Source organism: Actinomycetospora chlora, from assembly GCF_039542135.1.
Lineage (GTDB): Bacteria > Actinomycetota > Actinomycetes > Mycobacteriales > Pseudonocardiaceae > Actinomycetospora > Actinomycetospora chlora.
Window position 1 is genome coordinate 1 of the sequence record NZ_BAABHO010000015.1, and the last position, 56829, is coordinate 56829.

The 56829-nt window shown below is 75.9% G+C and carries 53 protein-coding genes and 1 pseudogene (1 of these 54 only partly in view); 24 read left to right on the plus strand and 30 right to left on the minus strand.

Going from position 1 to position 56829, the window contains the following annotated elements; translation table 11 throughout:
- A pseudogene (locus ABD994_RS11280) lies at positions 1-783 on the plus strand (hypothetical protein); the annotation flags it as partial.
- An 18-nt stretch (positions 784-801) separates the two neighbouring features.
- On the opposite strand, the gene ABD994_RS11285 reads toward ABD994_RS11280, so the two are convergent.
- A complete protein-coding gene (locus ABD994_RS11285; RefSeq protein WP_345414184.1) occupies positions 802-2421 on the minus strand; it encodes a cation:proton antiporter in 1620 nt (539 codons plus the stop codon).
- Between the two features lie 62 nt (positions 2422-2483).
- Between ABD994_RS11285 and ABD994_RS11290 the strand changes: the two genes are divergently transcribed.
- Together ABD994_RS11290 and ABD994_RS11295 are read left to right on the plus strand one after the other, a co-directional pair.
- On the plus strand, positions 2484-3008 hold the full coding sequence (locus tag ABD994_RS11290; RefSeq protein WP_345414186.1) for a type II toxin-antitoxin system PemK/MazF family toxin: 525 nt from the start codon (positions 2484-2486) through the stop codon (positions 3006-3008).
- A gap of 143 nt (positions 3009-3151) precedes the next feature.
- Positions 3152-4039, plus strand: coding sequence for a PP2C family protein-serine/threonine phosphatase (locus tag ABD994_RS11295; RefSeq protein WP_345414188.1), 888 nt, complete (start codon positions 3152-3154; stop codon positions 4037-4039).
- A gap of 12 nt (positions 4040-4051) precedes the next feature.
- Here the strand turns inward: ABD994_RS11295 and tsaD are convergent, their stop codons facing one another.
- Both tsaD and ABD994_RS11305 read right to left on the minus strand, forming a co-directional pair.
- The gene (gene tsaD / locus ABD994_RS11300) at positions 4052-5110 is read right to left on the minus strand and encodes a tRNA (adenosine(37)-N6)-threonylcarbamoyltransferase complex transferase subunit TsaD (RefSeq protein WP_345414190.1); all 1059 of its coding nucleotides are present in this window, start codon (positions 5108-5110) and stop codon (positions 4052-4054) included.
- Complete coding sequence (locus ABD994_RS11305) at positions 5107-6231, minus strand: FAD-dependent monooxygenase (RefSeq protein ID WP_345414193.1); 1125 nt, start codon at positions 6229-6231, stop codon at positions 5107-5109. Before ABD994_RS11305 ends, tsaD begins: the two co-directional genes overlap by 4 nt.
- Positions 6232-6303: 72 nt before the next feature.
- On the opposite strand from ABD994_RS11305, the gene ABD994_RS11310 reads away from it, so the two are divergent.
- Entirely contained in the window at positions 6304-6867 is a 564-nt protein-coding gene (locus ABD994_RS11310) for a TetR/AcrR family transcriptional regulator (protein WP_345414195.1), read from the plus strand.
- Between the two features lie 61 nt (positions 6868-6928).
- Here the strand turns inward: ABD994_RS11310 and ABD994_RS11315 are convergent, their stop codons facing one another.
- Genes ABD994_RS11315 through ABD994_RS11325 form a run of 3 tightly spaced genes read right to left on the minus strand, consistent with a single transcriptional unit; the run spans position 6929 to position 9032 of the window.
- On the minus strand, positions 6929-7366 hold the full coding sequence (locus ABD994_RS11315; RefSeq protein WP_345414197.1) for a DUF4345 family protein: 438 nt from the start codon (positions 7364-7366) through the stop codon (positions 6929-6931).
- Entirely contained in the window at positions 7363-8097 is a 735-nt protein-coding gene (locus tag ABD994_RS11320; protein ID WP_345414199.1) for an SDR family oxidoreductase, read from the minus strand. The genes ABD994_RS11315 and ABD994_RS11320 overlap by 4 nt, the downstream gene beginning before the upstream one ends.
- Before the next feature lie 35 nt (positions 8098-8132).
- A complete protein-coding gene (locus ABD994_RS11325) occupies positions 8133-9032 on the minus strand; it encodes an RNA polymerase sigma-70 factor (RefSeq protein WP_345414201.1) in 900 nt (299 codons plus the stop codon).
- Positions 9033-9092: 60 nt separating this feature from the next.
- On the opposite strand from ABD994_RS11325, the gene ABD994_RS11330 reads away from it, so the two are divergent.
- From ABD994_RS11330 to ABD994_RS11340, 3 genes are all read left to right on the plus strand, one after another.
- On the plus strand, positions 9093-9551 hold the full coding sequence (locus ABD994_RS11330; RefSeq protein ID WP_345414203.1) for a MerR family transcriptional regulator: 459 nt from the start codon (positions 9093-9095) through the stop codon (positions 9549-9551).
- Complete coding sequence (locus ABD994_RS11335) at positions 9548-10522, plus strand: aldo/keto reductase (protein ID WP_345414205.1); 975 nt, start codon at positions 9548-9550, stop codon at positions 10520-10522. The genes ABD994_RS11330 and ABD994_RS11335 overlap by 4 nt, the downstream gene beginning before the upstream one ends.
- A 191-nt stretch (positions 10523-10713) precedes the next feature.
- Entirely contained in the window at positions 10714-11325 is a 612-nt protein-coding gene (locus ABD994_RS11340) for an NlpC/P60 family protein (RefSeq protein WP_345414207.1), read from the plus strand.
- Positions 11326-11349: 24 nt separating this feature from the next.
- Here the strand turns inward: ABD994_RS11340 and cobN are convergent, their stop codons facing one another.
- A complete protein-coding gene (cobN, locus tag ABD994_RS11345; protein ID WP_345414209.1) occupies positions 11350-14940 on the minus strand; it encodes a cobaltochelatase subunit CobN in 3591 nt (1196 codons plus the stop codon).
- Positions 14941-15009: 69 nt separating this feature from the next.
- Between cobN and ABD994_RS11350 the strand changes: the two genes are divergently transcribed.
- The 3 genes from ABD994_RS11350 to ABD994_RS11360 are packed head-to-tail and all read left to right on the plus strand — an operon-like array spanning position 15010 to position 18247.
- A complete protein-coding gene (locus tag ABD994_RS11350; protein ID WP_345414211.1) occupies positions 15010-16107 on the plus strand; it encodes a hypothetical protein in 1098 nt (365 codons plus the stop codon).
- Positions 16104-16763 (plus strand): precorrin-8X methylmutase, encoded by a 660-nt coding sequence (locus ABD994_RS11355; RefSeq protein WP_345414213.1) that lies wholly within the window; start codon positions 16104-16106, stop codon positions 16761-16763. The genes ABD994_RS11350 and ABD994_RS11355 overlap by 4 nt, the downstream gene beginning before the upstream one ends.
- Complete coding sequence (locus ABD994_RS11360) at positions 16760-18247, plus strand: precorrin-2 C(20)-methyltransferase (RefSeq protein WP_345414215.1); 1488 nt, start codon at positions 16760-16762, stop codon at positions 18245-18247. Before ABD994_RS11355 ends, ABD994_RS11360 begins: the two co-directional genes overlap by 4 nt.
- Before the next feature lies 1 nt (position 18248).
- On the opposite strand, the gene ABD994_RS11365 is transcribed toward ABD994_RS11360, so the two are convergent.
- The 3 genes from ABD994_RS11365 to ABD994_RS11375 are packed head-to-tail and all read right to left on the minus strand — an operon-like array spanning position 18249 to position 19199.
- On the minus strand, positions 18249-18434 hold the full coding sequence (locus tag ABD994_RS11365) for a hypothetical protein (RefSeq protein ID WP_345414217.1): 186 nt from the start codon (positions 18432-18434) through the stop codon (positions 18249-18251).
- Between the two features lie 13 nt (positions 18435-18447).
- The gene (locus ABD994_RS11370; protein ID WP_345414219.1) at positions 18448-18846 is read right to left on the minus strand and encodes a hypothetical protein; all 399 of its coding nucleotides are present in this window, start codon (positions 18844-18846) and stop codon (positions 18448-18450) included.
- On the minus strand, positions 18843-19199 hold the full coding sequence (locus ABD994_RS11375; RefSeq protein ID WP_345414221.1) for a VOC family protein: 357 nt from the start codon (positions 19197-19199) through the stop codon (positions 18843-18845). The genes ABD994_RS11370 and ABD994_RS11375 overlap by 4 nt, the downstream gene beginning before the upstream one ends.
- Before the next feature lie 94 nt (positions 19200-19293).
- Here ABD994_RS11375 and ABD994_RS11380 point away from each other — a divergent pair, with 94 nt between their 5' ends.
- Entirely contained in the window at positions 19294-22074 is a 2781-nt protein-coding gene (locus ABD994_RS11380) for a DUF2232 domain-containing protein (protein WP_345414223.1), read from the plus strand.
- A gap of 55 nt (positions 22075-22129) precedes the next feature.
- Here the strand turns inward: ABD994_RS11380 and ABD994_RS11385 are convergent, their stop codons facing one another.
- The 4 genes from ABD994_RS11385 to ABD994_RS11400 form a co-directional block, all read right to left on the minus strand.
- Positions 22130-22840, minus strand: a complete 711-nt coding sequence (locus ABD994_RS11385) for a cobalt-precorrin-6A reductase (RefSeq protein WP_345414225.1) — start codon at positions 22838-22840, stop codon at positions 22130-22132.
- A gap of 79 nt (positions 22841-22919) precedes the next feature.
- The gene (gene cobM, locus ABD994_RS11390; RefSeq protein ID WP_345414227.1) at positions 22920-23663 is read right to left on the minus strand and encodes a precorrin-4 C(11)-methyltransferase; all 744 of its coding nucleotides are present in this window, start codon (positions 23661-23663) and stop codon (positions 22920-22922) included.
- Positions 23660-24859 carry a precorrin-6y C5,15-methyltransferase (decarboxylating) subunit CbiE gene (cbiE, locus tag ABD994_RS11395; RefSeq protein WP_345414229.1) on the minus strand — a complete coding sequence of 400 codons (1200 nt, stop codon included), beginning with the start codon at positions 24857-24859 and terminating at the stop codon, positions 23660-23662. The genes cobM and cbiE overlap by 4 nt, the downstream gene beginning before the upstream one ends.
- Before the next feature lie 46 nt (positions 24860-24905).
- A complete protein-coding gene (locus ABD994_RS11400) occupies positions 24906-25682 on the minus strand; it encodes a hypothetical protein (protein ID WP_345414231.1) in 777 nt (258 codons plus the stop codon).
- 37 nt (positions 25683-25719) lie between these two features.
- Here ABD994_RS11400 and ABD994_RS11405 point away from each other — a divergent pair, with 37 nt between their 5' ends.
- Positions 25720-26409 carry a VC0807 family protein gene (locus ABD994_RS11405; RefSeq protein ID WP_345414233.1) on the plus strand — a complete coding sequence of 230 codons (690 nt, stop codon included), beginning with the start codon at positions 25720-25722 and terminating at the stop codon, positions 26407-26409.
- Here ABD994_RS11405 and ABD994_RS11410 read toward each other — a convergent pair.
- From ABD994_RS11410 to ABD994_RS11430, 5 genes are read right to left on the minus strand one after another with little or no spacing between them, the layout of a single operon-like run.
- Entirely contained in the window at positions 26391-27233 is an 843-nt protein-coding gene (locus ABD994_RS11410; RefSeq protein ID WP_345414407.1) for a PaaI family thioesterase, read from the minus strand. The two genes, ABD994_RS11405 and ABD994_RS11410, sit on opposite strands and share 19 nt — an antisense overlap.
- Positions 27170-28072 (minus strand): oxidoreductase, encoded by a 903-nt coding sequence (locus ABD994_RS11415; RefSeq protein ID WP_345414235.1) that lies wholly within the window; start codon positions 28070-28072, stop codon positions 27170-27172. Before ABD994_RS11415 ends, ABD994_RS11410 begins: the two co-directional genes overlap by 64 nt.
- A 40-nt stretch (positions 28073-28112) precedes the next feature.
- Complete coding sequence (locus ABD994_RS11420) at positions 28113-28847, minus strand: esterase/lipase family protein (RefSeq protein WP_345414237.1); 735 nt, start codon at positions 28845-28847, stop codon at positions 28113-28115.
- A 10-nt stretch (positions 28848-28857) separates the two neighbouring features.
- Complete coding sequence (locus ABD994_RS11425) at positions 28858-29508, minus strand: response regulator transcription factor (RefSeq protein ID WP_345414240.1); 651 nt, start codon at positions 29506-29508, stop codon at positions 28858-28860.
- Complete coding sequence (locus ABD994_RS11430; protein WP_345414242.1) at positions 29496-31247, minus strand: ATP-binding protein; 1752 nt, start codon at positions 31245-31247, stop codon at positions 29496-29498. The genes ABD994_RS11425 and ABD994_RS11430 overlap by 13 nt, the downstream gene beginning before the upstream one ends.
- Before the next feature lie 129 nt (positions 31248-31376).
- On the opposite strand from ABD994_RS11430, the gene ABD994_RS11435 reads away from it, so the two are divergent.
- Positions 31377-32633, plus strand: a complete 1257-nt coding sequence (locus ABD994_RS11435; RefSeq protein ID WP_345414244.1) for a M23 family metallopeptidase — start codon at positions 31377-31379, stop codon at positions 32631-32633.
- A 1-nt stretch (position 32634) separates the two neighbouring features.
- On the opposite strand, the gene ABD994_RS11440 is transcribed toward ABD994_RS11435, so the two are convergent.
- Together ABD994_RS11440 and ABD994_RS11445 are read right to left on the minus strand one after the other, a co-directional pair.
- Positions 32635-32997 (minus strand): cupin domain-containing protein, encoded by a 363-nt coding sequence (locus ABD994_RS11440; RefSeq protein ID WP_345414246.1) that lies wholly within the window; start codon positions 32995-32997, stop codon positions 32635-32637.
- Positions 32998-33089: 92 nt separating this feature from the next.
- The gene (locus ABD994_RS11445; protein WP_345414248.1) at positions 33090-34226 is read right to left on the minus strand and encodes a DUF418 domain-containing protein; all 1137 of its coding nucleotides are present in this window, start codon (positions 34224-34226) and stop codon (positions 33090-33092) included.
- A gap of 65 nt (positions 34227-34291) precedes the next feature.
- Here ABD994_RS11445 and ABD994_RS11450 point away from each other — a divergent pair, with 65 nt between their 5' ends.
- On the plus strand, positions 34292-34690 hold the full coding sequence (locus ABD994_RS11450; RefSeq protein ID WP_425550052.1) for an ArsR/SmtB family transcription factor: 399 nt from the start codon (positions 34292-34294) through the stop codon (positions 34688-34690).
- Here the strand turns inward: ABD994_RS11450 and metX are convergent, their stop codons facing one another.
- Positions 34691-35824: a homoserine O-acetyltransferase MetX gene (gene metX, locus ABD994_RS11455; protein WP_345414250.1), complete on the minus strand. Its 1134-nt coding sequence runs from the start codon at positions 35822-35824 to the stop codon at positions 34691-34693.
- The gene (locus tag ABD994_RS11460) at positions 35821-37128 is read right to left on the minus strand and encodes a bifunctional o-acetylhomoserine/o-acetylserine sulfhydrylase (RefSeq protein ID WP_345414254.1); all 1308 of its coding nucleotides are present in this window, start codon (positions 37126-37128) and stop codon (positions 35821-35823) included. The genes metX and ABD994_RS11460 overlap by 4 nt, the downstream gene beginning before the upstream one ends.
- 264 nt (positions 37129-37392) lie before the next feature.
- Here ABD994_RS11460 and ABD994_RS11465 point away from each other — a divergent pair, with 264 nt between their 5' ends.
- Entirely contained in the window at positions 37393-38661 is a 1269-nt protein-coding gene (locus ABD994_RS11465; RefSeq protein ID WP_345414256.1) for a cytochrome P450, read from the plus strand.
- A gap of 184 nt (positions 38662-38845) precedes the next feature.
- Here the strand turns inward: ABD994_RS11465 and ABD994_RS11470 are convergent, their stop codons facing one another.
- The gene (locus ABD994_RS11470; protein WP_345414259.1) at positions 38846-39664 is read right to left on the minus strand and encodes a hypothetical protein; all 819 of its coding nucleotides are present in this window, start codon (positions 39662-39664) and stop codon (positions 38846-38848) included.
- Positions 39665-39946: 282 nt separating this feature from the next.
- Here ABD994_RS11470 and ABD994_RS11475 point away from each other — a divergent pair, with 282 nt between their 5' ends.
- The 7 genes from ABD994_RS11475 (at position 39947) to ABD994_RS11505 (ending at position 47855) form a co-directional block, all read left to right on the plus strand.
- Positions 39947-40540, plus strand: a complete 594-nt coding sequence (locus ABD994_RS11475; RefSeq protein WP_345414261.1) for a TetR/AcrR family transcriptional regulator — start codon at positions 39947-39949, stop codon at positions 40538-40540.
- Positions 40541-40618: 78 nt separating this feature from the next.
- The gene (locus tag ABD994_RS11480; protein ID WP_345414263.1) at positions 40619-41794 is read left to right on the plus strand and encodes an alkane 1-monooxygenase; all 1176 of its coding nucleotides are present in this window, start codon (positions 40619-40621) and stop codon (positions 41792-41794) included.
- Between the two features lie 28 nt (positions 41795-41822).
- Positions 41823-43055, plus strand: a complete 1233-nt coding sequence (locus ABD994_RS11485; protein ID WP_345414266.1) for an MFS transporter — start codon at positions 41823-41825, stop codon at positions 43053-43055.
- A 26-nt stretch (positions 43056-43081) separates the two neighbouring features.
- The gene (locus ABD994_RS11490; protein WP_345414268.1) at positions 43082-43510 is read left to right on the plus strand and encodes a PPOX class F420-dependent oxidoreductase; all 429 of its coding nucleotides are present in this window, start codon (positions 43082-43084) and stop codon (positions 43508-43510) included.
- A 132-nt stretch (positions 43511-43642) separates the two neighbouring features.
- Positions 43643-44644 (plus strand): 2,3-diaminopropionate biosynthesis protein SbnA, encoded by a 1002-nt coding sequence (gene sbnA / locus ABD994_RS11495; protein WP_345414273.1) that lies wholly within the window; start codon positions 43643-43645, stop codon positions 44642-44644.
- Positions 44641-46242 carry an IucA/IucC family protein gene (locus ABD994_RS11500; RefSeq protein ID WP_345414275.1) on the plus strand — a complete coding sequence of 534 codons (1602 nt, stop codon included), beginning with the start codon at positions 44641-44643 and terminating at the stop codon, positions 46240-46242. Before sbnA ends, ABD994_RS11500 begins: the two co-directional genes overlap by 4 nt.
- Positions 46239-47855: an IucA/IucC family protein gene (locus tag ABD994_RS11505; protein ID WP_345414277.1), complete on the plus strand. Its 1617-nt coding sequence runs from the start codon at positions 46239-46241 to the stop codon at positions 47853-47855. The genes ABD994_RS11500 and ABD994_RS11505 overlap by 4 nt, the downstream gene beginning before the upstream one ends.
- A 39-nt stretch (positions 47856-47894) precedes the next feature.
- On the opposite strand, the gene ABD994_RS11510 is transcribed toward ABD994_RS11505, so the two are convergent.
- From ABD994_RS11510 to ABD994_RS11520, 3 genes are read right to left on the minus strand one after another with little or no spacing between them, the layout of a single operon-like run.
- Positions 47895-48263, minus strand: coding sequence for a VOC family protein (locus ABD994_RS11510; protein ID WP_345414279.1), 369 nt, complete (start codon positions 48261-48263; stop codon positions 47895-47897).
- Positions 48264-48310: 47 nt separating this feature from the next.
- Positions 48311-49651, minus strand: coding sequence for an FAD-binding oxidoreductase (locus ABD994_RS11515; RefSeq protein ID WP_345414281.1), 1341 nt, complete (start codon positions 49649-49651; stop codon positions 48311-48313).
- Between the two features lie 34 nt (positions 49652-49685).
- A complete protein-coding gene (locus ABD994_RS11520) occupies positions 49686-50096 on the minus strand; it encodes a RidA family protein (protein WP_345414283.1) in 411 nt (136 codons plus the stop codon).
- 113 nt (positions 50097-50209) lie between these two features.
- On the opposite strand from ABD994_RS11520, the gene ABD994_RS11525 reads away from it, so the two are divergent.
- Together ABD994_RS11525 and ABD994_RS11530 are read left to right on the plus strand one after the other, a co-directional pair.
- Complete coding sequence (locus ABD994_RS11525) at positions 50210-51334, plus strand: response regulator transcription factor (protein WP_345414285.1); 1125 nt, start codon at positions 50210-50212, stop codon at positions 51332-51334.
- A gap of 19 nt (positions 51335-51353) precedes the next feature.
- Entirely contained in the window at positions 51354-53273 is a 1920-nt protein-coding gene (locus tag ABD994_RS11530; RefSeq protein WP_345414287.1) for an aldolase/citrate lyase family protein, read from the plus strand.
- On the opposite strand, the gene ABD994_RS11535 is transcribed toward ABD994_RS11530, so the two are convergent.
- The 3 genes from ABD994_RS11535 to ABD994_RS11545 form a co-directional block, all read right to left on the minus strand.
- Positions 53270-54937: a serine/threonine-protein kinase gene (locus tag ABD994_RS11535; RefSeq protein ID WP_345414289.1), complete on the minus strand. Its 1668-nt coding sequence runs from the start codon at positions 54935-54937 to the stop codon at positions 53270-53272. The genes ABD994_RS11530 and ABD994_RS11535 overlap by 4 nt on opposite strands.
- Positions 54938-55013: 76 nt before the next feature.
- Positions 55014-55868: a siderophore-interacting protein gene (locus tag ABD994_RS11540; protein ID WP_345414406.1), complete on the minus strand. Its 855-nt coding sequence runs from the start codon at positions 55866-55868 to the stop codon at positions 55014-55016.
- A gap of 129 nt (positions 55869-55997) precedes the next feature.
- A protein-coding gene (locus ABD994_RS11545) for an amidohydrolase family protein (RefSeq protein WP_345414291.1) crosses the window boundary here: on the minus strand, positions 55998-56829 show its 3' portion. It continues 377 nt past the right edge of the window; the window shows 832 of its 1209 coding nt (coding positions 378-1209); its start codon lies off the right edge, out of view; its stop codon occupies positions 55998-56000.

Consider the following 56829-nt stretch of genomic DNA (forward strand, 5'->3'; position numbering starts at 1 on the left):
CTCCGGCGGGCCGCGGCCGCCGCCGGTGGCCACGGCGTCGCCGGCTCGGTCGGTGCGGCGGTGCTCCTCGCGGGCGGCGTCGTCGTGGCGTCGGCCTGGACGGTCGACCGCGCGTCCACGGCCGCCCCGCCCGCGGCGACGGTGGCGCCGCCGACCGCGGAGGTCGCGGCCGACCCGGGCACAAGCCACCTCCTGGGCGGTGGGTCCGGCGGCTCCGGCCGGTCCGACAGCGGCGACGCGGAGCGCGACGGCAACGGCGACGACTCCCCGGTCGCGATCGTCTCGCCGCGGCGCACCAGCACCGACGACGGCGAGGACCGCCCGGTCGCCACCCAGCGGCGCACCGCGCCCACCGACGGCGGCTCGGCCGAGCCGACCACCACGCCCCGGGCGACGTCCACCACGACGCGCACGGCCGAGGACACGTCGCGGCCGACCGAGCCGTCGCGGCCGTCCGTCTCGCTGCCCACGGTGCCCGGTCTCCCGTCGGTGACGCTGCCGACGGGGACGTCGCGACCCACGGAGACCTCGCGACCCACGGAGACCTCGCGACCCACGGGGACCTCGCGACCCACGGGGACCTCCAGCTCGACCACCCACTCGACCACCACGTCGAGCACGGGCACGAGCACCTCGGGCTCGGGCACCTCGAGCTCGGCCACCCAGGTCGGCGCGCAGGACGGCGGCTCGTCGACGACCCGGCCCACCACGACCACCACCACCCGGAAGCGCCCGGTCGACCCCGCGGTCGAGGCGCTCGGCGGGCTGTTCGGCAGCCCCTGACCGGCCGGCGCCGTGCCGTCAGGGCAGCGGCGCCGATCGCAGGTCGAGGCGCTGCAGCACCCGGTCGGCGACCTCCGGGTCGGTGCCGGGCTCGCCCCGCGCGGTGAGCACCTCGCGCCGCGCCGCGGCCAGCGCCACCGAGCTCAGCCGACCCCACTGCTCGCGGCGACGGCGCAGGACCGCCAGGCGCTGGTCGTGGTCCGGGCGGTCGGCGGCGTCCTCGCCCGGGGTCGTGCCGCCCCCGCCGTCCGCCACGCCGAGGCGTGCGTAGCGCGCCCGCAGCTCGCCGAGCACCTCCTCGGACACGGCGTCGTCGAGCCCCAGCGCCTCGCGGTCGAGCGACGCCAGCTCGGCCAGCGCCGCGCGCCGCGCGCGACCGGCCAGGCGCTGCTCGGCGGCGCGCCCGACATCCTCGCTCTCGCGCACCCCGAGCGCCCGCAGGAGCAGCGGCAGCGTCAGCCCCGGCAGCACGAGCGTCGCCACGAGCACGCCCGCCGCGATGATCACGAGCTCGGTGCGGAAGGGGAACGGGGCGCCGTCGGCGGTGACGCGGGGCAGCGCGAGCGCCAGGGCCAGCGTCGCCAGGCCCCGCATGCCCGACCACGTCAGCACCGCCACCTCGCGCAGGTCCAGTGGGGCGACGATGTCCCCGCCGCCGCGGGAGCGCACGGCGACCAGCGCACCCAGCATCCAGATCGCCCGCACCAGGACCACGACGACCGCGACCACCGCGGCGTCGGCGACCATCCCGCCCAGCGCGGCGCCGGCGTCGGCCACCACGGCCCGCAGCTCGAGGCCGATCAGCGCGAAGGCCGCGGCGGTCACGAGCATCTCGACCACGTTCCAGAACGCGCCGCCGGTGAGGCGCGCGAGGACGTCGTCGGCGTCGGTGTGCTGGCGCGTCTGCAACGCGGCGACGACGACGGCGATGACCCCGGACGCCTCGAGCGCGTCGGCGGCGAGGTAGACCGCGAACGGCAGCACGAGCGTCAGCGCGCTGGGGGCGACGGGGTCGCTGAGCCGGTCGGCGAGCTGCCGGGCGAGCCACGCGGCGGCGAGCCCGACGGCCACCGCCCCGACCCCGGCCCACAGCAGTCCCAGCGCCGTCGCGAACCCGGGCCGCTCGCCGGAGACCACGGCGGCGATCGCGGCCTGGAACACGACCAGCGCCAGCGCGTCGTTGAAGAGTCCCTCGCTCTGCAGCACCGACACCAGCCGGCGGGGCATCCGCAGCGGGCCGGCGACGGCCTCGACGGCCACCGGGTCGGGCGGTGCGACCGCGGCGCCGACGGCCAGTGCGGCCCCGAGGGCGATGCCGGGGATCAGCCAGACGACCGTCGCGCCGACGGCGGCGATCGTCACCGCGACCAGCAGGACCGCGAGGAACAGCACGGCGCGCCACCGGGCGCGGAAGACCGACCACGACGCGCGCTGCGCGGTCGCGAAGAGCAGCGGCGGCAGGAACAGCGGCAGGATCAGCTCGGGTGAGAGGTCGGGCGCGTCGATGCCGGGCACGAACGCCGCGGCTGCGCCGACCAGCACGAGCAGCACCGGCCACGGCAGCCGCAGGCGGTCGCCCACGCCGACCAGCACGATCCCGACGAGCAGCGCCGCCACCACCAGCAGCAGGACGGTCATGCCGGATGACCTTGCCAGCTCCGGCCACGGCGACCCGGACGGACACTGGCATGCTGCCCGTCGTGGCGGGATTCCGGGACGTCGTGGGACGGGCACTGCAGGCCGGGCTGGACCTGCTGAACAAGCAGGTGGACCGGAGCGCGTCGCCGGCGCGGCCCGGCGCCTCGCAGCAGCGGGGTGGGGGTGGCGGCGTCCGCACGGCCCCGTCCTCGGAGCGGGCCGGGCAGGTCGTCTACCAGCCCGACCTCGACGGCGCGGCCGATCCGGGCGAGATCGTGTGGACGTGGGTGCCCTACGAGGAGGACGCCTCGCAGGGCAAGGACCGGCCGGTGCTGGTGGTCGGCCGCGCTCAGGACGGCGACCTGCTCGGGCTGATGCTCTCGAGCCAGGGGCACCGCCGCGACGACGACCACTGGCTGCCGGTCGGGTCCGGGCCGTGGGACCGCGAGGGCCGGGAGTCGTTCGTGCGCCTCGACCGCGTGCTCGAGATCCCCGAGCACGGCATCCGCCGCGAGGGCGCGGTCATGCCTGCCGACCGGTTCGGCCGGGTGGCCGACGAGCTGCGTCGCGGATACGGCTGGAGCTGAGCCACCGACCGGGTGGCGGACCGGTTACGCTGCGCACAGATGCCCGGCGCGGTCGGGCCGCCGTCGACAGGGGGCCGTTGGTGATCGCCCACGTCGCCGCGCGCCGACTGCGCCGTCCGGGCGTGAGGGTGTAGGAGTGCCCCGTGCCGATCGAGCCCGCCTCCGCCCCGTCCTCCGCGTCCGACGGGAGCACTGACGCCGTGCCCGCCGCGGGCGCCGAGCACGCCGAGGAGGTCCTCGCGGACCCCGAGGAGGGTGCCGCGACCGTGCTCGGTGCCGGCGTCACCGACCGCGGCCACCGCCGCCGCCGCAACGAGGACGCCTTCGCCCTGGCCCGGGCGGTGACCACGAACGGCACGCCCGCCGTCGTCGCCGTCGTGTGCGACGGCGTCGCGTCCGTGCCCGGCGGGGCCACGGCCTCCCGGACCGGCTGCGACGTCGCCGTCGCCGCCGGCGTCGAGGCACTGACCGGCGGCCAGGACCTCGAGGACGCCGCCGCGACCGCCGCCGAGGCCGCCCGCCGCGCGGTCGCCGCGCTGGCCCCGGGCCAGGGAGCCGCCCCGGCCTGCACCTACGTCGCCGCCGTCCTCGACGCCGAGCGCGCGGTGGTCAGCTGGGCGGGCGACAGCCGGGCCTACTGGCTGTCCCCCGACGCCCCGGACGACTCCGCCGTGCTCACCGAGGACGACTCGTGGGCTGCGGAGATGATCGCCGCCGGCCTCGTCGGCGCCGACGACGCGCTGTCCGACCCGCGCGCCCACGTCATCACCCGGTGGCTCGCGGCCGACGCGCCCGACGTCGTCGCCCGCCACCGCGAGTGGACGCTCGACGGCACCGGCGTCCTGATGCTCTGCAGCGACGGCGTGTGGAACCACCTGCCGGACGCGCCGGTGCTCGCCGGGATCCTCGCCGCGTCCGGCACGCGGGACGACGTGCACGCCGACGCGCTGGCGCTGGTCGAGGCGGCGCTCGACGAGGGCGGGCACGACAACGCCACGGCGATCGTGCTGGCCCTGGCCCCGGAGGCCTGAGCGCTCCTCACCTCACGCCACGGGCACCGGCCGCGTGCCGTGGAGCAGTGCGCCCGTGAGCCGGGCGCGGGGGTCGGCGGCGACGTCGAGCGGGTCCGGCTCGACGTCGGCGCGCACCAGCAGGTCGCCCAGGGCGGCGATCATCGCGCCGTTGTCGGTGCACAGCCGGATGGGCGGGACTCGCAGCGTGATCCCCGCGGCGGCGCAGCGCTCCTCGATCAGGCCGCGGACCCGCGAGTTGGCCGCGACGCCTCCGACGACGAGCAGGGTGTCCGCGCCCTGGTCGGCGCAGGCGGCGACGGCCTTGCGCGCGAGCGTGTCGGCGACCGCCTCCTGGAACGAGGCCGCGATGTCGGGGACCGGCAGCGCCCCGCCGTCGTGGGCCTCCACCCAGCGGGCGACCGCGGTCTTGAGCCCGGAGAACGAGAACGTCCACGGCGGGTCGCCCGGACCGGTCAGCGGGCGCGGGAAGGCGATGGCGCGCGGGTCGCCCTCGCGGGCGGCGCGGTCGATCGCCGGGCCGCCCGGGTAGGGCAGGCCGATGAGCCGGGCCACCTTGTCGAACGCCTCGCCGGCGGCGTCGTCGACGGTGTCGCCGAGGTGGACGACCTCGTCGCGGGCGAGGTCCCCCACCCGCAGCAACGACGTGTGCCCGCCCGAGACGATCAGCGCGACGCAGCGCGGGGGCAGCGGCCCGTGGTCGAGGACGTCGACCGCGGCGTGCCCGGCGAGGTGGTGCACGGCGTAGAGCGGGACGCCGGCGGCCAGCGCGTACGCCTTCCCCGCGGCGAGCCCGACCTGCAGCGCCGGGCTCAGCCCCGGGCCGGCGGTGACGGCGACGGCGGTGACGTCGGCGAGGTCGACCTGCGCGCGCTGCAGCGCCGTGCGCACCATCGGCGCCATCGCCTCGAGGTGCGCCCGCGCCGCGACCTCCGGCACCACGCCCCCGAACCGCGCGTGCTCGTCCATGCTCGAGGCCAGCGCGTCGCCGAGCAGCACCCCGTCCGACACGAGCCCGACGCCCGTCTCGTCGCAGGACGTCTCGATGCCGAGGACCAGGGGCGTGCTCACGCGTCCATTGTCCTCGCCGCGGTCGCCGGGGCGCCGAGGAGGCGGTCGAGCGCCGCGGCGGCGGCGCGGGCGGGCACGGCCGCGACCAGCCCGTCGCGCAGGGCGACCGCGAGCGGCGAGCGCCACGCGGCGACCTCGCCGGCCCGGCGCGACCGGGCGGCGACGGCCTCGGCCACCGGGCGGCGCCGTCGCTCGTAGGCCGCGAGCGAGGCCAGGTCGTCGGTGGCCTCCTCGGCGAGCGCGACGGCGTCGAGGAACGCCTGGGCGGCGCCCTGCCCCAGGTTCGGGGTCATCGCGTGCGCGGCGTCCCCGAGCAGCGCCACGCGCCCGCGGTGCCACGAGGACGGCGGGCGCAGGTCGGCGAGCGGGTGCGCGAGCACCGGGCCGACGACGGCGTCGAGGACGGCCGGGATCGGGTGGTGCCAGCCGGCGAAGCGCTCGCGCAGCCCAGCGGGGGCGGGCGCCCCGGCTGTCGGCACGACCGCCCACAGGTAGGTGCGGCCGCCGGGCAGCGGCGCCAGGCCGACGTAGTCGCCGCGCCCCCAGCTCTCGCCGCCCGCGTCGAGGACGTGGTCGGCGACGAGACGGAAGGCCGTGCGGCCCGTCCCCCGCACCGTCGCGTCGGGCCAGAGCCCCTCGCGCACCCGGCTGCGCAGCCCGTCCGCGGCGACCACGAGCTCGGCCTCGTACCGCCCGCCCGCGTCGTCGTGCACGAGCGCCGACGTGTCGGCGTCGCCGGGCTCGACCAGGTCCACGGCCGTCCCCGCGCGGACCGGCCCCGCGGCGGCGAGCAGCAGGGCGTGGAGGTCGGGGCGCGGGAGGACGACCACGCCGTCGCCCTGGCGGCGGCGCAGGTCGTCGGCGTCGAGGCGGGCGAGCCACCGGCCCGAGGCGGTGCGGACGCCGCCGCCGATCTCGACCGTGCCGGCCGCCCGCACGTCGGCGCCGACCCCGAGCGCGTCGAGGGCACGCAGGGCGTTCGGCCACAGCGCGATCCCGGCGCCGGCGGCCCGGGGCGGATCGCCGCGCTCCAGCACCGTGACGTCCCACCCGCGTCGGCGCAGCGCGACGGCCGTCGCGAGCCCGCCCAGCCCCGCCCCCACCACCACGGCTCGCGCCACGACCCACGCCCCTCTACGTCTGTAGTAGGCCGTACTCTACGGGTGTAGAGGCACACCGGGAAGGGGCGGCGCGTGGACCGACGGGACGTCCTCGCCGACGCGGCGATCGCCGTGCTCGCCCGCGCCGGGGGCCGCGGGCTCACCCACCGCGCCGTCGACGCCGCCGCCGGTCTCGCCGAGGGCACGAGCTCGTACTACTTCCGCACCCGCTCCGCCCTGCTGACGGCCTGCGTCGAGCGGCTGGCCGCGCGCACGCTCGCGGAGATGCCGTCCGGGACGGCCGCCCCGGCGAGCGTCGAGGACCTCGTGGCCGCGGGCGTCGCGACCGTCGGGCACTGGCTCGAGCACGACCGGGAACGCCTGCTCGCCCGCTGGGAGCTGGCGCTGGAGTCGACGCGGCGCCCCGAGCTCGAGGCCGCGCTGCGCGCCGCGGGCGCCCGCATCCGCGAGCGGGTCGCGGCGACGCTGCAGGAGCTGGGCGTCGCCGACGCCGCCCGCCGCGCCGACGACCTGGTGGCGTGCCTCGACGGACTCGCCTTCGACCAGGTGGCGGGCGCCGGCCGCCCGGGGCGCCACGCCGACGGGTGGCGGGCGTCGGTCGCCGACCTCGTCCGCGGGTTCACCGGGGCCGGGTAGCTCTCCGGAACGATCTCTCGGGCGTGTCGGCAGCGCGAGCGCTGACGACACCCTCGGGAGATCAACGGGGAGAGCCCACGGCGTCGCTGCTCGGCGCCGGGCGGCGCGACCGCCCCACCAGCACCAGCACGGCCAGCGCCAGCAGGATCTCGACGGCGAAGGCCGCCTGCTGCAGGACGGCGTCGGCGGGCGGGAAGTGCTCGAGGTGCAGCGAGTGGAACACGGCGTGCGGCACCGCGAACACGAGGAACGCCACGACGACCGCGACGACGAGCCGGCGCTCGGGCCACCACGCCGCGAAGGCCAGGGCGACGCCGAGCGCGAGGGTGCCGCCGCCGTGGTCGCGCACGAGGTGCTCGTTGTAGGGCGGGAGCAGCGCGACCCAGGGCGTGCCGCCGTAGGGGAAGGCCTCGTAGAACGCCAGGGGCAGCAGCAGCGCCCAGAGCCCGACGACGACCTGCATCGCCGCGAGCACATAGAGCAGGACCCGGGTGGTCACCGGTGCGCCCCCGCACGCGCGGCGAGGAACTGCTCGAAGGTGACGACGCCCTCGGCGTGCGCGGGCGTGAGGTTCGCGCCCGCCCGGAAGCCGCCGGCGATCGCGCCGGGCAGGCGCAGCGGGACCACCGGGCGCCGCCGGCCGGTCGCGGCGAGCCAGGCGCGGGCGAGGTCGGCCATCGGCCGGACCTCCGGGCCGCCGAGGGGGGCGGCAAAGCCCTGCGGCGGCCCGTCGACGATCGCCGCGAGGCGCGCGGCGACGTCGGTGACGTCGATCGGCTGGAAGGCGGTCCCGGTGAGGGCGGGGACGACGCCGACGCGGGCGGTGGCGGCGAACAGCGAGACGAGCAGGTCGTGGAACTGCGTCGCCCGCAGGATCGTCCACGGGAGCCCGGACCCGCTGACGAGCCGTTCCGCCCGGAGCTTCTCGCGGTAGTAGGGCAGCGGGATGCGGTCGGTCCCGACGATGGAGACGTAGACGAGGTGCGGCCGACCGGCCCGGCGCGCGGCCTCCACCAGCCGGCCCGTGGCCGACGCGTCGCCGCGCGGGGCGGTCGCGCAGTGCACGATCACCGACGCGCCCTCGACGGCGGCGTCGAGACCGGTGCCGCGGCGCAGGTCGCCGACCGTGCGGCCCGGTCCGGCGCGGCGGCTGAGCACCCGCGGCTGGTCCAGCCGCGCGACGAGCGCGCGGCCGAGCGTCCCCGTCCCCCCGGTCACGAGCACGGTCATCGTGGTCCTCCCTGGATCGACCTGGTCGTCGGCGTTCAGGAGGGTCGACGGGACGGGCCCGGCGAACGTGACAGCTGTCCGGCGAGGAACGCGAGCTTGTCGGGGTTGCGCACGATCCGGACCGTCCGCACCGCGCCGTCCTCGACGTCGACGGTGACGACGCCCGCCAGCTCGTCGTCGACGAACCCGAGCACCGCGGGCGCGCCGTTGACCTCGGCGACCGCGCCGTGGCCCCGCCACCGGGCCGGCGCGAGGATCCCCGCGAGGAACCGCGCCACGGCGTCGCGCCCGTGGACGGGGCGGCGCGCGGCGCTGACCTTGCCGCCGCCGTCGGACCAGAGCGTGGCGTCGTCGGCCAGCAGCGCCTCGAGGCCGGCGACGTCGCCGTCGCGGGCCGCGGCGACGAACCGGTGCAGCAGCGGGCCGACGTCGACCGGCGCCGCGGCGGGACGCTCGGCAGCCAGGTGGCGCCGGGCGCGCGTGTGCAGCTGGCGGGACGCGACCTCGCTGACGTCGAGGACGGCGGCGACCTCGGCGTGGCTGTGCCCGAACGCCTCGCGCAGCACGTACACCGCGCGCTCCGGCGGCGTCAGGCGCTCGAGCGTCGTCAACAGCGCGAGCGACACCGACTCGCGCTCCTCGACGGTCGCGGCCGGCCCGGCCGCCGGGTCGGTGGTGAGGATCGGCTCCGGCAGCCACGGGCCGACGTAGGTCTCGCGCCGGACGCGGGCGGAGTCGAGCCGGTCGAGGCAGAGGCGGGTGACGACCGTGGTCAGCCAGGCGGCGGGGGTGTCCACGCCGGCGGCGTGGTCCGCCCAGCGCAGCCACGCGTCCTGCAGGACGTCCTCGGCGTCGTGGGCCGAGCCGAGCAGGCGGTAGGCCAGCCCGAACAGGCGGGGACGTTCGGCGAGGAAGACGTCGGTGGTCCCGGTCACGCCACCATCCTGCCGGGACGGCTTGCCTTCGAGTGCGCTCGAAGTCCTACGGTCGACCTCGTGAGCCTGACGACGGACCGGCTGCGGGACCTCATCGAGACCACCGAGGGCGAGCTGCCCCCGCTGACCACCGAGCTGGTGCGCGACCTCGACCTGCCCGACCACCTGGCCATCGCCGAGGTCGCCGCCCTCACCGGCGTCAGCGCCCACACGCTGCGGTACTACGAGCGGATCGGGCTCGTCGACGTCGCCCGCGACGCGTCGGGCCGCCGCAGCTACGACCGGGACTCGGTCGGCCGGGTCGTGTTCATCACGCGCCTGCGCGACTCCGACATGCCGATCGCGGCGATCCAGCGCTACGTCGGACTCGTGAAGCAGGGCCCGGACACCGAGCCCGAGCGACTCGCCCTGCTCGAGGCGCACCGCGAGGACATCCTCAACCGGCTGCGCGACCTGCAGGCGGCGCTCGCCGTCGTCGATTACAAGATCACTACGTACGGAGGAGCCTGCGGCTCATGAGCACTCTCGGCACCCTGCCCGTCCCGCCCCTGGGGCTCGGCTGCATGGGCCTGAACTGGGCCTACGGGCCCGCCGACCGCGACGAGTCCCTGGCCACCGTGCGCCGGGCCCTCGACCTCGGCGTCACCTTCCTCGACAGCGCCGACGTCTACGCGGGCGGCGAGAACGAGCGGCTGGTCGGCGAGGCGATCGCCGGGCGCCGCGAGGAGGTCACGCTCGCCACGAAGTTCGGCATCCAGACCGACCCCGCCACCGGCTACCCCAACGGGCAGGTGGACGGGTCGCCGGCGTACGTCCGCCGCTCCGTCGACGGGTCGCTCGAGCGGCTCGGCGTCGACCACATCGACCTCTACTACCTGCACCGGCCCGACCCGCAGGTGCCGATCGAGGAGACCGTGGGCGCGATGGCCGAGCTCGTCACGGCCGGCAAGGTGCGTCACCTGGGGCTCTCGGAGGCCTCGGCGGACACCGTCCACCGGGCCGCGGCGACGGCGACGATCGCGGCGCTGCAGTCGGAGTGGTCGCTGTTCAGCCGGGACATCGAGTCCTCGGTGGTGCCCGCGGCCCGCGAGCACGGGATCGGGCTGGTGCCCTACAGCCCCCTCGGACGCGGCATGCTCACCGACGCCTCGGTGCGCGATCTCGCGAGCGACGACTTCCGGCGTCGGCTGCCGCGCTTCGCCGAGGGCGCGCTGGAGGAGAACCTGGCCCTGGTCGAGCAGGTCCGCGAGGTCGCGAAGCGCCGCGGCGCGACGCCCGCGCAGGTGGCCCTGGCCTGGCTGCTGGCCCAGGGGGACGACGTCGTCCCGATCCCCGGGACCAAGCGGCGGACCTACCTCGAGGAGAACCTCGGCGCCCGCGACGTCGTCCTCGGGGCCGACGACCTCGCCGCGCTGTCGGCGCTCGTCCCGTCCGGGGACCGGACGGGCGACATGACCTGGGTCAATCGGGACACCGCTCCCGCGCGGTGACGGGGCGAACGGGCAGGAACCGGACGAACAGTTCCCGCCCGTTCCCCAAGAACCGTCAAAATCTCTCCGTGACCTGCGGAAAGAACGCATGCCGCAGTGGCGCGCCGAGAATCGTCGGTTAATCTCCGTCGCATCACGGGCCGGTCACGCTCCCCCGCTCCCCCGGCCGCGCCCGTCGACGGAGGTGCTCCATGACCGCTGCCCTGCCCGGACCGGCCCCCGCCCGGTCCCCGCAGCAGATGACCGCCGTGCTCGGCGTGGCCGTCGGTGCCGTCGGGGCCGCCGTGCTCGGGTCGCACGCCGGCGAGGTGTCCCTTCCCGACGTCGGCGCCACGACGGCCGAGCTGAACCTGACCGCGAGCCACGCCACCCAGGCGGGTCACGCGGCCGTCGCGCCGGTGGCCGCCGACGCCACCTCGGCGTCGGCGACCGTGCCGGAGCTGACGAAGGCGGCGCAGCGCCACGCGCACGACGCGAAGATCGAGGACGCGATCAGCCTGTTCGAGTCGCGGATCGGCACCACGCGCTACGAGGGGTACTGCGAGCGCGCGGTCGAGAACGCCTTCGGCACCCAGGGCCACTACGGCAGCGCGATCCAGGACTGGCACTCCCAGGACCAGCACACCGATTTCCGCAACGCCCCGCGCGGCGCGATGGTCTTCTACAACACCTCGTCGAACGGCCACGTCGCGCTGAGCCTCGGAGACGGGCGCGTCGTGTCGTCGAGCGCCCACGGCCGCGTCGGCATCGTCCCGATCGACCACTTCCAGCGCCCGCTGGGCTGGGCCTACGCCCCGTACTGAGGGCCTCCGGCGAGGTGAGTGGCGTCAGCCCTCCGCGTCGCCCTCGGCCTCGAGGAAGGCGTCGCGGAGCTGCTGGACCATCGCCGGGTCGGGCTCGGCCCAGAGGCCGCGGTCGACGGCCTCGAGCAGGCGCTCGGCCATGCCGTGCAGGGCCCACGGGTTGGCGTCGCGCAGGAACTGCCGGTTCTCCTGGTCGAGGACGTAGTTCTCGGTCAGCGAGCCGTACATCCAGTCGCTGACCGTGCCGGCCGTGGCGTCCCAGCCGAAGAGGTAGTCGACGGTCGCGGCCATCTCGAACGCACCCTTGTAGCCGTGGCGGCGCATCGCGGCCATCCACCGCGGGTTGACGACACGGCTGCGGAACACCCGCGCCGTCTCCTCGATCAGCGAGCGGGTCTTCACGTTCTCCGGTCGCGTCGAGTCGCCGACGTAGGCCGCCGGCGCCGCCCCCGTCAGCGCGCGGACCGTGGCGATCATGCCGCCGTGGTACTGGTAGTAGTCGTCGGAGTCGGCGATGTCGTGCTCGCGGGTGTCGATGTTCTTGGCCGCCACCGCGATCCGCCGGTAGGCCGCCCGCATCTCGTCGACCGCCGACTCGCCCTGGCGCCCGCGCCCGTACGCGTGCCCGCCCCACGTCGTGTAGATCTCGGCGAGGTCGGCGTCGCCGCGCCAGTCGCGCGAGTCCATCGCCTGCAGCAGCCCCGCGCCGTAGGCCCCGGGGGGCGAGCCGAAGATGCGCGTCGTCGCGGCTTCCCACGACGATCCCGACGCCGCGTCCGCCCGCGCGTGGGCGGCGACGAAGTTGTCCTCGTCGGCCTCGTCCTCGAGGGACGCCACGAGCTGCACCGCGTCGTCCATCGTGGCCACGACGTGCGGGAACGCGTCACGGAAGAAGCCGGAGATCCGGAGCACGACGTCGACGCGCGGCCGCCCGAGCTCGTCGGACGGCACCACCTCGAGCCCCGTCACCCGCCGCGACGCCTCGTCCCACACCGGCCGCACGCCCATGAGCGCCAGCGCCTCGGCGACGTCGTCGCCCGAGGTCCGCATCGCCGCGGTGCCCCACAGCGACAGGCCCACCGACGTCGGCCACTCGCCGTCGTGGTCGGCGCGGTAGCGCTCCAGCAGGGAGTCGGCGAGCATCTGGCCGGTCTCCCAGGCCAGCCGCGACGGCACCGCGCGCGGGTCGATCGAGTAGAAGTTCCGCCCGGTCGGCAGGACGTTGACCAGGCCGCGCAGCGGCGACCCGCTCGGGCCGGCCTTCACGTGGCCGCCGTCGAGGGCGTGCAGGACGCCCGTGATCTCGGCGGTCGTCCCGTCGAGGCGGGGCACGACCTCGGCCGCGGCGAAGGTCAGGATGTCGGTGACGGTCGGGTCCTGGCGGCCCAGGACCTCGAGCGTCACGTCCGGCGCGTCCGGGACCGCCCAGGCCCGCTTCTCCATCCCGAGCACCAGCGAGTGCGCGGTCTCCTCGAACGCGTCGGTGTCGCTGCGCGACGTCGTCCCGTCCTCGGCCATGCCCAGCGCCTCGCGGAGCCCGGGCAGCGAGTGCGTGCCCGACCACAGCTGCCGGGCGCGCAGCACCGCGAGCACCATGTCGACGCGCTCCTGCCCGGCCGGCGCCTGCCCGAGCACGTGCAGGCCGTCGCGGATCTGGGCGTCCTTGATCTCGCAGAGCCAGCCGTCGAGGTGCATGACGAAGTCGTCGAAGCGCTCGTCGTCGGGCTGGTCGGAGACGCCGAGGTCGCTGTCGAGCTTCGCGGCCTGGATGAGCTGCCAGATCTGGCCGCGGATCGCGGTGATCTTGCCGGGGTCCATGGCCTGGATCGACGCGTACTCGTCGAGGAGCTGCTCGAGCCGTGCGAGGTCGCCGTAGGACTCGGCGCGCGCCATCGGCGGGACGAGGTGGTCGACGAGCGTGGCGTGCGCCCGGCGCTTGGCCTGCGTGCCCTCGCCCGGGTCGTTGACGAGGAACGGGTAGACCAGCGGCAGGTCGCCGAGGATCGGGTCGGGCGCGCAGGACGCGGACAGCGCTGCCGTCTTGCCCGGCAGCCACTCGAGGTTGCCGTGCTTGCCGACGTGCACGAGCGCGTGCGCGCCGAAGGTCGACTGCAGCCACCGGTAGGCCGCGAGGTAGTGGTGGCTCGGCGGCAGGTCGGGGTCGTGGTAGATCGCGATCGGGTTCTCGCCGAAGCCGCGCGGCGGCTGCATCATCACGACGACGTTGTCGCGCTGCAGGGCCGCGACGGTGATCGCGCCGTCGTGGACGAACATCGCGCCCGGGGCGGCCCCCCAGTGCTCCTCGACGCCCGCGCGGAAGTCGTCGGGCAGCGTGGCGAACCACCGCGTGTACTCGTCGACCGGCACGCGCGCGGGGTTGGCGGCGAGCTGCTCCTCGGTGAGCCAGTCCTGGTCGTAGCCGCCGGCGTCGATGAGGGCGCGGATGAGCAGGTCGCCGTCCTGCTCGGCGAGGCCCGGGACGTCGCCGATCGCGTAGCCCGCGTCGCGCATCGCGGCCAGCAGGCGGACCACTGACGCCGGCGTGTCCAGCCCGACGGCGTTGCCGATGCGGGCGTGCTTGGTCGGGTAGGCGGAGAGGACGAGGGCGATCTTCTTCTCGGCGTCCGGGACGTGGCGCAGCCGGCCGTGCGACACCGCGAGCCCGGCCACCCTCGCGGCCCGCTCGGGGTCGGCGACGTAGACGGGCAGGCCGTCGGCGTCGGTCTCCTTGAAGGAGAACGGCACGGTGATGATCCGGCCGTCGAACTCGGGGACGGCGACCTGGTTGGCGGCGTCGAGGGGGCTGACGCCGTCGTCGTCGGAGAACCACTCGTCGCGGGTCCGCGTCAGGCACAGCGCCTGCAGGATCGGCACGTCGAGCGCGGCCAGGGCGCCGGTGTCCCAGCTCTCGTCGTCCTCGCCCGCGCTCGCGGCCGCGGGGCGCGACCCGCCGGCGGCCAGCACGGTGGTGACGAGCACGTCGGCGTTGCGCAGGACCGCGACCAGCTCGTCGTCGGGGCTGCGCAGCGACGAGCAGAAGACGGGCTCGGGCACCCCGCCGGCGTCGACGACGGCCCGGCACAGGGCGTCGACGAACGCGGTGTTCCCGGCCATGTGGTGCGCGCGGTAGTAGACGACGGCGACGCGGGGGCCCTCGCCGACCGCGTCCCAGCCCTCGAGGCGCCCCCAGCTCGGCATCTCGGCCGGCGGGTCGAAGCCGTGCCCGGTGAGCAGGACGGTGTCGGAGAGGAAGTGGTGGAGCTGCGCGAGGTTTCCCGGACCGCCCTGGGCCAGGTAGAGGTGCGCCTGCGTGGCGACGCCGACCGGCACCGTCGACGACTCCATGAGCTGCGCGTCGGGGCTCTGCTCCCCGCCGAGCACGACGACGGGGCGCGGCTGGGACGGCGCGAGCAGCGCGTCCAGCCCGTCCTCCCACGCCTGGCGGCCGCCGAGCAGGCGCACGACGACGAGGTCCGTGCCCTCGAGCAGGGCGTCGAGCTCCTCGCCGACCGCGACGCGGGACGGGTTGGCCCAGCGCCACGCCCCCTCCTGACCCGGTGCGCTGGCCCGCGCCGAGCGCAGGTCGGTGTCCGAGGTCGAGAGCAGCAGGAGCACCTGGCCTCCAGGCCGAAATCTGAACACCTAGATAGATGTTGAGGACGAGACGTCGCTACTGTGTCACGGATGCCCGCTCCCCGACGACGTGATGGTGCCGGAGCCGTCCGTGACCGTGCGGACGCGTGTCCCGGGGCGTGGCGCCGGCACGCGGCGGCCGACGGGGCGCTCGCCCGGTTCCGCCCCGTCGGTGGAGCGGTCGCGGCGGCCGAGCTGCGCCTGCTGGCGGGCGCCGCCGGGAACGCACCGCTCGAGCTGACCTCGCGGGGATCCTGGCAGGTCCGGGGGCTCTCCGACCAGGGTGCCGACGATCTCGCCGTCGCCCTGAGCGGGGTGGGCGGCGAGGCGCCGCTGCTCGACGCGCAGGGCCGCGACGTCCCCTGCAGCGTGGTGGCCTCGCCCCGCACGCCGGCGGCCGACGCCCCGGCCCGGGTGATCGCCGACGCCCTGCGCGGCCGCACCGACGTCCCCGGCCGGCTGCTGGTGGCCGTCGACGACGGCTCGGGCGACGTCCTGGGTCTCGACGCGGACGTCACCGTCGTCCTCGGCGGCACCCTCCACCTCGCCGGCACCCCCACCGACGTCACCGGCGACCCCGCCGCCCTCGCCCTCGCCGCCGTCGAGGCCTTCCTCGCGGTGCGCGGCGACGCCTGGCGCGTCGCCGAGGTCGGCGCCGACCGGGTCCTCGAGGGCCTGCGGCCAGGTGAGAGGTTCGGGTCGTCCGAACGACCCGAACCTCTCACGAGGCCGGAGGCCCTCGAGGTGCTGCCGCGGCTCGGGGAGGTCGGGGCGAAAGCCGCCGGGGTGCTCGCCGACCTCGCCGACGAGGGCGCCGTGCTGCGGGCGACGCCGTGGCGCACGGTCGTGCTGCGCGACGCTCCCGCCGACGCCGTCGCGCGCCTCGACGGGCTCGTCGAGACCGGTCGCTCGCGGTGGTCGACGCTCTCGGCGTGCGTGGGCGCGCCGCGCTGCGCGAGGTCCCACACCGACGTGCGCGGCGACCTGGCCCGGGCCGTCGCCACCGGCCGCGCCGGCGGCCTGCTCCCGGCCCACTGGGTGGGCTGTTCGCGGGCCTGCGGGACGCCGGCCGGGCCGGTGGCCGTGGTCGAGGGCACGCCGTCGGGCACCTACCGGACTGTCGTCCGAGCAGGGAGGGTGAGCCGGTGAGCGCGGGTCCCACCGAGAGATCGTCCGTCCCGGCCTACGTCGCCGACGGGCCCGAGATCTACCGCCGCTCGTTCGCGATCATCCGCGCCGAGGCCGACCTCGCGCACCTGCCCGCCGACGCCCACGACGTCGTCGTCCGCATGATCCACTCGTGCGGGATGGTCGACCTCGCCGACGACACCGTGGTCTCCCCCGGCGCCGTCGCCGCGGCGACCGCCGCCCTGCGCGGCGGCGCCCCGGTGCTCTGCGACGCCATGATGGTCGCCAGCGGCATCACCCGCCGCTTCCTGCCCGCGGGCAACGAGGTGCTCTGCACGCTGCACGACCCCCAGGTGCCCGACCTCGCCGCCACCCTCGGCACCACGCGCAGCGCGGCGGCGATGGAGCTCTGGCGCGAGCACCTCGACGGCGCGGTGGTGGCGATCGGCAACGCCCCGACCGCGCTCTTCCGGCTGCTGGAGATGATCGAGGAGGGCGCGCCCCGACCGGCGGTCGTGCTCGGGCTGCCGGTCGGGTTCGTCGGGGCCATGGAGTCCAAGGCGGCGCTGGTGGGCCACCCGGCCGACCTGGAGCACGTCGTCGTGCACGGCCGGCGGGGCGGCTCGGCGATGACGGTGGGGGCGGTCAACGCGCTGGCGCTGGGTTGCACGGCATGACCGGCACCCTCTACGGCGTCGGCGTCGGCCCCGGCGACCCGTCGCTGATGACCGTCCGCGCCGTCGACCTCGTGCGCGACGCCGACGTGGTCGCCTACCACTGCGCGCGCCACGGGCGCTCGAACGCCCGCGCGATCGTGGCGCGCTACCTCGGCACGCAGGTCGAGGAGCAGCTGACCTACCCCGTGACCACCGAGGACACGGCCGACTACCAGGGCACCCTCGACGCGTTCTACGCCGAGGCCGCCGCCCGCCTCGCGGCGCACCTCGACGCCGGGCGCGACGTCGTGGTTGTCGCCGAGGGCGACCCGTTCTTCTACGGCTCGTACATGCACCTCCACAAGCGCCTCGCCGACCGCTACCCCACCGAGGTGGTGCCCGGCGTGACGTCGGTGGCGGCCGCCGCGGCGGCGCTGGGCCGCCCGCTGGTGGAGCGCGACGAGGTGCTGACGGTGCTGCCCGGCACCCTGCCGCCCGACGAGCTCGCCGCGCGCCTCGCCGACACCGACGCCGCCGCGGTGATGAAGCTCGGGCGCACGTTCACCGGCGTGCGCGCCGCGCTCGCGACGTCGGGGCGCCTCGACGAGGCCTTCTACGTCGAGCGGGCCTCCACCGACCGCGAGCGCCTCGCGCCGCTCGCCGACGTCGACCCGGCCGAGGTGCCCTACTTCTCGGTCGGCGTCGTGCCGTCGCGGGTGCACGCCGACACCACCCCGACCGCCCGCGCGGAGACCGCCGCGGCCCTGGACGGACACCCGGGCGAGGTGGTCGTCGTCGGGCTCGGCCCCGGCGCCCGCGACCGGCTGACCCCCGAGGCCGCCGCCGCGCTCGCGGTGGCCGACGACGTCGTCGGCTACGCGACCTACACCGCCCGGGTCCCGCCCAATCCCCGCCAGCGCGTGCACCCCTCGGACAACAAGGTCGAGTCCGAGCGCGCCGCCTTCGCGCTCGACCTGGCCCGCGGCGGGCGGCGGGTGGCCGTCGTGTCGTCCGGCGACCCCGGGGTGTTCGCCATGGCCTCGGCCGTCGTCGAGGTGGCCGCGGACGGCTACGAGGACGTCCCGGTGCGGGTCGTGCCCGGGGTGTCGGCGGCCCAGGCCGTCGCGGCCCGCGTCGGCGCCCCGCTGGGCCACGACTACGCGATGATCTCGCTGTCCGACCGCCTCAAGCCGTGGGACGTCGTCGAGCGCCGCCTGGCCGCGGTGGCCGACGCCGACATGGCGCTCGCCCTCTACAACCCGGGCTCGCGGTCGCGGACCTGGCAGGTCGAGGCGGCCCGCGAGGTGCTGCTCAAGTACCGCGACCCGTCGACGCCGGTGGTGGTCGGGCGCGACGTGGACGGGCCCGAGGAGTCGGTGCGCATCGTGCGCCTGGCCGACCTCGACCCCGGCGAGGTCGACATGCGCACGCTGCTCATCGTCGGGTCGTCGAGCACGCGCTGGCCCGCCGCCGGCACCGTCTACACGCCGCGGCGGCACGGCTAGCTCAGTCGGTGTCGAGCGGGACCCAGCTCCAGGTCTGCTCGTCCTCCCCGCGCCCGACCAGCCGTCCGCAGGTCGCGCAGAACAGCTCGTAGGCCGACATGGACTCGTTGCGCGTGTCCCAGCCCGTCACGACCCAGCTGTGCTGCAGCCCGCCGAGGCAGAGCCAGCGCGCGTCACCGTCGCTCACACGGATGAGGGTCTCAGGCCACCTGGGTCAGCGTCGCGGCTTCCGACGGGCGCGTCTCCCACACGTCGAAGGGGAGGTCGGCGATCGAGGCGAAGAGCTCGGCGGCGCCGGTCTGCAGAGCCTCGGGCGACGCCCACACCGAGATCGCGACGATGCGCGAGCGGTCGGGCTCCTCGAACGCCCCGATCTCGTCGAGCCCGGCGATGCGCGCCGACGTCTCGCGGATGGTGTTCATGGCCGCGAGCATGTCGTCGCGGTACTCGGGCTTCGGGTAGTGGACGACCTGGAACAGGACGCGGCTCACGGGGGCTCCTCGGGGGACGGCGGTGGTGGGCACGGTGGGGACGAGACGGCGGGCGTGGTCGAGCGCCGCGCCCCACAGCAGCGTGAGGGCGCGGCGCTCGCGGATCATGCCCAGAGCCCGACGGGGTTCCCGTCGGGGTCGGCGACGACGGCGATGCGCCCGTAGCCCTCGGGCAGGTCCATCGGGGGCGCGAGGGTGGGGGCGCCGAGCTCGCCCGCCCGGGCCAGCTCCTTCTCGAGGTCGTCGACCCGCACGTAGATCTTCACGCCGGTGTCGCCCGGCGCCTGCGACGGCCCGATGCCCCCGCCGATGGCGTCCGGCCCGGCGCCGGTGTCGACCATCGCGTAGCCGTCCATCGCCGGGTCGGGCTCCGCCGACCAGCCGAACAGCCCGGTGTAGAACGCCCGGACCTTCTCCGGCGCGGTACTGGTGATCTCGAAGAACGCGACCGGCTGACCCATTCCGACCTCCTGGTGGTGTGTGGTTCGTTGCTAACGTTAGCGATTGCTTTCGTCAGCGTCAACGCACGGATGGTTCGTGACGGATACTCGACGCGTGCGGCGTTTCCGCCGGTCGCCTCCGCGCCGGCCCCTCGACGCGGTCGAGCTCGCCGAGGCCGCCGCCCTCGGCGACCTCGTCGCCGTCGTGTGCGTGCTGACCCGCCTCTTCCCCATCGGCCCGCTCGGCGTGGTCATCGCCGCGTTCCCGCTGGCCGTGCTCGCGTCGCGGCGCCCCGGACGGGTCGCGCCGATCGGGCTGCTCGTCGCGGTGGTGGTGGCCTTCCTCGTCGGCGGCGCCGGGCCGGCCACCACGGCGGGCTCGGCGGCCTCGCTCGGCTGGCTGCTCGGCGTGGCGACGCGGCGGGGCTGGTCGACGGTCCGCAGCGCGCTGACCGGCGTGGTCACCCTGGCGCTGCCGACGTCACTGGTCGGCGTGGTGCTGCTGTCGCTGTTCGCCGACTACCGCGAGCTCGTGCTCGACCAGCTGCGGACGTCGTGGGGCGGGATGGCCCGCCTGCTGCGCGGTGCCGCGCCCGGGGTGGCGGCCGGGGGTGACCGGGTGGTCGGCGCGATCACCGACTACTGGTGGGTCACGCTGCCGGCCCTGGCCGCGGTCAGCTCGCTGATCGGCGTCGCGCTCGCCGCGCTCGTGCTGCGCGGGCCCCTGCGTGCGGTGCGCCGGCTGCTGCCCACCGACCTCGCCGGCCGCCTGCCCGCCGCACGCCCCGGCGCCGACGTCGCCCCGCTGCCGCTGCACCTGCGCGGCGTCACGATGCCCTCCGGGGCGCCCGTGGACCTCGACCTCGACGCCGGGCGGTTCGTGGTCGTGACCGGCCCGAACGGGGCCGGGAAGTCGACGCTCGGGCGGGTCGTCGCGGGCCGGGAGCCGCCGGCGGGGACGGTCGAGCGCCCCGGCGACGCGGGGCTCGGCGTCGTGGGCGGGACGGGGATGGTGTTCCAGCGCCCCGACAGCCAGGTGCTCGGCGTCCGCGTCGCGGACGACCTGCGCTGGGGGCTGCCGTCGGGCCACCCGGTACCGGTGGACGAGCTGCTCGCGCGCGTCGGCCTCGCCGGCGCCGGCGACCGCGAGACCGCGACGCTGTCGGGCGGCGAGCTGCAGCGCCTCGCGGTGGCCGCGCTGCTCGCGCGCCGGCCCGCGGTGGTCGTCAGCGACGAGAGCACCGCGATGCTCGACCCGGAGGGCCGCACCGAGGTCACCGACCTGCTGCGCAGCCTCACCCGCGCCGAGCGCGTCGCGGTCCTGCACATCACCCACCACGACCCGGGCACCGCCGACGACGTCCTCGCCCTGCCCGGGACGCCGGCCCCGCCGCCCGCGCCCGGCGTCCCGTGGGGGCCGCCCCGCCCGCCGGCCGGCGGCGCGCTGCGACTGCGCGGGGTGGACGTCGTCCACGACGCCGGCACGCCGTGGCGCCGCCCGGTGCTCGCCGGGGTGGACCTGCGCATCCCGGCCGGGCGCACGGTGCTCGTGACCGGTCCCAACGGCGCCGGCAAGACCAGCCTCGCGTGGGTGCTCGCCGGGCTCACCACCCCGGCCCGCGGCACCGCCACGCTCGACGGCGCCCCGCTGCGCAACGGGCGCGACGGCGCGCTGCTCGCGGTCCAGCACGCCCGGCCCGCGCTCCTGCGCCCGACCGTCGGCGAGGAGGTCGAGGACGCCGCGGGCGTCGGGCCGCGCACCGCCGACACCACCCTCGCCGCACTGGGCCTCACCCCGGCCGTCTACCGCGACCGCAACGTCGACGAGCTCTCCGGCGGCGAGCAGCGCCGGGTACTGCTCGCGGGGCTGCTCGGCGCCGGGCCGCGGGTGCTGGTGCTCGACGAGCCGCTCGCGGGCCTGGACGCCGAGGCCGCCCGCGCCGTGCACGACGCCCTGGCCGCGGCGCGGGCCGCGGGGACGACGCTGGTGGTCGTCACCCACGACACCGCGCCGGTCGCCGACCTCGGCGACGCCGTGCTGCACGTCGAGGACGGCACGGTGCACGGGCCGCCCGGGTACGTCGGGGCGTCCGCGGAGGACACCGGGCCCGAGCGGCGGGGACGGGGCGCGACGGGGGCCGTGCGGACGCTGCCGGGCCCGTCGCCGCTGCACCGGGCGTGGGCGGGCACGAAGATCGCCGCGCTCATCGCCACGGCGCTGGCGCTGTTCATCGACCCGACCTGGCCGACCCTGGGCGCCGCGGCCGCGGTGCTCGTCGTCGGCGCGGTCGCGGCCCGACTGCCCCGCGGGGCGATCCCCCGCCCGCCGCGCTGGCTGCTGATCTGGCTGCCCGCGATCGTGCTGTCGACGATCAGCGTCCGCCCGCCGCTGGTGACCGTCGGCGGCGTCGAGCTGAGCCTGGGCGGGCTGCAGATCGTCGTGCTGTTCCTGGGCACCACGCTCGTGTCGATCCTGGGCGCGGCCCTGCTGGTCGCGACGACGCCGCTCGGGGCGTTCCCGCCGCTGCTCGAGCGTCTGGTGCGGCTCGCCGCCCGGGTGCGCGTGCCGCTGCGGACGCCCGCCACGGCCATCGCGCTCGGGCTGCGCGTGGTGCCGCTGCTGCTCGCCGAGGGCCGCACGTCGTGGCAGCTCCTGGGCCAGCGCCGCGTCGTGGGCCGGGCGATGACGCCGCTGCGCGAGCAGGTCCGCCAGGCCGTGCGCACCGCGATGCTCGCCTGCGCCATGGCCACCCGCCGTGCCGCCGAGACCGGCGAGGCGATCACCGCCCGCGGGGGCCTGGGCGCCATCGCCGGCCCCGACCAGCGCCCGGGCCGCCGCGACCTCGTGCTCCTCCTCGTCGTCGCCGCGCTCCTCGCGGTGGGGCTGGCGTTCTAGGGGACCGTCAGCGACGTGCCGTCGCGGACACTCAGTGTCCGTATCGGTACTTCGATCACAGGCGCGCGAGCACCTCGTCCACGGTCGCGACGGCGTCGACGCCCTCGGGCAGGGGCGGGCGGTCGACGAGCAGCACGGGCAGGTCGCGCTCGCGGGCCGCGACGAGCTTGGCCTCGGTCGCCCCGCCGGAGTCCTTGGCCACGACGAGCGTGATCGCGTGGCGGTCGAGCAGCGCCCGCTCGTCGTCGAGGGCGAACGGGCCGCGGGCGAGGACGAGCTCGGCACGCGGGGGCAGCACGTCGGGCGGCTCGATGGCGCGCACGAGGAACCACGCGTCGACCTCGACGAACGCGCCGACCCCCTGGCGCCCGGTCGCGAGCAGCACGCGGGCGCCGCCCGGGATCGCGGCGGCGGCGGCGTCCAGCGACGGCACGCGGGTCCAGCGGTCGCCCGGCCCGGCGGTCCAGCCCGGGCGGCGCAGCACGAGCAGGGGCACGCCGGCCCGGCCGGCGGCCGCCACGGCGTGCTCGGTCATCCGCGCGGCGAACGGGTGGGTCGCGTCGACGAGCACGTCGACGTCGCCCAGCGCCGCGGCCAGCCCCTCGACGCCGCCGAACCCGCCGGTCCGGACCTCGCCCGCCGGCAGCCGCGGGTGGCGCGTGCGGCCGGCGAGCGAGGTCGTCACCGCGTGGCCACGGTCGGCGAGCACGGTGGCCAGCTCCCGTGCCTCGGCGGTCCCGCCGAGCACGAGCACCCGGCGCGTCACGCCACCGCGCCGATCCGGCGAGGGGCGCCCCCCGCCCGTCTATCCGAACGAGCGTGCCCCTCGCTCGGCACGGGCCCGCTCACGGCCGGGCGCGCGCCGCGGAGTACAGGTGCGACTCGCCCCCCTCGGCGACGCCGACCACCGGCCCGACGACGATCACCGCCGTCCGGCGCACCCCCGCCTCCTCGACCCGCGCGGCGATGTCGGCGAGCGTGCCGCGCAGCACCACCTCGTCGTCGCGGGACGCCCGCGCGACGACGGCCACGGGCTCGGACGGCGAGCGGTGCCGCAGCAACGCCGCCACCACGTCCGCGCAGCGCTGCACCGCCAGGTGCAGCACGAGCGTCCCGCCCGCCGCGGCCCAGACGTCGAGCGACTCCCCCGCCGGCATCGGGGTCGCGTTGGCGGCGTCGCGGGTGAGCACCACCGACTGCCCGACGCCGGGCACCGTCAGCTCGGTGCGCAGCGCGGCCGCCGCCGCGGCGAACGCCGGCACCCCGGGCACGATCTCCCAGGGCACGCCGGCGCTGTCGAGGCGGCGGGTCTGCTCGGCGACCGCCGAGAACACCGCCGGGTCGCCCGAGCACAGGCGCGCGACGTCCTGGCCCGCCTCGTGGGCCTCCACCAGCGACGCGGTGATCTCGTCGAGCGTCATCCGCGCCGTGTCGATCTTCCGCGCGTGCGGCGGGCACTGCCCCAGCAGCTCCTCGGGCACCAGGGAGCCGGCGTAGAGGCAGACGGGGCTGGTCGCGAGCACGCGCAGCCCGCGGACGGTGATGAGGTCGGGGGCGCCGGGGCCGGCACCGACGAAGCGGACGGTCACGGGTCCCTCCGGTGGATGAGCTGGGTGACGGACGCGAGGGCACGCCAGCCGCCGAACCGCCCGACCGGTGCGACGCGCTCGACGCCGATCCGGCGCATCGCGCCCCCGTGCGCAGCACGGAACGCGGCGAGGACGGCCTCGCCCTCGACGGTGACGGTGTTGACGACGAGCCGCCCGCCGGGACGCAGCGCGTCCCACACGCCCTCGAGCAGGCCGGGGGTGGACACGCCCCCGCCGACGAACACGGCGTCGGGCGCCTCCAGTCCGTCGAGGGCCTCCGGCGCCCGCCCGACGACGACCCGCAGCCCCGGTACCCCGAGGGTCGCGGCGTTGGCGGCGATGCGCTTCGCGCGGTCCTCCCGCACCTCGACGCTGACCGCCCGGCACGCGGGGTGGTGGCGCATCCACTCGACGCCGACGCTGCCCGCCCCGCCGCCGACGTCCCAGAGCAGCGCGCCCGGCGCCGGGCGCAGCGCCGCGACCGTCAGCGCCCTGACCTCGGCCTTCGTCAGCTGGCCGTCGTGGTCGTAGGCGTCGTCGGGCAGGCCGGGCGCGCGGCCGAGCAGCGGGTCGCCGGGCGCGTCGGGGCAGGTGACGGCGACGACGGCCAGGGGGTCGCCGGGCGGGTGGTCCCAGGTCGCGGCCCGCCCGTCGGCGCGGCTCTCCCCCGGCGCGCCGAGCGACGCGAGCACGCTCAGGCCGGCGTCGCCGTACCCCCAGGCCGTGAGCGCGGCCGCCAGCGCCGCGGGCGCGTCACCGTCCGGGACGAGCACCAGCAGCCGGCGCCGCGGGGCGAGCGCGGCGCGCACGGCCTCGAGCGGGCGGCCCACCGTCGAGAGGACGTCGACGTCCTGTGCCGCCCACCCCAGCCGCGCGCAGGCCAGCGCGGCCGACGACGGCGCGGGCAGCACCGTCGCGTCCGGCGCGTGGGCGAGCACCCGCGAGCCGATGCCGTAGAACGTCGGGTCGCCGCTGGCCAGCACCACCAGCGCGCGCCGGCCGTGCTCGGCGAGCAGCCCCGGCAGCGCGGGCACCAGCGGCGTGGGCCACGTGACGTGCTCGGCGGGCAGCGCGGGCAGCAGCGCGAGCTGGCGCGGGGCGCCGAGGACGACGTCGGCCGCCTCGAGCGCGCGCCGGGCCGGCTCGCCCAGCCCGGGCCAGCCGTCGGCGCCGACGCCGACCACCGTCACGCTCACCGCGACACCCCATCACGCCCGGCCGCGCGTCGCGGAGGGAGCCTCGTCACCCGCCGTGCGCCGCGACCCGCGCCGCGACGAAGGCACGGACCGGCCCGAGCCAGCGCCCGGCGAGGGCCCCGAGGTCCCGGCGCAGGGCGTCGGCGGGCCAGTCGGGCGGCTGCAGGGCCAGCGGGAGACCGGGGTCGCGCAGGAGGTCGACGTTCGTCTGGTTGGTCAGCGCCGCGAGCCGGCGCAGCGTGCCGGGGGTGGCGGGCGGGTCGCCGGGTTCGGCGAGCGCGGCCCGGATCGGGACGTGGTGGGCGCGCAGGTCGGCGGCCAGCGCGGGCAGCTCCCACGCCGTCGACGCCGCCTCGGCGGCGTCCGCGGCGTCGAGCTCGAGGCGGGTGTGGCGCACGACGGCACCGCCCGGCAGCGGGCCCAGCGCGGCGTCGACGTCGTCCCGCCGGTCGTGCAGGGCGATGAGCACGCCGGGCTGCAGGGGGCCGTAGCCGAGCAGGCCGGCGACGCGGCGCAGCCGGTCGCGGACGGCGCGCTCGCGCTCGGGCACGTGGTGGAGCAGCGCGTGGAACCGCCCGTCCCAGCTCGCCGCCGGCGGCGGGCCCGACAGCGCCGCCACCTGCCGGGCGACGGGCCCGGCCAGGCGGTAGGCCGTGCGGCGGCCGGAGCGGTGCCCGGCGAGCTGCCCGGCGGCCCGCATCCGGACGAACAGCTGGCGGGCCGCGGCCGGGGTCAGCCCGAGCTCGCCGAGGAGCTCCACCAGGGCGGGACCGGGCAGCTCGTCGCGGCCCGAGATCGCGAACAGGTACGCGACGAGCCCCACCGTCGGACTGCGACGCGCTACGCTCCCGCTCACGGTCGTGCAGTGTTCCGTCACATCTTCTGGGGGTCCAGTGTTCGGCAAGATCCTGCCCTGGGTCCTGACGCTGCTGCTCAGCATCGCCTTCCCCGTGGTCGTCTACGACGTGGCCACCGGTCACGGGATCGGCGAGGTGCCCGCCCTGCTGCTCGGCTCGATCGGCCCGGCACTGGAGCTGGCGATCACCGCGGTGTGGCGGCGGCGCGTCGACGAGTTCAGCGTCGTCGTACTGATCTTCCTCGCGCTCGGGGTGGTCACCGCGCTGTTCTTCGACGACCCCCGGCTGCTGCTGCTCAAGGAGTCGGCCGTGACGGGGCTGTTCGGGCTGGTCATGCTCGTGACGGTGCCGACGTCGCGGCCGCTGATGTTCCTGTTCGGGCGGCGCTTCGCCACGAACGGGGACCCGGAGCGGGTCGCCTGGTGGAACGGGCTGTGGGCCTACCCGGGCTTCCGCCGCACCCAGCGCGGGCTGACGCTGATGTGGGGCCTCACGTTCGTCGTCGAGGCCGTGGTGCGCGCCGTGCTGACCTACCGGCTGCCGGTGGCGACGATGGTGGTGGTCAACGCCGTGGTGCCGCCGGTGGTCATCGGGCTGCTGGCGGTGGCGACGTTCGTGTGGGCGATGCGGGCCCGTCGGGCGGGCGAGGCCCGCCGCGCCGCCGCCGAGGCGACTCAGGTGCCCGCGACGTAGCGCAGACCGGACAGCGTCAGCACCGTGCGGTCGCGGTTGTCGCACAGCACGGCCCGGCCGCTGCGCAGGCGCCGCCCGCCGTGCTCGACCTCGGTGGCCGTGTGCACGGCGCGCCCGTCCGCGGGCACCGCGCGCAGGAACGTCGCGCTCGCCTCGTCGGGTGGCCCGCCGAGGACGTCGGCGAGCGCGCGGGCGGGAAGCGAGGCGAGCACGCCGCCCTGCACGACCCCGGCGTAGTTCACGGCCAGCGGGTCGGGCGCGGCCCTGTCGGTGACGAGCCCGGCGGCCGACCGGGGCGGGTCGGACCAGGGCGGCGCGGCGCCCGGGCGGGTGCGGGTGGCGACCTCGTCGGCGAGCACGGCGTTGCGCCCGTGGGCGCGGGCGATCGTGCGGCCGGCGGCGTCGGCGATCTCCGCCGTGCTCAGCGCGACGTCGGGGGCGCGCTCGTCGAGGCACCCGGCGGCGCGCAGCGGCCCGGGAGCCGGGTCCCGGCGCAGGACGTGCAGCGTCAGCCGCAACGTCGTGATCCGCTCCCCCGCGCCCAGGGTGCCGGTGACGGCGAGGCCGGAGACGAAGTCGGCGAGCAGCCAGAGCGCCGGCTCCAGGGCCGCGTCCGGCTCACCGTCCGCACCCGGCATGACCGCATCGGCCCGGCCGGGCTCGATCGCGGTCAGGCGCGCGCCGACGGCGGCGTGCACCGGCGCGAGCGGCAGGCCCTCCGCGACGCAGCGCCGCAGCTGCTCCAGCGGGCCCTCGGCGCTCAGGACCGAGCGCCCGCGCGGATGTGCGGGGTCACGCCGGTGAGCTCGACGGCGAGGTCCCACAGCCCGGCCTGCACCTCGCGGTCGTGCGACGCGACCGTCGAGCCGACCGGCACCGGCGGGCCGCCGATCTCCTGGAAGCCGCTCGGGCCGATGTAGGTGCCGCCGGGCAGGTCGGGCATCGTCGCGGCGTAGAGCGTGGGCTGCGCGCCCATCGCCGGGCCCTGCGCGATGACCTTGTTCATCAGACCCATCGCGAGGTCCTGCACCGACTCGGTGCGGCCCTGCAGGTTGGTGGCGCTGTAGCCGGGGTGGGCGGCCATCGACCGCAGCGGCGAGCCGGCCGCGACGAACCGGTGCTCGAGCTCGTAGGCGAACATGAGGTCGGCGAGCTTCGACTGGCCGTACGCGAGCCAGCGCTGGTAGCGCCGCCGGCGCCAGTTGAGGTCGGTCAGGTCGATGCTGCCCAGGCGGTGCACCGCGCTGGAGAGCGTCACCACGCGGTCGGTGACGACGTCGAGCAGCAGGCCCGTGAGGGCGAAGTGGCCGAGGAAGTTGGTGCCGACCTGCATCTCGAAGCCGTCGACCGTGCGCCGCTCGGGGATCGCCATGAGGCCGGCGTTGTTGATCAGGACGTCGACCGGGCCCTCCCAGTCGGCGACGAAGGCCCGCACGGAGGACAGGTCGGCGAGGTCGAGCCGGCGGACCTCGGTGCTGCCGCGGCTGGCGATGTCGGCGGCGGCCTGCTCGCCCTTCTCGGTGTCGCGCACGGCGAGGACGACGTGGGCGCCGGCGCGCACCAGCTCGCGGGCGGCCTCCAGGCCGATGCCCGAGTTCGATCCGGTGACGACGAACGTCCGACCGGACTGGTCGCCGATGTCGGCGGGGGTCCACGCAGCCATGCGGGCATCGTGCCCCGCCGCCCGGTGGCCCAAACGGTGGTCAGGGTCGCACGAGGACCTCGGCCAGGTGGCGGTAGACGGCGACGTTCACGGCCAGCCCGATGTGGCTGCCGCGCACCTCGAGGGCCTCGGCGTCGTCGGGCCGGCAGGCCGAGGGGCGCACGATCCCGTCCTGGCGGCTCCAGATCGAGACCAGCGGGGGCGCGGCGGGCGCGCGCAGGTCGTCGGAGAACGGGCAGGGGCACCGCACGGTCAGGCAGTGCGGGCGGTGCGGGCGCACGAGGTTCTGCGCGACCCGCGCGCCGCCGACCGCGGCGAGCGTGAGCACCGAGGCGTCGAGCTGGGACGCGAGCGGGCTGCCGAGCGTGACCACCCGGCGGACCCGGTCGGGGCTGCGGGCGGCGAGCGCGCGGGCGAACAGGCCGCCGCGGCTGTGGCCGATCAGCGTGACGGGCTCACCGGCGCGGTCGGCGACCTCGGCGAGGCGGCGGTCGAGGCGCCGCACGGCGGCCTCGGAGCAGTCGACGTTCCAGGTGATGCCGGAGCGGTAGGAGCGGTGGCCGACGCGGCGCAGCCAGTCATGGAGGGCGGCGAGCGTGAGGTCGCCCGCGAGGAAGCCGGGCACGAGCAGCACCGGGGCGCCGTCGCCGTGGGGCACGCCGGCGCCGCGCCAGGTGTCGCTGACCAGCAGGCGCGCGAGCTCGAGGTGCACCCGCGCCTCGCCCAGCGGGTGCCCCCACCACCGCACCGGCGGCGGCAGCTCGGGCAACGTCATCGCGCCGACCCTAGGTGAGCGTGGTCCGGGTGAGGTAACGGACGACGGCCACGACGCGGCGGTGGTCGTCGTCGGTGGCGTGCAGGCCGAGCGCGTCGTAGATGCCCGACGAGTGGGCCACGACCGCCTTCTCGGTGATCGAGAGGCGGCGCGCGATCCCGCTGTTCGTGCGCCCCTCGGCGATGAGCGCGAGCACCTGGCGGCGCCGGGGACCCAGCCCCTCGATGGCGTCGTCGCGGCGCGTCATCATCGTCCGCACCACCTCGGGGTCGAGCGCGGTGCCCCCGGCGGCCACGCGGCGCAGGTCGTCGCAGAACGCCTCGCCGTCCGCGATGCGGTACTTGAGCAGGTAGCCGACGCCCGCGGCCCGATCGCCGAGGAGCTCCAGGGCGTAGCGACGCTGGACGTGCTGGGACAGGACCACGACGCCGGTCCCCGGCGCCTCGGTCCGGACGCGCACCGCGGCGCGCAGCCCGTCGTCGCTGTTCGTGGGGGGCATGCGGATGTCGGTGACCAGCACGTCGGGCCGGTGCTCGGCGACGAGCCCGACCACCTCGTCGGCGTCCGACGCGCTGCCCGCCACCTCGATCCCGGCGCGCTCGAGGACCAGGACGAGGCCCTCGCGCAGCAGCGCCTCGTCCTCGCCGATCACGACCCGCACGGCACCTCCAGGACCATCCGGGTGCCCCGGCCCTCGTCGCTGTCGAGGGCGATCGTGCCGCCGAGCGCGCCGGCCCGGTCGGCCATGCCCCGCAGCCCGGCGCCCGTCCCCGCCCGGGCGCCGCCGACGCCGTCGTCGGCGATCTCCACCCGCAGCCGGTCGCCGACCCGCGTCACGTCGACGGCGACCGTCGTCGCCCCGGCGTGCTTCACCGCGTTGGTGACCGCCTCGACGACCACGTGGTACGCGGTGCTCTCCACCGCCGGGGGCAGTCCGTCGTCGGCGCCCGGACCGGCCGACAGCACGAGCGGCACGGGGCTGCGCTCGCCGAGGTCCTCGACCGCGGCGACGAGCCCGCGCTCGATCAGCAGCGCCGGCAGCACGCCGGCGACGAGGTCGCGCAGCTCGGTCACGGCGTCCTCGATGCCCCGGCGCACCGCGGCCAGCGACCCTGCGTCGGCGACCGAGGCGTCCGAGGCGGTGACGGCGAGCAGCACCAGCCGGCTCTGCAGGCGGTCGTGCAGGTCGCGCGCGAGCCGCCGTCGCTCGTCGTCCTCCGCGGCGACCAGCCGGGCCCGCGACGCCCGCAGCTCGTCGCGGCTGGCCAGCACCTCAGCGGTGAGCCGCTCGCGGTCGGCCGCGAGCGCGACGATCCGGCCGGCGGCCCGCACCGGCTCGGGGTCGGGCAGCAACGCCCGGTCGTGGATCACGACGGCGACCTCCCGCTCCCCCAGCACCACCGGTTCCGCGGTCCGGTCCGCGTCGGGGGCGGGGAGCACCACCGGCGTCCCGGACTCGTCGACCCACTCCCCCGCCGTCCCCTCGGGACGCTCCACGCGGAACGCCAGCGTCAGCGAGGCGTCGCCGAGCGCGCGGGCGAGCGCGCCGCGCAGGTCGCCCTCGCGGGCGGGGCCGGCGAGCCAGGCCGCCAGCTCCTCCAGCTCGCCGGTGCGCGCGAACCCGCCCCGCAACATCGCCGCCGTGAACGCCACGGGCACCCCGGACTGCCACAGGAGCTGCAGCACCGGGGCGAGCAGCGGGTCGGCGCCGGCGTAGCGGGTGAGCGCGCTGAGCACCGAGATGCCCAGCACCGCCACCGCCCCGTAGGCGTAGACCGGCAGCAGGGCCCGCCGCCGGTCGCGGTCGGCGACGGCCAGGCGCCGCACGAGCACGGCGGCCACGACGGCGAGCAGGACGGTCGCCGCCACGGTCTGGGCCAGGGTCGCCGCCGTGGCGACCGCCGGCCGGTCGGCGACGAACAGCGGGTCGTAGGGCGGCTCGAGGGGCGTGGCCGCGTAGCGCGCGGGCTGCGGCAGGATCGCCACGAGATAGCCGGCCGCCGCCACCACGCGCGGGCCGCGGGCGCCGAGCCGCCCGGACGGGAACGCGAGCAGGGCGTGCAGGACGATCGCGATCGGGATCCAGGCCGTGATCTGGCCGACGGCGATCAGCAGCGGGACGAGGGTGTTGACGAGCGCCGCGGCGAGCCACGCGAGGCCGCCGGCGACGAGGATCGCGCCGGTCCGGTTGCTCGGGCGCCGCGCCCACGCGACCGCGCCGACCCCGGCGTACACGACGCCCGTGAGCGGGAGCAGCACGAGCACGCCGTACGGCCCCTCCGGGCTGCCGACGAGCAGCACCATCTCGATCGCCGCGCCGAGCACGACCGCGCCGACGAGGGCGACCAGGGCGAGGCGCAGCGTGCGGGTCGCTGCGCTCGGCCGCCCCCCGGTGATCACCCGGGAACGGTGGCACGCGACCGACCCGGGGTCGAGCCCAGGTGCGGTACTGGACCCAGGTCCATGCCCAGGAGCCTCCGCGCTGCCTAGCGTTCTCCTCTCCCGCCCGCGAATCCCCCAGGAGCCGGCATGCCCCGCGCCCGACTCGCCGCCCTCGTCCTCGCGACGGCCGTCGCGCTCGCGGGGTGCGGCACGGGGGCGCCGCCGCCCCCCGTGGCGTCGGGCCCCGCGCCGCAGGACCCGGCGACGTTCCTGCCGCTGGTGATCACACCGTTGCTCGACCAGCCGCCGGCCCCGGTGCGCGGTACCGACGGTCGCCTGCACGTCGTCTACGAGCTGCAGGTGCTCAACGCCGGCCCCCGGGCCGCGACGCTGACGTCGGTCGAGTCCCTCGCCGACGGCCCCGACGGCCGTGTCGTGGCCGCCGTCGCGGGCCCGGAGGTGACGGCGCGGTCGCTGCTCGTCGGGGACTACACCCTCCCGCCCGCGCCGGTGACCGAGATCCCCGGCGGCCGCACGGCGCTGCTGGTCCTCGACGACGTCTACGACACGCCCGAGGCGGTCCCGGCCGCGATGGTGCACCGGGTCCGGGCGACCTTCGGGCCACTGCCGCCCGGGCAGGCGACGTTCGCGGAGAACTTCCCGGCGACCAGCGAGCAGGTCACGCGCCTGCCCGTGCGGGTCGACGGCCGTCCTCCCGTGTCGGTCGGGCCACCGCTGACCGGACCGGACTGGGTCGCCGTCAACGCCTGCTGCGAGCTCTCCCCGCACCGCGGCGCGCTGGTGCCGCTGGCCGGGCGGATCAACGGCGCCGAGCGCTACGCGGTCGACTGGTCGCGCTTCGACCTCGCCGCCCGACCGATCGCCGACCTCGCGAACGGCGTCCAGGCCACCTTCCGCGGCGACCCGACCCGCAACGAGGACTACTTCACGTTCGACCAGCCCGTGCTCGCCGTCGCCGACGCGACCGTCGTCGCGGTCGTCGGCGACCTGCCCGAGGCGCCGCCCCACCAGTTCCTGACGCTGCCGGCGAACGACCTGGGCGGGAACCGGATCGTGCTCGACCTCGGCAACGGCGTGTTCGCCTTCTACGCGCACCTGGAGACGGGGTCGCCGCAGGTCCGCGTGGGCGACCGCGTCCGGCGGGGCCAGGAGATCGCCCGGACCGGCAACTCGGGCAACACCAGCGAGTCCCACCTGCACTTCCAGCTCATGGACTCGCCGCAGGCGCTCACGGCGACCAACATCCCGTTCACGATCGACACGATGACCTACGTCGGCACCGTGACGCCCGAGACCGTCGTGACCGACCGGTCGGGCCCGCGGTCCGGCGAGCTCCCGCTGATCAACAGCGCCATCGACTTCCCGGGCGCCCCGCCGTCGTGAGTCAGCTGCGGGCGTAGGTCTCGGCCGTCTTGGTCTCGAACTCCAGGCCGATGACGGGCTCGTCCCCGACGACCCACGCGTCGTGGCCCGGTTCGAGGCGGTAGGTCTCCCCCGCGGCGAGGTCCGCCTCCGTGCCGTCGTCGGCGACCACGTGCATCCGCCCCGCCACCAGGTACCCGAGGTGCGCGGCCTGGCAGCTCGTGCCGCCGACGACCGGCTTGATGCACTCCGACCAGCGCCACCCGGGCTGCAGGGTGAGCCGGGCGACCGACGCGCCGCCGAGCGCGACGACCTCGAGGGTTGTCTTCTCCGGCGTGCGCGTCTCGTCGGGCTCGCTCATGGTGCGGTGCTCGATCGCGGGCATGGTGGTCTCCTCTGCGCTCCTGTTCTCCGCGCGGCTCGACGTCGCACGGGGTCGCCCAGTGTGACCGGGTCCGACCAGGGGGGCGGTGAGCATCACCCGGTCGGCCCAGTGCTCCGTGCTCGTCCGTACGTGAAGCGCCGGACGACGAGCTCCGCGGGCCCCCGGTGGCCGGCGCGGGCGAGCGGACCCGCGACGAGCACCCCGGCGAGCCAGGTCAGCAGCCCGACGACGGTGGCCGCGGTGAGGCTCGCGCTCGATCCGACGCCGCCCGCGATCGTCGCGAACACCGCCACGAACACCACCGACTGCGAGAGGTAGAGCGTCATCGACCACGTGCCGGCCGCGGCGACGAGGTCCCGCCCGGGCCAGCGCACGCTGCCGAGCAGGCCCATCACCCCGAGCAGGCCGAGCGCCCCGGCGTAGCCGCCCGCGGTGTGCGCCGCGCCCACGAGGGCACCGATCGCCGGCCCGGGCACCCACACGCCGACGACGGCCAGCGCCAGCGGCAGGCCGAGCACCACCGAGCCCAGCAGGCCCGCGCCCGCCCACAGCCCCAGCCGCCCGCGGTGCGGGGCCGGGTCGTCGAGCGTGCCACTGCGCGCGATCACCACGCCCACGAGCACCGCCGGCGCGGTGAGCAGCGCGGAGACCAGCGTCGTCGTCAGCCACTCCTCGGGGTGTCCGGCGAGGAACGCCCCGACCGTCGGCGCCGCCACCGACGGCACGGTCGGCACGCCCTGCGGCGTGCCCTGCCCGCTCGACAGGAAGATCCCGAACGCGCCGATCGCGGCGGCCGTCGCGAGCAGGCCCCGCGACGACGCCGCGCCGAGCCCGGACCCGGCGACGGCCGGCGCGATGAGCAGCACCACCACGCCGTAGGCGCCGATGATGTCACCGGGGAAGAGCAGGATCCCGTGCAGCGCCCCGATGCCGATGAGCACCAGGCCGCGGCGGCGCAGGACGGCGTCGGGCGCGCGGTCGGCGAGGCGGGCGAGCCCGTAGCCGACGAGCGCGGCGAACAGCGGGTAGACGCGCCCGTCGACGAGCACCATCTGCACCACGGCGAGCACCGCGTCGCCGCCGCTCAGCCCGGCCGGGTAGCCGCGGTACCCGATGGGTCGCTCGACGAGGTAGAGGTGTGCGTTCGCCACCGCGATGAGCGCGAGCAGCAGCCCCCGCGCGAGGTCCGGGGTGACGCGCCGGGCGGCCAGGCCGGTCGGTCCGGTCACGCTGCTCCTCCCGTGCCGCCACCCGGCGGCCCACCAAAGGACGGTGAGGATGACACGATGGCCGCGTGCACCTCACCCAGCCCCCGGACGGCGCGCCGGAGGACGCGGCCCGCGCCGAGCAGCGCCACCGCGCGCTCGACGAGGACCACAAGGTGTGCGACGCCGTCGCCGCGCTGCCCGACGGGGACACCATGCACGCCTGGGTCACCCGCTTCGCCCTGCTGGCCGACCCCACGCGCCTGACGCTGCTGCTCTGCATCCACACCGCCGTCGAGATCTGCGTGTCCGACCTCGCCGTCGCCGCCGGCCTCAAGGACACCACGACGTCGCAGGCGCTGCGGCTACTGCGCGCCCAGGGGCTCGTCGCCACCCGGCGGGCCGGGCGCGTCGTGCGCTACCGGCTCGCCGACGAGACCGTGCACGCGCTGCTGCACGAGGTCGTCGGCGAGCCGGCACGGCTCTAGCTAGAGGGAGAGCAGCTCCGCGAGGATCTGCTCCAGCCGGCGCGCCTCGATGAGGAACGCGTCGTGCCCGTACGGCGACTCGATGCGCCGCACCGGGGTCGAGTCGGGGATCAGCGAGGCCAGCTCCTCCTGCTGGTGCAGGGGGTAGAGCCGGTCGGACACCGAGCCGGCGACGACCGTCCGGGCCGTGACCCGCCCGAGCGCCTCGGCCAGCGAGCCCCGCCCGCGGGCGACGTCGTGGGTGTTCATCGCCCGGGTGAGCTCGACGTAGCTGCCGGCGTCGAAGCGGTGCACGAGCTTCTCGGCGTGGTGGTCGAGGTAGCTCTCGATCGCGTAGCGCCCGTCGGTCTCCGGGTCCTCGCCCGGCTGGGGCCGGCGGGCGAAGCGCGTGTCGTACTCCTCCGCGGTGCGGTAGGTGTTGTGCGCGATCCGCCGCGCGATGCCCAGCCCGAGGTGTGGGCCCTGCCCGCGCTCACGGTCGTGGTAGTCGCCGCCCTGCCAGCCCGGGTCGTCGCGGATCGCCGCGAGCTGCGGGGAGGCCCAGGCGATCTGGTCGGCCGACGCCGCCGCCGGCGAGCACAGCAGCAGCAGCCGTTCCACCCGCTGCGGGAACATGACGGCCCACTCCAGCGCCCGCATGCCGCCCATCGAGCCGCCGAGCACGGCGGCCCAGCGGTCGACGCCCACCGCGTCGGCGAACGCCGCCTCGACCGCGACCTGGTCCCGCACGGTCGTGCGCGGGAACCGCGAGCCCCAGGGACGGCCGTCGGGCGACGGGCTGGACGGGCCCGTCGTGCCCTGGCAGCCGCCGAGGACGTTGGGCGCGACGACGAACCAGCGGTCGGTGTCGACCGCCCGGCCCGGCCCGACCAGCGCCGTCCACCAGCCCGGCGTCGGCTGTCCGAGGCCGGCCTCGCCCGTGACGTGGCTGTCGCCGGTGAGCGCGTGCAGCACCAGCACGGCGTTCGACCCGTCGAACCTGCCCCACGTCTCGTAGGCCACCCGGACGTCCGGGAGGGTCTCGCCGCTCTCGAGGACGACCGGGCCGATCTCGACGAACCGGCGGTCACCGACCGGGTCCCCCTCCCGCCACGCACCGGTGGCGGGAGGGAGGACGGTCACGGAGGCGCTCACACGTGGTTCTTGGCCGCGGTGAAGCCCGCCTCGAGGTCGGCCTTGAGGTCCTCGACGTTCTCGATGCCCACGGCCAGCCGCACGAGGCCGGGGGTGACGCCCGCGGACTCCTGCTCGTTCTCCGAGAGCTGGCTGTGCGTCGTCGACGCCGGGTGGGCGATGAGGCTGCGGACGTCGCCGATGTTGACCAGCTGCGAGTGCAGGCTGGTGCCGTCGACGAACGCGCGCCCGGCCTCGACGCCACCGCGCAGGTCGAACGAGACGATCGCGCCGACGCCGCGGGGCAGGTACTTCTGCGCGGCCTCGTACCAGGGGCTCGAGGGCAGGCCCGCGTAGTAGACCTTCTCGACCTCGTCGCGCGCCTCGAGCCACTCGGCCAGCGCCTTCGCGTTCTGCACGTGGCGCTCGAGGCGCAGCGAGAGCGTCTCGATCCCCTGGATGATGAGGAACGCGTTGAACGGGCTGATGGCCGCGCCGGTGTCGCGCAGCAGCTGCACGCGGAGCTTGGCGGCGTACGCGCCCGGGCCGAGGGCCTCCCAGTACTTGAGCCCGTTGTAGCTCGGGTCGGGCTCGGTGAAGCCGGGGAAGCGGTCACCGTGGGCGCCGAAGTCGAACGTCCCGCCATCGACGACGACGCCCGCGATCGTCGTGCCGTGGCCGCCGAGGTACTTCGTCGCCGAGTGGATGACGATGTCGGCGCCGTGCTCGATCGGGCGCAGCAGGAACGGCGTCGGCACGGTGTTGTCGACGACCAGCGGCACGCCGATCTCGTGCGCGACGCCCGCCACCCCGGCGACGTCGAGGACGTTCGAGCCCGGGTTGGCGATCGTCTCGGCGAAGAACAGCTTGGTGTTCGGCCGCACGGCGTTGCGCCACTGCTCGAGGTCGTCCTGGTCCTCGACGAACGAGACCTCGATGCCCATCTTGGGCAGCGTGTAGTGGAACAGGTTGTACGTGCCGCCGTAGAGGCTCGGGCTCGACACGAAGTGGTCGCCGGCCTGCGCGATGTTGAGGATCGCGGCGGTGGTCGCGGCGCTGCCCGACGCGAACGCGAGGGCGGCCACGCCGCCCTCGAGCGCGGCGACGCGCTGCTCCAGCACGTCCTGGGTCGGGTTCATGATCCGCGTGTAGATGTTGCCCGGCTCGGCGAGGCTGAAGAGGTCGGCGCCGTGCTGGGTGTCGCGGAAGACGTAGGACGTCGTCTGGTAGATCGGTGTGGCCCGCGCCCCGGTGGCGGGGTCCGGGCTCGCGCCCGCGTGGATCTGCTGCGTCTCGAACGACCAGCCGGTGCTCGCGTCGGTCATGGGGTGCTCACTCCAGTGTGCGTGTTCTCGGGGGTACTGCGTGCTCGTGTCCGGCGGGGTGCTGCCCCTCAGCGACACCACTCGTCGAACGCGTCGACGCGACGACTCGGCCAGAACCGTTCGAGATCAACCGGCACCACGCCGCGATCCTCTCGTCCCGCCGGGCGGGGCACAACCGAGCCGCCCGGCCGGGTCACGGGCGTCACGTGCCGTCCGGCGCGCGACGGCTGGCGACCCGGGAGGCTTTTTGGCAGCCTGCCAACGGTGACGGCCTCCACGGTGGATCTCGGTGATCGTGAGTTCTGGGCGGCGCCTTGGGCGCGGCGTCTCGAGGCGTTCGCGGCGATGCGGGCCGACCCCGGCCTGCCGTGGTTTGCGGAACCCGAGGTCCCCGGCTTCGAGACCGGGCCCGGCTTCCGCGCGGTCACCCGGCACGCCGACGTCGAGCACGTCAGCAAACACCCGGACCTGTTCTGCTCCGGGCAGGGCGCCGTCTCGATCCTCGACCTGCCCGCCGAGGCGCACCAGTTCTTCGGCTCGCTGATCAGCATGGACGCACCGCGGCACACGAAGATCCGGCGGATCGCGGCGCAGGCCTTCACCCCGCGGCGCACCGAGGCGCTCCTCGACGACGTCACCCGCGTGACCCGGTCGGTGATCGCCTCGGCAAGTGCGAAGGCGCGCGCGGGCGACGGCTCGTTCGACCTCGTCGCCGACCTCTCGGCGCCGGTCCCGCTGCTGATCATCTGCGAGATGATGGGCATCCCGGAGTCGCGCCGCGCCGAGGTGTTCGCGCACTCCAACGTCATCCTCGCCGGCGACGACCCCGAGTACGTCACCTCGGACAACCCCCTCGCCGACTACCTCACCGCCGGCGCCGGGCTCGCCGGGCTGATGACCGAGCTGGCCGCGGAGCGCGAGGCCGCCCCGGGCGACGACGTGACCTCCGCGCTCGTGCACGGCACGGTCGACGGGGAGCGTCTGACGCCCCAGGAGATCGCCTCCTTCTTCATCCTGCTCTGCGTCGCGGGCAACGAGACCACCCGCAACGCGATCACCCACGGCGTCTGGGGCATGCACCGCGACCCCGCCCAGTGGGAGACCTGGGCGGCGGACGTCGACGGCGTCACCCCGACCGCGGTCGACGAGATCGTGCGCTGGGCCTCACCGATCAACTGGATGCGGCGCACCGCGACCGTCGACACCACCGTCGGCGACGTCCCCGTGGCGGCGGGCGAGAAGCTGCTGCTCGTCTACGGGGCCGCGAACCGCGACGACACCGTGTTCGCCGAGCCGGACCGCCTGGACCTGCGCCGCTCCCCCAACCCCCACCAGGGCTTCGGGGCCCACGGCCCGCACTTCTGCCTCGGCGCGCACCTCGCCCGCCGCGAGATCGCCGTGGTGTTCCGCGAGCTCTTCGCCGGCATGCCCGACCTGCGCGTGATCGGCGAACCCGACCGCCTGCGCAGCATCTTCGTCAACGGCATCAAGCACCTGCCCGTGGCGCTAGAGGGCACGCCCGCCGCGCGCTGAGCCCCGCCCTGGACGAACGAACAGCGCCCTCGCTGCTTGGGAAGCAGCGAGGGCGCCGTTCGCGTCGGAAGGCGGTGGGCGTTCGGGTGAACGGCGTGATCCGGGCGGCAGTACGGGTCGAGGTGATCGACGTTCGTGGAGCGTTCGTCTCGCTCAGCGAGGCATTCGCGCCACGGATCGCGATCTAGCCCCGGGCGCCGGTGCGGACGCGGCGCAGGACCCGGTGGCGCAGGGCGAAGCCGCCGAGCCCGGCGAGGATGAGCACGCCGATGATCGCCGGTGTCCCCAGACCCCCGGACCCGTCGAACGCCATCGCCTGGACGTCGCTGGTCGTCGTCACCGGTGACGCCTGGTTCTGGCCGACGAGGGTCCGCAGCGGCGGGCTCAGGGGGACGTTCAGCAACGCAGGGTTGAGCGAGGGACCGAACCCGAGCATCGGGAGCCGTGCCGCCAGGCCGCCGGGCGCGGAGGCGAACGCGGCCGGAACGCCCCGGACGTCGGGCGCCGGGAGGACGGGCGGGGCGGCGGGGAGGACCGCCGGCCCGGCGGGCGGCGCGGTGTTCGCGGCGGGGTCGGTGGTGGTGTTGCCGGTCGTGGCGTTGCCGGTGGTGCCCGTGGCTGTCCCGCCACCGGTGCTACCGGTCGTCCCGGTCGCGGTGCCGGTCGTCCCGGTGAGTGGGCCGGTCACGCCGTCGAGGGCACTCCCGACACCGCCGGTCGAGCTCGAGCCCGACCCGGTTCCGGTGGACGTGGCCGGCTGGGTGGCGGGCGCCGAGGGCTCGACCACCGTGGCGAGCCGACCGAGCGTCGCCTGGGCCAGGGTGCCCAGCAGCGTGCCGTCCGTCGTGACGCAGTCGTCGCCCTGGACGACGCCCTGCCTCAGGCCGACGTAACAGGGATCGTTGTCCGCCGCCGACGCCGTCCCCGCCCCGAGAGCGAGGGAACCGCTGAGGAGGGCACCGACGATCACGCTGGGCAGTAGGCGACCGGAACGGACGATCATGCGCGGAACCCTTCGACCGGATGGGTGATCCACGGAGGCGTCCGTGGGTCTGCGCGGACATCGGCGCCTGAGAGGTGTCGTTACTCGTGAGTTCGCCGTGATGAGAAAGTTACGGAGAGCAGCCCAACGTCGTGCGGCCGTGCAGCCGTAGGAGCTGGGCCGTCCGCGCACGGCCACCCCGCGGTGCCCGACTGGGCCCGCCAGGTCAACGCGCAGACCCGACCGGGGGTGCGGGTCCTGCTCCGCGTTCATGTTCGGTTGCGGTGAGTGACACTTGCTCGCATGACCGGGGAGTCGCTGCGCCTGGAGTTCCGGCGCCAGGTGCGGGAACGCGTCCTCGCGACCGCCCACCAGCACACCGTCGAGCGGGGGTGGGAACGGGTCCGGGTGGGCGAGGTCGCGGTCGACTCCGGTGTCTCACGGCCGACGCTCTACCGCGAGTTCGGCAACAAGGACGGCCTCGGCGAGGCCCTCATGTCCCGCGAGGCGGAGCGGTTCTTCGCCGCCATCGCCGAGGCGCTCTCCCGCCACGAGGACGTGGGCGAGGCCGTCGCCGCGGCCACCCGTCTCACGCTCGAGGAGGCCGCGGACAACCCGCTGCTCAAGGCCGTGCTCACGGGCAGCCGGTCGGGCGACGCCGGACTGCTGCCGTTCCTCACCTCGCGCTCGGAGTCGATCCGCGAGTCGGCCCGCGCCCTCATCGCCACCTGGCTCGAGCAGCGTCGCCCGGACCTCGTGCCCTCCACGATCGAGGAGACGGTCGACGCCGTCGTCCGGCTGGTCATCTCCCACGTCGTCGCCCCCGCCCTGGACCCCGTCGACGTCGGGCAGCGCGTCGCCCATCTGGTCCAAGCGCTCGTCCGCGTACCGAACTGAAACAAAAATCGGGTCTTGTCTCAACGCGGTTCGCGCCCCACACTCGTGTCGAGCCGTCACGTCGAGGGAGACGAGCCCGTGAGCAGCACCGAGATCACCGAAGAGCGCTCCGAGAGCGCACCGCAGCGCCCCTGGCGCGACCGCAAGCGCTACCTGTGGCCGCTGGCCACGCTGATGCCGGCGATGCCGTTCGTCGGCGGCGGCCTCGCGACCGCGACGGGCTGGGCCGGCTGGTGGTGGCTCGGCCCCATGATCCTCTTCGTCATCCTCCCGGCGCTGGACCTCGTCTTCGGCGCCACCGACGACAACCCGCCGGAGTCCGAGCGCGAGCGCCTCGAGGCCGACCGCTACTACCGCTGGGTCACGTACCTGTTCCTGCCGATCCAGTACGCGAGCCTCGTGTTCAGCTGCTGGGTCTGGGCCACGTGGGACCTGCCCTGGCACGCCGACCTCGGGCTCGCGCTGACGATGGGCGTCGTGTCCGGCGTCGCCATCAACACCGCCCACGAGCTGGGCCACAAGCGCGAGGACGTCGAGCGCTGGCTGTCGAGGATCGCGCTGGCGAGTTCGGCGTACGGCCACTTCTACGTCGAGCACAACCGCGGCCACCACGTCCGCGTCGCCACGCCGGAGGACCCGGCGAGCTCGCGGCTCGGCGAGGGCTTCTGGACGTTCCTCCCCCGCACCGTCTGGGGCAGCCTGCGCTCGTCGTGGCACCTGGAGACCAAGCGCCGTTCCAAGGGCCGCCACACGCTGCTCGACCACGAGATCGCCGTCGCCTGGGCGATGACCGTCGTGCTGTTCGTCGCGCTGACCGTCGCCTTCGGCTGGGTCGTGCTGCCGTGGCTGGTGCTGCAGGCCGTGGTCGGCTTCTCGCTGCTGGAGGTCGTCAACTACCTCGAGCACTACGGACTCAAGCGCGCGAAGCGCGAGGACGGCCGCTACGAGCGCACCGACCCGCGGCACAGCTGGAACGCCGACCACACCGTGTCGAACCTGCTGCTCTACCAGCTGCAGCGGCACTCCGACCACCACGCGAACCCGCTGCGCCGCTACCAGACGCTGCGGCACTTCGAGGAGTCCCCGCAGCTGCCCAGCGGCTACGGCTCGATGATCGTCGTGGCGCTCTTCCCGCCGGTGTGGCGGGCGATGATGGACCGGAAGGTCCTCGCGCACTACGACGGCGACGTCACGCTCGCCAACATCCACCCGCGCAAGCGTGAGCGATACCTCTCCCGCTACGCCCGGGCATGACGGGCGGTCCGCCGGCGTTGCCTCCGGGGTGAGCACCCTCGAGGCGACGCCGGCGGACGCTCTGCACCCGACGCGACGGTCGCGGCTCTTCGTCGCGGTCGCCGGGGTGGTGGTGCTCTTCCTCGCCGCGTCGAGCGTCCCGTCGCCCCTCTACGTCGTCTACCAGGCGCAGTGGGGCTTCTCGTCGGCGACGCTGACGGTGATCTTCGCGGTCTACGTGCTGTTCCTGCTGGCCTCGCTGCTCGTGGTCGGCGGCCTGTCCGACCACGTGGGCCGGCGGCCCGTCCTCGCCGTCGCGCTGGCGGTGCAGACGGTCGCGGTGGTGCTGTTCCTCGTGGCCGGCAACGTGGCGACGCTGATCGTCGCCCGGGCGGTGCAGGGCGCGGCGACCGGCGCGGCGATCACCGCGATGGCCGCGACGCTCGTCGACCTCCACCCGCGACGGGCCGGGCTCGCCAACGCCGTGACGCCGCTGATCGGCCTCGCGGTCGGCGCGCTCGGGTGCGGCCTGCTCGTGGAGTACGCCCCCGCGCCGACGCGGCTGGTGTACGGCGTGCTGCTGGCGGGGTTCGCCGTCGTCGCCGTCGTGCTCGTGGTGCTGCCCGAGACCGCCTCCCGCCGTCCGGGCGCGCTCGCCTCGCTGCGTCCCCGCGTGCGCATCCCCGCGGGCCTGCGCACCGACGTCCTCGCCATCGCGCCGACCCTCGCGGCGAGCTGGGCGCTCGGCGGGCTCTACCTCTCGCTCGGGCCGTCGGTCGCCGCCGAGGTGCTCGGCCTGCACAGCCACCTCGTCGGCGGCATCGTCGTCACCCTGCTCTGCGGGGTCGGAGCGATCAGCGCGGTCACGCTCTTCCGCCGCCCGCCCGAGACGCTGCTCGCCCCGGCCGGCGCGCTGCTCGCCCTCGGCACGCTGATCACCCTGGGCGGGGTCACCGTCGCCGTGCCGCTGCTCACCGCCGCCGGGACGGTCGTCGCCGGCCTCGGCTTCGGCTCGGCGTCGTTGGCCTGCTTCGGCACGCTCGCCCGCATCGCGGCGCCCGAGACGCGCGGCGAGCTCATGGCTGTCGCCTACACGATCGCCTACCTGGCCTTCAGCCTCCCGGCGGTCGTCGCCGGGGTCGCGGCGGTGCAGTTCGGGCTGCGGCCGGTGGCCGAGGCGTACGGGCTGGTGGTCGTCGCGCTGGGGATCGTCGCGGTGGCGGCCCGCCTGCTGGTGGTCCGGGCCCGCCGGTCGGCCGTGACCGAACGCTCCGCGTCCTGACCGCGGCAGCCGGGTAGACAGCAGGCATGCCGAAGCCCCCGCTGCCCGACGAGGTCCAGGACCTGCTGCGCAAGCCCAACCCGAGCGTGATCACCTCGCTGCGCCCCGACGGTCAGCCCGTCTCCGTGGCGACCTGGTACCTCTGGGAGGACGGGCGCGTGCTGGTGAACATGGACAACGCCCGCAAGCGGGTGGAGTACCTGCAGGCCGACCCCCGCACGACGATCACCGTCCTCTCCGAGGACGACTGGTACACCCACGTCAGCATGCAGGGCCACGTCGTGGAGTGGGTCGACGACCCGGACCTCACCGACATCGACCGGCTGTCGAACCACTACACGGGCAAGGACTACCCGGTGCGCGACCGCGGGCGGATCAGCGCCTGGATCGAGGTCGACCGGTGGCACGGGTGGGGCTCGGTGAAGGCCTCCGACAACCCGGACAACGTGGGCTGAGCCTGGGCTGAGGGTGGTCTGACCTGGGTCCCGGCGGTCGCCCGTTCGGCGCGCCTGGGGCGTGGTTAGGGTTGCCTTCTTCAGGTGGGGCTGGCCACAGGAGCCCCACCCGCCCCGTCGACGGAGGTGGGAGTGACGCTCGCCCGAGGGCCCCGGCCGACCGTCGGGGACCCGGTGCTCGACTCCGTGCTGGACGCGGTGGGCGCGACACCGCTGGTCGAGCTCGGGCGGATGTTCCCGCAGCCGGGGATCCGGGTGCTCGCCAAGCTCGAGCTGATGAACCCGGGCGGGAGCATGAAGGACCGCTCCGCGCGCTACATCGTCGGCCATGGCCTGGCCGACGGCTCGATCCCGCCGGGCAGCCGGCTGGTCGAGTCGAGCTCGGGCAACTTCGGGGTCGCCGTGGCGATGGCCGCGCGGCTGCACGGGCTCGCGTTCACCTGCGTCGTCGACCCCCACGCGAGCCCGGCCAACGTCGCGATCATGCGCGGGCTCGGCGCCGACGTGGAGACCGTCGACGAGCCCGACGCCGCCGGCGGCTACCTGCACACCCGCCTCGCCCGCGTGCACGAGATGCTCGCGACCACGGCCGGCACCGTGTGGATCAACCAGTACGCCAACGACGGCAACTGGCGCGCCCACTACCACGGCACCGGCGCCGAGATCGCCGACGCGATGGACGTCCCGCCCACGCACCTCGTCGGCGCCGTCTCGACGTGCGGCAGCCTGCTGGGGTGCGCGCGGCGGCTGCGCGAGGTCGCCGGCGACCTCCAGGTCGTGGCGGCCGACGCCGTCGGCTCGGTGATCTTCGGCGGCCCCGGCGGGCCGCGGGAGCTGCCGGGGCTCGGCGCGAGCCGGGTGCCCGAGCTCCACTCCCCCGCCGAGATCGACCGCGTCGTCGCCGTCGACGACGCGACCGCCGCCGAGGCGTGCCGCGACCTGCTCGCCACCGAGGCGATCTTCGCGGGCGGCTCGACCGGCGCCGTCGTCACCGCCGTGCGCCGCCTCGTCGAGGACGTGACACCGCCGGCGCGGATCGTCGCGATCCTCCCCGACCGCGGCGACCGCTACCTCGACCGCGTCTGGGACGACGCCTGGCTCGACCGGGCACGGGCGCGGCGCGGCTCGTCGTGAGCGAGCCGGCGGTCCTCGTCCTGCGCGACCTGCTCGACGCGGCGGTCGCCGAGGACGTCGCGGGCCTGGGCGGCGTCGCCCCCGGGCCCGGCCCCGAGGGCCGGCCCGGCACGTGGGTGCGCCTGCGCCGCCCCGACGGCCTCTGCCTGGGCTGGCGGGCCCGGCCCGGCGGGGTGCTGACGGCGACCCGCTACGTCGACGGCCCGGTGCTGGTCGGCGAGCCAGGGCAGTCGCTGCGCGAAGTGACCGACCCGGCCGAGGTCCTGCGCCTGCTCGCGCCCGACGCCCCGTTCCTCGACGTCGTCGCCCGCGACGTCGCGACGGCCGTGGCGCACGTGCTCGCGCCCGACGGCGACGGGGAGGTGCTCGCCGCCGCCCGGGGCCGCCCGTTCCTCCCGACCGCCAGGGCCGTCGCCGGGTGGACGGTCGACGACCTGGCGCGCTGGGGGCCGGGCCGCACGGTGCCGCTGGACTGGGTCGCGGTGCGCCGGGACCACCTGCGCGTCGGGACGTCCGGGTGGGCGCCGCCCGTCGAGGTCCCCGGCGTGCCGGAGGGCCACGCGGTGCTGCCGGTGCACCCGTTCGACCGCGAGCACGTGCTGCCGGTCGTGTTCGCCCGCGAGATGGCCGAGGGGGTCGTGGTCCCGCTGGCGCGGGGGCTCGGCGAGGGCCGGGCGACGGCGTCGCTGCGCACGCTCGACCTCGGCGGCGACCGGCACCTCAAGCTGCCGCTGGGGGTGACGACGCTCGGCTCGGCCCGGCTGCTCGGGGCTCGCTCGCTGGACCACGCGCAGCGCGGCGAGCAGGTCCTGCGCCGGGTGCTGGACGCCGACCCCGACCTGGCGGCCCACGTCGCCGTCGCGGACGAGGGGACGTGGGCGGGCTTCGCGCGGCCCGACGGCGCTGACGAGTTCGCCGACCGTCCCGGCCACCTGGCGGCGATGCTCCGGCGGCTTCCCCCGCCCGCGGGCACGCACCGGCTCCCGCTCGCGGCGCTGGCCGCCCCGGCGTGGGAGGGGCCGCTGGCCGCGCTGGGCGACCCGGCGGCGGTGTTCGCCGAGGTCGTCGACGCCGTCGTCGCCGTCGGGATCGGGTTCCTGCGCCACGGGGTGCTGCCGGAGATGCACGGGCAGAACGTGGTCCTGGACATCTCGGACGGCCGCGTGGTCCGGCTGGTCCTGCGGGACCACGACGCCGTGCGCGTCCACCCGCGCTGGCTCTCGGTGCCCGACCCGGCCTACCGGCTCACGCCCGGCGGCACGCAGTCGCTGCGCCTCGACACCCCGGCGACGCTGATCGACTTCTTCGCGACGCTGGCGGTCGAGGTGGGGCTGGGCGGGGTGGTCGACGCGCTCGTCCGGCACACGGGGACGCCGGAACGACGGTGGTGGTCGGTGATCCGCCACGCCGTGGAGCGGGCGGTCGGCGCGACCCGCAGCCCGCTCGTGCGCAGCACGCTGCACGCGGTACTGCTCGAGTCCGGGACCTGGCCCTACCGCACGGTCCTGCGCCCGCTGCTGGAGCGCGGGCCGTCGCGGGGGACGAGCATGCCCGCGGGCGTCGCGCGGGTGCCGAACCCGTTGCGGGCGGTGCCGTGAACTCCGGCGAGGTGGCCGAGGCGCTGGCGGCGGCGGACCCCGTGCGGGCGCGGGTGCTGGCGCAGCTCGTCGAGTCGCTGGTGCTGGAGGACGCGGTCGACGTCGTCGGGGACGGCGGGCCCGGGACGTCGTGCGGGCCGTTCGCGCTGCGGTTCGTGCGGACGCCGTCGTGCGGGCGGGTGCGGCTGGCGGCCCCCGTGACGCGCTCCGACGGCGGCGCCGTCACCCCCGGGGAGTTCCTGGCCGAGGCCCCCGTCCACGCCGATCCCGCGTGCCGGGCGCGGCTCGGCCGCGAGCTCGCGGCGACCGTCCTGGGCGACGCGCTGGCCGTGCACGCCCGCCCGTCCGGCCCGCTCGACCCGGACGCGGGGCACGACGCGCTGGAGGCCCTGACGGCCGACGGGCACCGCTACCACCCGGCCTACAAGTCGCGGACCGGGTTCGGGGTGGGCGACCTCCTCGCGTACACCCCCGAGTTCGCGCCGACCGTGCGCCCGGTGCTGCTCGACGCCGACCCGGCGCTGGTGGCGGTGTCGGCGGCGGCGGGGCTGGACCCGGCGTCGGTGTGGACGGCGCCGGCGGGGCGGGTCGGGATCCCCGTGCACCCGTGGCAGTGGGAGCACCACGTCGCGCTCGTCCACGGGGACCTGGTCGCGTCCGGTGCGCTGCGGGTGGCGGGCGTCGGGCCGGACCACCGTCCCCAGGCGTCGATCCGGACCCTCGCGAACGTGGACGCAGCGCGGGAGCCGTCGCTCAAGCTGCCGCTGGCGATCACCAACACCTCGACGTCGCGGGGCCTGGCCCCGCACACCGTCCGCAACGCCGCCCCGATCTCGGACTGGCTGGCCGGGATCGTCGCCGCCGACCCCGTGCTGGCGGACAAGGCCCGGGTGATCGTCCTGCGCGAGGTCCTCGGCGTGACCGTCGAGCCGGGGCTCGGCGCGATCTGGCGGGAGAGCCTGCACCGGCACCTGCACCCCGGCGAGCGGGCCGTGCCGTTCCCGGGGCTGGCGTCGCGGTCGGTCGAGGGCGTGCCGCTGATCGACCCGTGGGTGCGGGCGCAGGGGGCCCGGGGGTGGGTCGAGCGGCTGGTGACGGCGGCGGTGCTGCCGCTGGTGCAGCTGCTGGTGGTGCACGGCGTGGCGCTGGAGGCGCACGCCCAGAACATGCTGCTCGTGCACGCCGGGGGGTTGCCCACCCGCGTGGCGCTGAAGGACTTCCACGACGGGGTGCGGTTCTCGCGGCCGTTGCTGGCGGCGCCGGGGCCGGCGCTCGAGGGGCCGCCGGCGGACCACCCCAACGCCAACTCGTTCCTCGAGACCGACGACCCCGACCAGGTCACCGGTTTCCTGCTGGACTGCCTGTTCTTCGTCAACCTCGCCGAGGTCGCGTGGCTCCTGGCGACCGACTACGGGTTCGCCGAGGAGGAGTTCTGGGCGGTGGTGGCCCGCGTCGTCCGGGCCCACGCGCAGCGGGTGCCGGCGTTCGCGGCGCGGCTGGGGACGTTCGACGTGTTCGCCCCGACGCTGTCGGTCGAGAAGCTCACCACCCGCCGTCTCTGGCCCGACACCGAGCTCCGCACCCACCGGCTCCCGAACCCCCTACGTGCGTGATCTTCTGAGCTATAGCTCGAAAGATCACGCACGTAGGGATCAGTAGACCGCCAGCTCCACCAGGTTCTGGTCGGGGTCGCGGAGGTAGACGCTGCGCATCGGGCCGAGGGCGCCGGTGCGGTCGACCGGGCCCTCCTCGATCGTCACGCCCGCGTCGGTGAGCGCCGCCGCCACGTCCTGGATCGGCCCGCCGACGACGAAGCACAGGTCGCCACTGCCCGGCGTCGGGCGCGCGGCCTTCGGCTCGAACTCGTGGCCCGCCTCGTGGAGGTTGATCTTCTCGTCGCCGAAGTGCAGCGCCGTGCGTCCGGAGAACGTCCGTTCCTCCATGCCCAGGAGGCGCGTGTAGAAGTCGACCGTGGCCCGGAGGTCGGCCACGGTCAGCACGAGGTGGTCGAGGCTGCGCACGTGAGTGGAATGGGTCGCCATGACGACCCATTCCACTCACGAGGGCGTCAGCCCCTCAACCCCACCGTCCGGAACATCCCGTCCGGGTCGTAGGCCTCGCGGACCCGCGTCAGGAAGGCCGTGGTCGGGTCGTCCCACAGCGGCCCGAGGCGCCCGCCGGCCGCCGGACCCTGGAAGTTCGGCAGCCCGCCGCTCGCCCACGGCCGCAGCGCGTCGACCACGGACCTCGCCGCGGCGGGCGCCACGGCCGCCACCGGCGGGAACATCGGCGCCAGCGCGTACAGGTGGAATGCCGCGTCGCGGCCGGCGACGGCGTCGTGCCCGCGCTGCGGACGCCGCGCGATCGCGCCGCCCAGGTGCCGCAGCTCCGCCATGATCAACGGGGTCTCGACGCCCGGCCCGGCCACGGCGAGCAGCGCGTCCACCGCCTCGGCCGGCAGCACCGACAGCGTCGCCGAGTCGTCCCAGATCGGCATCGGCTCGGTCGGGTCCGAGTGGATCGCGTCGATCGCCGCGAAGGGCATCTCGTCGACCATGTCCACGATCGGCGTCGCCACCGCCCGCATCGGGGCCAGGATCGCCGCGCCCTCATCGGCCGTGCCCAGGTGGGCGAAGCGCAGGTGCGTGACGAACGCGCCCCGCAGCGGCGGCGGGAGCGCCGGGTCCGGCGGCAGGCGTAGCAGCGCGATCGAGCTCGACGTCTCGTCGGAGAAGGTGCCGACCCACTCCCGCCACGCGGCCAGCAGCTGCGGCGACGCCTCGCCGGGGAAGAAGATGCCGCCGCCGTGGAGGCGGGTGACGGGGTGCAGCGCGATCTCGATCTCGGTGACGATCCCGAAGCCCGTCTTGCCGCCGAGCAGGGCGGCGAACAGCTCCGGCTCGCGGACGTCGTCGACGTCGCGCTCGACGCCGTCGGCGGTGACGATGCGGACGCGGCGCACCTGGTCGGCGCCCGTGCCGAACGCCCGGGACAGCGGACCGTGCCCGCCGCCGAGGCAGAAGCCCACGACCCCGACGTGCGACGACGAGCCGCAGATCGGCGCCAGCCCGTGGGGCGTCGCGGCCGCGATGACCTGCTGCCAGCGCGCGCCGCCGCCGACGACCGCGGTGCGGGTGGCCGGGTCGACGCGGACGGAGTCGAGGTGGCGGGTCGAGACCAGGACCGAGCCGCCGAGGTCGGTGAGCAGCTGGTGGCCCGTGGCCTGGACGGTCACGGCCCGCCCCTCGGCGCCGGCCCACCGGACGGCGGCGACGACGTCGCCGGGACCACGGGCCTCCACGACCAGGTCGGGACGTGGCTGCAGGGTCGTGACGAAGGGAGCGACGGCCGCGGCGTAGGCCGGGTCGACGGGGGTGAGGGCGGCGGGGGCCAGGGTCGGGGTGCTCATGGTCGTCTCTCCTCGGTGAGTGGGGGTCGGGGGTTCAGCGGCCGGCGGTGGCGTCGATCTCGACGGCCATGCCGGGGACGGCGAGGCGGGCGACCGCCACGAGGGTGGCGGGCGGGGTGGCGCCGGCGGCGTCGAGCCGCTCGGTGATCGCGCCGTAGGCGGCCAGCGCCGCGTCCATGTCGGTCACGTAGACGACGAGGCGGGTCACGTCCCGCAGGTCCATGCCGCCGCGGGCGAGCAGGTCCTCGGTGTTCGCCATCGCGAGCGCCATCTGGGCGGTCATGTCGCCGACGTGCAGGAGCTGCCCCTCCGCGTCGATGGAGCCCTGACCGGCCACGGTGAGTAGCTGCGTGGGTGCCGGGCGGAGCTGGGCCTGGTCGTAGCGGAAGCCCGCGTTCCAGCTGGTCGGGTTGATCCGGTAGGGGCTGCTGAGCTGCGTCGTCATGCCCTGAAGCCTGGGCCGCCGGGGGTGTCCTGCCCATCCCAGCGTCCTGGTGTCTTCCCACCCCAGAAATCTGGGATCCCTCGTTCGCCGCAGCGCTTGCTACATTGCGTGACGTGACCACGGTGAGTGCCGAGCGGGTGCGCACGCAGATCGACGGGCTCGCGGCCGCGGGCCTCGACTGGCCGACGTTCGGCGCCGCCGCCGTCGAAACCCTCCGCACGGCGCTGCCGTTCTCGGCGGCCTGCCTGTGCACCGTCGACCCGGCGACCGAGCTCGTCACCGCGACGGTCAAGTGGGGCGACGTCGATGACGAGCACGACCTCGACTGGTCGTACTACGAGTACGAGGTCGAGGACGTCTACGACTTCCGCGCGGTCTCCCGCCGCCCGGGCGCGGTCGCCGCGCTCGGCGCGGAGACCGGCGGCGACCCGGCCCGCTCGCGCCGCTTCGCCGAGATGTTCTCCCCGGTCTGGGACTACTCCGACGAGCTGCGCGCCGGCCTCGCCGCCGACGGCGCCACCTGGGGCGGCCTGGCGCTGTTCCACCAGGGCGGGCGCACGTTCACCCCGGCCGAGCAGGAGTTCGTCAGCTCGGTGGCCGCGGGTCTCGCGCGCGGCCTGCGCACCGGCCTCGTCGTCGGCGCGGCCGAGCTCGCGGTGGCCGGCGACGGCGGGCCGGCCGTGCTCGTGGTCGGGGCCGACGACGAGGTGGTGTCGGCCAACGTCGGCGCGCAGGAGCGCATCGACGACCTCCGCGGCGGCCCGCTCGGGTCCGCGCCACTCCCCCAGGTCATCTACACGATCATCGGTGCGGCGCGGCGGCGTGCCGCCGACCCGACCGCCCCGGTGCCGCGCGCCCGCCTGCGGTCACGGTCCGGGCGGTGGGTGGTCGCTCACGCGTCCCCGATGGTGGGGCGCGGCGGGACGGTCGCCGACGTCGTCGTCACCCTCGAGGACGCCCGGCCGCCCGAGGTGATCCCGCTGGTCGTGGCCTCGTACGGCCTCACCGACCGCGAGCGCGACGTCGTGGCGATGGTGCTGGCCGGCGTCGACACCGCCGACGTCGCGGCGCGCCTGCACCTCTCGGCCTACACGGTGCAGGACCACCTCAAGAAGGTCTTCACCAAGGTCGGCGTGCGCAGCCGCCGCGAGCTCATCGCCCGCGTCTACAACGACCACTACGTGCCCCACCTCGTCGAGGGCGGCGCCCTGGCCCCGTCCGGCTGGTTCGCGAGCTAGGACGGGCAGACTCGGCGGCGTGGAGGGGCTCTTCGTGGCGACGCCGTCGCCCGCGCTGGTCGAGATGGTCGGGGCCGCCGGGTACGACGTCGCGATCCTCGACGCCGAGCACGCCCTGGTCTCGCCGGACACGCTGCAGGAGATGATCCGCGCCGCCGAGGTGGCCGGCATCGCGCCGTGGGTGCGGGTGCCCGAGCACGACCCGGGGTTCGTGCTGCGGGTCCTCGACGCCGGGGCCACCGGCGTCGTCGTCCCGCACGTCCGCTGCCGCGCCGACGTCGAGGCCGTGGTCCGCGCCGCGCGCTACGCCCCGGAGGGGATGCGGTCGCTCAACTCGGGACGCATGGTCGGGTACGGGCGCACCGACCTCGCCACGCACGTCGCGACGGCCAACGCGCGGGTCACGGTCGTCGCCATGATCGAGGACGCCGAGGCGCTCGAGGTGATCGACGAGATCGTCGCGACGCCCGGGCTGGACCTGGTGCTCGAGGGCGCCGCCGACCTGTCCCAGTCGCTCGGGGTGCCGTGGCGGACGCGTCACCCGCTCGTCCGCCGCGCGGTGGACCAGGTCCACGCGGCCTGCGTCCGTCACGGCGTCCGGTTCTGCGCCATCCCCCGCGTCCCCGCCGACGTCCACCGCTGGCGCGCCCGCGGCGTCACCGACCTCGTCCTGGGCGAGGAGCGCTCCCTCGCCGTCCACGCCTTCCGCACCCACGTGAGCAGTTACGGCCCCGATAAGGGCCCCAACTACTCACATGGGCACGTGATCAGCCAGGCCGTCGCCGGGCCGGAACCCGTGTGCCTGTTCTCCTACGACCTCGACGCGCTGCGGCGCCACGCCCGCGACGTCGTCGCCGCGCTCCCGGACCGGTGTCGGATGTTCTACGCCGTCAAGGCCAACTCCGACGAGCGGGTGGTGGCGGCCCTCGACGGGATCGTCGCGGGGTTCGAGGTGGCGTCCGGCGGCGAGCTCGCGGTCGTCGGCGACGCGGCCCCGGACGCGGCGGTGCTCATGGGCGGCCCGGTGCCCACCGACACCGAGCTCGCGGCGGGCGTCGACGCCGGCGTCGCGCGCTTCCACGTCGAGAGCCTGCTGGGGCTGCACCGGCTCAGCGACGCGGCCGCAGCCCGGGGCGCGACGGCCGACGTCCTGCTGCGCGTCAACCTCGCCGGCCCCTTCCCCGAGGCCACGCTGGCCATGGCCGGACGGCCGACGCAGTTCGGCCTCGACGAGTCCGACCTCCCGGCCGCCGTGGCGGCCGCCACCACCCTGCCCGGCCTGCGCCTGGCGGGCTTCCACCTGCACTCGCTGTCGAACAACCTCTCCCCCGAGCGCCACCTCGCGATGCTGCGCCACTACCGCGACGTCGTCGCGGGGTGGGAGGAGCACTTCGGTCTCACCACGAGCGTGCTGAACGTCGGCGGCGGCATCGGCGTCGACTACGCCGCCCTGGACCGGCCGTTCGACTGGCCCGCGTTCTGCCGCGGCCTCGAGGACCTCCTCGCGACCTTCCCCCCGCACTGGCGCGAGATCGACTTCGAGTGCGGGCGCTTCCTCGTCGCCGGCTGCGGCGTCTACGCCGCCGAGGTGCTCGACGTGAAGCACACCCACGGTCACGCCTACGCCCTGCTGCGCGGCGGCACGCACCACTTCCGCCTGCCCGCGTCGTGGCAGCACAGTCACCCGTTCCACGTCGTGCCCGTCGAGACGTGGCCGCCGGAGCGGCCGCGGCCGGAGGTCGTCGACGCCGACGTGACGGTGTGCGGCGAGCTCTGCACCCCGAAGGACACCCTGGCCCGCGCCCGCGTCGACCGCCTGCGCGCCGGCGACGTCGTCGTGTTCGAGGCCGCCGGCGCCTACGGCTGGGACATCTCGCACCACGACTTCCTGCGCCACCCGCACCCCGAGCGGGTGTTCCTCGGCCCGGCGCCCGCCTAGGACTGGCGCTGGCCGTCGATCTTCCAGATGCCGTCCTGCTGCACCAGGCGGAACACCGTGCGCTCGTCGACCTCGCGACCGTTCTGGTACCGGTACGTCACCGTCGCGTCGACCTCGTCGCCGCCCGCGGGCGAGACGCCCCGCACGGTGACCTGCTGCATCTGCCCCCAGAAGGAGCGGTAGCTGTCGAAGCCGCCCGCGGTCTGCTGCTGGAACGACGGCGTCAGGCGCTGCCAGCCCTCGTCGAGCCGGACGGGGATCAGGCCGTAGTAGTCGATGATCGCCTGCTGGCGGGCCTGGTCGTCCGCGTCGCCGGCCAGGGGCGACGCACCGGAGTCCCCGCTGGTCCCCGCGTCCGGCTCGGGCGTGCTCTCCCCGGAGGTCGCGGGGGCCGCCGTACCCCCGGGGACCGACGCGGTGGGCCCGCCCCCCGCCGAGCTCAGCACGGCCGCGAGCGCGAACGCCGCGACCACCACGACGACCGCGGCGACGGCCACGACCCAGGGCCAGCGACGCCCGCGCCCGGTCGTGCCGGGGTCGTCCTCACCGGGCGCGGCCAACGGTCCGGTGGTGGACGGGCGGGTCTCGGGCGCGGTGGGCGGTGGGCCCGGCGGCCCGCTCGCCGGCCCGGGTGCCGGTGCCGCCGGCGGCGCGGCCGGCGACGACCCGGGGCGCGGTGCGGTCGCGACGGGCACCATCGCCGGTGCGGACGACGCCACGGGGGTCGCGCGGGCGGGGGGCGGCGGCCCGCCGGGTGTCCCGGTCGGCGGGGTGGACACCTCCTCGGTGGCGGGGTCCGGGCGTACGAAGAACGGCGTCACCGGCCCCTCCTCGGTGCCGGCCTCGGCGGCCACGAGCCGGGAGAGCTCGTCGCGTACCTGCGCCATGTCCGGGCGCGCCGCCGGGTCGGGGCGCAGCAGCCGCTCGACGAGCGAGGTGACCGCGCCGCGGTGGGCGAGCGGCGCGTACTCCCCCGACGCGACGCGGTGCAGGACGGCGAGGGGGTTCTCTCCGGTGCCGAAGGGCGGCCGGCCCTCGAGCGCCGCGTAGAGCGTCGAGCCGAGCGAGTAGACGTCCGACCGGAAGTCGGCGGCCTCGCCGCGGGCGACCTCCGGCGCGAGGTAGGCCGGGGTGCCGGCCATCATCCCGGTCGAGGTGATCGTGACGTCGTCCACCGCGCGGGCGATGCCGAAGTCGGTGACCTTGTCGACGCCGGCGTCGCCGAGCAGCACGTTGCCCGGCTTGACGTCGCGGTGCACGATGCCGGCCGCGTGCGCCGCGGCGAGGGCGTCGGCGACCTGCCGCCCGAGCTGCCCGACGCGGTGGGGCTCCAGCGGCCCGCCGCCGACGATGGTCTCGGCGAGGCTGCTCGACGGCAGGTACTCCATGACGAGCCACGGCTGCCCGGCGTGCTCGACCACGTCGTACACGGTGATGGCGTGCGGGTGGTGCAACCGCGCGATCATCCGGCCCTCGCGGAAGACGCGGCGGTGCGCCTGCTCGCGGGCCGCCTCGTCGGCGCCCGCGGGCAGGGCGACCTGCTTGAGCGCGACCTCGCGCTGCAGCCGCTCGTCCTCCGCCCGCCAGACCACGCCCATCGCGCCCTGGCCGACGCGCGCGCGGACGCGGTAGCGATCGGCGATCAGCTCGCCCTCGTCGACCACCCGCGCACCCCGTCTCGTCCCCCGGTCGGTGCGGGGAGTCTGCCCGAGACGGGCCGCTCCCATGTGCGAGGGCCGCTCAGCGGGTCGGGATCGAGAAACCGCCGGTCATGAGCTCGTAGCTCATCTCGTGGACGTCCTGGGTGGTGACGAGCGTGATCCCGCGGCGCGCGGCCTCGGCGCGGGCGGCGCCGAAGGTGGCGTCGGAGTCCTCGTGCGAGCGGCCCCGGGTCCAGTAGCGGATGGCGTGGCAGTGGCTGCGCGACAGGCTCCGGTCGAGACGCAGGTGCTCGCGCAGCGCCTTGACCGCGTGACCCTCGCCCGCCACCCACGCCGCGACGACGTCCGGCAGGGACAGGGCGCGGACGGCGTCGACGAGCGCGCCGTCCGCCGTGCGGTGGACCCAGTGGACGGGGCGGGCGAGGTCCTGCTCGTCGCCGGCGCCGGCGACCTCGACGACGGTCGTGACGGCGGTGTGCCGCGGCAGGGCCTCGTGCAGGGCGGCGATGGCGGGCAGGGCGGTCTCGTCGCCGGCGAGCAGGACGGCGTCGGCGTCGGCCGGCGGGGTCCAACCACCCCCGGGCCCGACGACGCCCGCCGGGTCACCGGGACTCGTGGCGGTGGCCCAGCGGCCGGCGGCGGAGTCGCCGTGCAGGGCGATGTCGATCGTCATCTCGCCCCGGACGCGGTCGAGTGCGCGGACGGTCATGCTGCGGGCGTAGGGCCGGGTGACGCCGTCGGGCCAGGTCAGGCCGGCGGGCCCGGGCGTCGGGAGGACGACGGGAGCACCGGGCTCGGCGAACAGCAGCCGCACGTGCGCGGCCGGGGCGACCGGCTCGAGCGCACGCAGGCAGTCCCCGCCCAGCACCACGCGCTGCATCCGCGGCGTGACGCGCCGCGTCGCCACCACCACCAGCGGCGGCAGCACCGCCATCCTCGCCACCCGGCAGTCCTCCTTCACCCGAATGCGAGGAAGGCTAGCCTCACCAACAGCGAACGATCCACCCCCGCCGACGACCGTGGCGCCGGACGCGGCGCGGCGTGCGACCGGCGGGCCGGGACCTCAGAGGCCGAAGACCTTGCGGGCCGTCTCGCCGAGGATGTTGCGCTTGGCGTGGTCGTCGAGGAACGGCAGGGACGCGATGCGGCCCGGGACGTCGAAGTCCCAGTGCGGCCAGTCCGAGCTGTACATCAGCGAGTTCGGGGCGTCGATCGCGCGCAGCGTCGCCTCGAGCAGCGCGTCGTCGGTCCACTCCATCGGCTGCGAGGTGTAGTACATCTCCCGCATGTACGCCGACGGCGGCTTGGTGAGCAGCGGGGCGTCGGACTGGCGCATGTAGTACTCGTGGTCGAGCCGCTGCATCATGAACGGCACCCACGCCAGGCCGCTCTCGATCCAGATGGTCTTCAGCCCGGGGAACCGCTCCGGGATCCCGTTGATGACCCAGTTGGTCATGTGGGTCATGTTGCAGGTCACGAAGCTCATCGCGTGCGCCGAGAGGAACCGGTTCATCGTCGACGTCATCGAGTCGGCCTGGTTCGGGCCGGCGTGGAAGCCGATCGGCAGGCCACGCTCCTCGAGCATCCGGTAGAGCGGCATGTAGGCGTTGCGGTGTACGCCCGCGTGGCGCTGGCTGGTGACGAGGAAGCCGATGACGCCGGGGTGGTCGGCGAACTCCTCGACCGTCGCCAGGCACGCGTCCGGGTCCTCGAACGGCAGCCCGAGCATCGTCTTCACCCGCGGCTCGCGCGGCAGGATCTGGCTGGTGAACCAGCGGTTGTAGGCCTGCAGCAGCGCGGTCGCGACCTGCGGCTGGGGGTGCAGGCCGGTCTCGAGCATCGGCTGCGGGAACACGATCTGGACGTCGATGCTCATCGCGTCCATCGCCCGGCGC

Excerpts from the sequence above, each read along its gene's own strand:
- ABD994_RS11285 (WP_345414184.1), bottom strand. The coding sequence starts at position 2,421 with ATGACCGTCCTGCTGCTGGTGGTGGCGGCGCTGCTCGTCGGGATCGTG.
- ABD994_RS11320 (WP_345414199.1), bottom strand. The coding sequence starts at position 8,097 with ATGACCGTGCTCGTGACCGGGGGGACGGGGACGCTCGGCCGCGCGCTC.
- ABD994_RS11335 (WP_345414205.1), top strand. The coding sequence starts at position 9,548 with ATGAGCACTCTCGGCACCCTGCCCGTCCCGCCCCTGGGGCTCGGCTGC.
- ABD994_RS11340 (WP_345414207.1), top strand. The coding sequence starts at position 10,714 with ATGACCGCTGCCCTGCCCGGACCGGCCCCCGCCCGGTCCCCGCAGCAG.
- ABD994_RS11350 (WP_345414211.1), top strand. The coding sequence starts at position 15,010 with ATGCCCGCTCCCCGACGACGTGATGGTGCCGGAGCCGTCCGTGACCGT.
- ABD994_RS11360 (WP_345414215.1), top strand. The coding sequence starts at position 16,760 with ATGACCGGCACCCTCTACGGCGTCGGCGTCGGCCCCGGCGACCCGTCG.
- ABD994_RS11370 (WP_345414219.1), bottom strand. The coding sequence starts at position 18,846 with ATGATCCGCGAGCGCCGCGCCCTCACGCTGCTGTGGGGCGCGGCGCTC.
- ABD994_RS11375 (WP_345414221.1), bottom strand. The coding sequence starts at position 19,199 with ATGGGTCAGCCGGTCGCGTTCTTCGAGATCACCAGTACCGCGCCGGAG.
- ABD994_RS11415 (WP_345414235.1), bottom strand. The coding sequence starts at position 28,072 with ATGGCTGCGTGGACCCCCGCCGACATCGGCGACCAGTCCGGTCGGACG.
- ABD994_RS11420 (WP_345414237.1), bottom strand. The coding sequence starts at position 28,847 with ATGACGTTGCCCGAGCTGCCGCCGCCGGTGCGGTGGTGGGGGCACCCG.
- ABD994_RS11435 (WP_345414244.1), top strand. The coding sequence starts at position 31,377 with ATGCCCCGCGCCCGACTCGCCGCCCTCGTCCTCGCGACGGCCGTCGCG.
- ABD994_RS11440 (WP_345414246.1), bottom strand. The coding sequence starts at position 32,997 with ATGCCCGCGATCGAGCACCGCACCATGAGCGAGCCCGACGAGACGCGC.
- ABD994_RS11460 (WP_345414254.1), bottom strand. The coding sequence starts at position 37,128 with ATGACCGACGCGAGCACCGGCTGGTCGTTCGAGACGCAGCAGATCCAC.
- ABD994_RS11470 (WP_345414259.1), bottom strand. The coding sequence starts at position 39,664 with ATGATCGTCCGTTCCGGTCGCCTACTGCCCAGCGTGATCGTCGGTGCC.
- ABD994_RS11475 (WP_345414261.1), top strand. The coding sequence starts at position 39,947 with ATGACCGGGGAGTCGCTGCGCCTGGAGTTCCGGCGCCAGGTGCGGGAA.
- ABD994_RS11490 (WP_345414268.1), top strand. The coding sequence starts at position 43,082 with ATGCCGAAGCCCCCGCTGCCCGACGAGGTCCAGGACCTGCTGCGCAAG.
- ABD994_RS11515 (WP_345414281.1), bottom strand. The coding sequence starts at position 49,651 with ATGAGCACCCCGACCCTGGCCCCCGCCGCCCTCACCCCCGTCGACCCG.
- ABD994_RS11520 (WP_345414283.1), bottom strand. The coding sequence starts at position 50,096 with ATGACGACGCAGCTCAGCAGCCCCTACCGGATCAACCCGACCAGCTGG.
- ABD994_RS11540 (WP_345414406.1), bottom strand. The coding sequence starts at position 55,868 with ATGGCGGTGCTGCCGCCGCTGGTGGTGGTGGCGACGCGGCGCGTCACG.